53 protein-coding genes, 1 tRNA gene and 3 pseudogenes (1 of these 57 running past the window's edge) are annotated in these 57,671 nt (G+C 38.7%); 11 read left to right on the top strand and 46 right to left on the bottom strand.

Annotation, left to right across the window (positions count from 1 at the left end):
- From PT285_RS00285 to PT285_RS00275, 3 genes are all read right to left on the bottom strand, one after another.
- Positions 1–1,472, bottom strand: the 5' portion of a protein-coding gene (locus tag PT285_RS00285; protein WP_277146874.1) for a DUF3427 domain-containing protein. 1,366 nt of this gene lie to the left of the window's left edge; 1,472 of the gene's 2,838 nt are visible here — the first part of the coding sequence; it begins with the start codon at positions 1,470–1,472; its stop codon lies beyond the left edge, outside the window.
- A gap of 67 nt (positions 1,473–1,539) precedes the next feature.
- On the bottom strand, positions 1,540–2,367 hold the full coding sequence (locus PT285_RS00280; protein WP_277146872.1) for an exodeoxyribonuclease III: 828 nt from the start codon (positions 2,365–2,367) through the stop codon (positions 1,540–1,542).
- A gap of 42 nt (positions 2,368–2,409) precedes the next feature.
- Positions 2,410–3,249, bottom strand: coding sequence for a fructosamine kinase family protein (locus tag PT285_RS00275; RefSeq protein ID WP_277146870.1), 840 nt, complete (start codon positions 3,247–3,249; stop codon positions 2,410–2,412).
- A gap of 151 nt (positions 3,250–3,400) precedes the next feature.
- On the opposite strand from PT285_RS00275, the gene PT285_RS00270 reads away from it, so the two are divergent.
- Positions 3,401–4,411 (top strand): D-2-hydroxyacid dehydrogenase, encoded by a 1,011-nt coding sequence (locus tag PT285_RS00270; RefSeq protein WP_277146868.1) that lies wholly within the window; start codon positions 3,401–3,403, stop codon positions 4,409–4,411.
- An 81-nt stretch (positions 4,412–4,492) separates the two neighbouring features.
- On the opposite strand, the gene treC is transcribed toward PT285_RS00270, so the two are convergent.
- Positions 4,493–6,160 (bottom strand): alpha,alpha-phosphotrehalase, encoded by a 1,668-nt coding sequence (treC, locus tag PT285_RS00265; protein ID WP_277146866.1) that lies wholly within the window; start codon positions 6,158–6,160, stop codon positions 4,493–4,495.
- An 11-nt stretch (positions 6,161–6,171) separates the two neighbouring features.
- Positions 6,172–6,894, bottom strand: a complete 723-nt coding sequence (treR, locus tag PT285_RS00260) for a trehalose operon repressor (protein WP_277146864.1) — start codon at positions 6,892–6,894, stop codon at positions 6,172–6,174.
- 181 nt (positions 6,895–7,075) lie between these two features.
- Here treR and PT285_RS00255 point away from each other — a divergent pair, with 181 nt between their 5' ends.
- On the top strand, positions 7,076–9,013 hold the full coding sequence (locus PT285_RS00255) for a PTS glucose transporter subunit IIABC (protein ID WP_277146862.1): 1,938 nt from the start codon (positions 7,076–7,078) through the stop codon (positions 9,011–9,013).
- A 55-nt stretch (positions 9,014–9,068) separates the two neighbouring features.
- Here PT285_RS00255 and proC read toward each other — a convergent pair whose 3' ends face one another.
- The 14 genes from proC to PT285_RS00185 all read right to left on the bottom strand — a co-directional run bounded on the left by proC (position 9,069) and on the right by PT285_RS00185 (position 22,701).
- Complete coding sequence (gene proC / locus PT285_RS00250) at positions 9,069–9,833, bottom strand: pyrroline-5-carboxylate reductase (RefSeq protein WP_277146860.1); 765 nt, start codon at positions 9,831–9,833, stop codon at positions 9,069–9,071.
- A gap of 28 nt (positions 9,834–9,861) precedes the next feature.
- Positions 9,862–10,719, bottom strand: coding sequence for an aldo/keto reductase (locus tag PT285_RS00245; RefSeq protein WP_277146858.1), 858 nt, complete (start codon positions 10,717–10,719; stop codon positions 9,862–9,864).
- Positions 10,720–10,796: 77 nt separating this feature from the next.
- The gene (locus PT285_RS00240; protein ID WP_277146856.1) at positions 10,797–11,501 is read right to left on the bottom strand and encodes a YjjG family noncanonical pyrimidine nucleotidase; all 705 of its coding nucleotides are present in this window, start codon (positions 11,499–11,501) and stop codon (positions 10,797–10,799) included.
- 449 nt (positions 11,502–11,950) lie between these two features.
- On the bottom strand, positions 11,951–13,636 hold the full coding sequence (locus tag PT285_RS00235; RefSeq protein WP_277146854.1) for a cation:proton antiporter family protein: 1,686 nt from the start codon (positions 13,634–13,636) through the stop codon (positions 11,951–11,953).
- A gap of 93 nt (positions 13,637–13,729) precedes the next feature.
- The gene (locus tag PT285_RS00230) at positions 13,730–15,301 is read right to left on the bottom strand and encodes an ABC transporter ATP-binding protein (protein WP_277146851.1); all 1,572 of its coding nucleotides are present in this window, start codon (positions 15,299–15,301) and stop codon (positions 13,730–13,732) included.
- A gap of 92 nt (positions 15,302–15,393) precedes the next feature.
- The gene (locus tag PT285_RS00225) at positions 15,394–16,245 is read right to left on the bottom strand and encodes an aldo/keto reductase (RefSeq protein WP_277146850.1); all 852 of its coding nucleotides are present in this window, start codon (positions 16,243–16,245) and stop codon (positions 15,394–15,396) included.
- Between the two features lie 43 nt (positions 16,246–16,288).
- The gene (locus PT285_RS00220) at positions 16,289–16,615 is read right to left on the bottom strand and encodes an AzlD domain-containing protein (RefSeq protein ID WP_277146848.1); all 327 of its coding nucleotides are present in this window, start codon (positions 16,613–16,615) and stop codon (positions 16,289–16,291) included.
- Entirely contained in the window at positions 16,602–17,309 is a 708-nt protein-coding gene (locus PT285_RS00215) for an AzlC family ABC transporter permease (protein WP_277146846.1), read from the bottom strand. The genes PT285_RS00220 and PT285_RS00215 overlap by 14 nt, the downstream gene beginning before the upstream one ends.
- A gap of 159 nt (positions 17,310–17,468) precedes the next feature.
- Entirely contained in the window at positions 17,469–18,332 is an 864-nt protein-coding gene (locus PT285_RS00210; protein ID WP_277146844.1) for an NAD(P)-dependent oxidoreductase, read from the bottom strand.
- A 103-nt stretch (positions 18,333–18,435) separates the two neighbouring features.
- A complete protein-coding gene (locus tag PT285_RS00205) occupies positions 18,436–19,212 on the bottom strand; it encodes an alpha/beta fold hydrolase (protein ID WP_277146842.1) in 777 nt (258 codons plus the stop codon).
- 57 nt (positions 19,213–19,269) lie between these two features.
- On the bottom strand, positions 19,270–20,091 hold the full coding sequence (locus PT285_RS00200) for a CPBP family intramembrane glutamic endopeptidase (RefSeq protein ID WP_277146840.1): 822 nt from the start codon (positions 20,089–20,091) through the stop codon (positions 19,270–19,272).
- A 36-nt stretch (positions 20,092–20,127) separates the two neighbouring features.
- Positions 20,128–20,982 carry an EXLDI protein gene (locus PT285_RS00195; RefSeq protein WP_277146838.1) on the bottom strand — a complete coding sequence of 285 codons (855 nt, stop codon included), beginning with the start codon at positions 20,980–20,982 and terminating at the stop codon, positions 20,128–20,130.
- Between the two features lie 219 nt (positions 20,983–21,201).
- Entirely contained in the window at positions 21,202–21,948 is a 747-nt protein-coding gene (locus PT285_RS00190; RefSeq protein ID WP_277146836.1) for an SDR family oxidoreductase, read from the bottom strand.
- Positions 21,949–21,972: 24 nt separating this feature from the next.
- Positions 21,973–22,701, bottom strand: coding sequence for a carboxymuconolactone decarboxylase family protein (locus tag PT285_RS00185; RefSeq protein ID WP_277146834.1), 729 nt, complete (start codon positions 22,699–22,701; stop codon positions 21,973–21,975).
- Positions 22,702–22,780: 79 nt separating this feature from the next.
- Here PT285_RS00185 and PT285_RS00180 point away from each other — a divergent pair, with 79 nt between their 5' ends.
- Positions 22,781–23,203, top strand: a complete 423-nt coding sequence (locus PT285_RS00180) for a MerR family transcriptional regulator (RefSeq protein WP_277146832.1) — start codon at positions 22,781–22,783, stop codon at positions 23,201–23,203.
- A gap of 39 nt (positions 23,204–23,242) precedes the next feature.
- On the opposite strand, the gene PT285_RS00175 is transcribed toward PT285_RS00180, so the two are convergent.
- A complete protein-coding gene (locus tag PT285_RS00175) occupies positions 23,243–24,034 on the bottom strand; it encodes a TraX family protein (RefSeq protein ID WP_277146830.1) in 792 nt (263 codons plus the stop codon).
- Positions 24,035–24,164: 130 nt separating this feature from the next.
- The gene (locus PT285_RS00170) at positions 24,165–25,007 is read right to left on the bottom strand and encodes a helix-turn-helix domain-containing protein (protein WP_277146828.1); all 843 of its coding nucleotides are present in this window, start codon (positions 25,005–25,007) and stop codon (positions 24,165–24,167) included.
- Between the two features lie 115 nt (positions 25,008–25,122).
- Between PT285_RS00170 and PT285_RS00165 the strand changes: the two genes are divergently transcribed.
- Entirely contained in the window at positions 25,123–26,400 is a 1,278-nt protein-coding gene (locus PT285_RS00165) for an MFS transporter (RefSeq protein WP_277146826.1), read from the top strand.
- 223 nt (positions 26,401–26,623) lie between these two features.
- Here PT285_RS00165 and PT285_RS00160 read toward each other — a convergent pair whose 3' ends face one another.
- A complete protein-coding gene (locus PT285_RS00160) occupies positions 26,624–28,429 on the bottom strand; it encodes an FAD-binding protein (RefSeq protein WP_277146824.1) in 1,806 nt (601 codons plus the stop codon).
- Between the two features lie 63 nt (positions 28,430–28,492).
- Between PT285_RS00160 and PT285_RS00155 the strand changes: the two genes are divergently transcribed.
- Positions 28,493–28,939: a hypothetical protein gene (locus tag PT285_RS00155; RefSeq protein WP_277146822.1), complete on the top strand. Its 447-nt coding sequence runs from the start codon at positions 28,493–28,495 to the stop codon at positions 28,937–28,939.
- Here the strand turns inward: PT285_RS00155 and PT285_RS00150 are convergent.
- From PT285_RS00150 to PT285_RS00140, 3 genes and pseudogenes are all read right to left on the bottom strand, one after another.
- Positions 28,936–29,316: a transposase family protein gene (locus PT285_RS00150; RefSeq protein WP_277150542.1), complete on the bottom strand. Its 381-nt coding sequence runs from the start codon at positions 29,314–29,316 to the stop codon at positions 28,936–28,938. The two genes, PT285_RS00155 and PT285_RS00150, sit on opposite strands and share 4 nt — an antisense overlap.
- 2 nt (positions 29,317–29,318) lie before the next feature.
- On the bottom strand, positions 29,319–29,774 hold the full coding sequence (locus tag PT285_RS00145) for a transposase family protein (RefSeq protein ID WP_277146820.1): 456 nt from the start codon (positions 29,772–29,774) through the stop codon (positions 29,319–29,321).
- Between the two features lie 468 nt (positions 29,775–30,242).
- Positions 30,243–30,921 (bottom strand): annotated as a pseudogene (locus PT285_RS00140) (transposase); the annotation flags it as partial.
- 135 nt (positions 30,922–31,056) lie between these two features.
- Here PT285_RS00140 and PT285_RS00135 point away from each other — a divergent pair.
- Together PT285_RS00135 and PT285_RS11365 are read left to right on the top strand one after the other, a co-directional pair.
- Positions 31,057–31,653 (top strand): annotated as a pseudogene (locus PT285_RS00135) (transposase); the annotation flags it as partial.
- Positions 31,654–31,866: 213 nt separating this feature from the next.
- Positions 31,867–32,085: a MerR family transcriptional regulator gene (locus tag PT285_RS11365; RefSeq protein WP_308203007.1), complete on the top strand. Its 219-nt coding sequence runs from the start codon at positions 31,867–31,869 to the stop codon at positions 32,083–32,085.
- A 623-nt stretch (positions 32,086–32,708) separates the two neighbouring features.
- Here the strand turns inward: PT285_RS11365 and PT285_RS00125 are convergent.
- The 5 genes from PT285_RS00125 to PT285_RS00105 all read right to left on the bottom strand — a co-directional run bounded on the left by PT285_RS00125 (position 32,709) and on the right by PT285_RS00105 (position 36,646).
- Entirely contained in the window at positions 32,709–33,536 is an 828-nt protein-coding gene (locus PT285_RS00125; RefSeq protein WP_374211481.1) for a PTS system mannose/fructose/sorbose family transporter subunit IID, read from the bottom strand.
- Positions 33,530–34,354 (bottom strand): PTS sugar transporter subunit IIC, encoded by an 825-nt coding sequence (locus PT285_RS00120; RefSeq protein ID WP_277146817.1) that lies wholly within the window; start codon positions 34,352–34,354, stop codon positions 33,530–33,532. Before PT285_RS00120 ends, PT285_RS00125 begins: the two co-directional genes overlap by 7 nt.
- Positions 34,355–34,376: 22 nt before the next feature.
- The gene (locus tag PT285_RS00115; RefSeq protein ID WP_277146814.1) at positions 34,377–34,874 is read right to left on the bottom strand and encodes a PTS sugar transporter subunit IIB; all 498 of its coding nucleotides are present in this window, start codon (positions 34,872–34,874) and stop codon (positions 34,377–34,379) included.
- Between the two features lie 17 nt (positions 34,875–34,891).
- Positions 34,892–35,308: a PTS sugar transporter subunit IIA gene (locus PT285_RS00110; RefSeq protein ID WP_277146812.1), complete on the bottom strand. Its 417-nt coding sequence runs from the start codon at positions 35,306–35,308 to the stop codon at positions 34,892–34,894.
- Positions 35,309–35,449: 141 nt separating this feature from the next.
- Positions 35,450–36,646 carry a Gfo/Idh/MocA family protein gene (locus PT285_RS00105; RefSeq protein WP_277146809.1) on the bottom strand — a complete coding sequence of 399 codons (1,197 nt, stop codon included), beginning with the start codon at positions 36,644–36,646 and terminating at the stop codon, positions 35,450–35,452.
- A gap of 213 nt (positions 36,647–36,859) precedes the next feature.
- On the opposite strand from PT285_RS00105, the gene PT285_RS00100 reads away from it, so the two are divergent.
- Both PT285_RS00100 and PT285_RS00095 read left to right on the top strand, forming a co-directional pair.
- The gene (locus PT285_RS00100; RefSeq protein ID WP_277146807.1) at positions 36,860–37,672 is read left to right on the top strand and encodes an AraC family transcriptional regulator; all 813 of its coding nucleotides are present in this window, start codon (positions 36,860–36,862) and stop codon (positions 37,670–37,672) included.
- A 344-nt stretch (positions 37,673–38,016) separates the two neighbouring features.
- A pseudogene (locus PT285_RS00095) lies at positions 38,017–39,598 on the top strand (IS1182 family transposase); the annotation flags it as partial.
- 190 nt (positions 39,599–39,788) lie between these two features.
- Here PT285_RS00095 and PT285_RS00090 read toward each other — a convergent pair.
- The 3 genes from PT285_RS00090 to PT285_RS00080 form a co-directional block, all read right to left on the bottom strand.
- Positions 39,789–40,169: a transposase family protein gene (locus tag PT285_RS00090; protein ID WP_277150540.1), complete on the bottom strand. Its 381-nt coding sequence runs from the start codon at positions 40,167–40,169 to the stop codon at positions 39,789–39,791.
- 2 nt (positions 40,170–40,171) lie between these two features.
- Positions 40,172–40,627 carry a transposase family protein gene (locus PT285_RS00085; protein ID WP_277146803.1) on the bottom strand — a complete coding sequence of 152 codons (456 nt, stop codon included), beginning with the start codon at positions 40,625–40,627 and terminating at the stop codon, positions 40,172–40,174.
- Between the two features lie 314 nt (positions 40,628–40,941).
- A tRNA-Thr gene (locus PT285_RS00080) sits at positions 40,942–41,014 on the bottom strand.
- A gap of 151 nt (positions 41,015–41,165) precedes the next feature.
- Between PT285_RS00080 and PT285_RS00075 the strand changes: the two genes are divergently transcribed.
- Both PT285_RS00075 and PT285_RS00070 read left to right on the top strand, forming a co-directional pair.
- Positions 41,166–41,867: an MgtC/SapB family protein gene (locus PT285_RS00075; protein ID WP_277146801.1), complete on the top strand. Its 702-nt coding sequence runs from the start codon at positions 41,166–41,168 to the stop codon at positions 41,865–41,867.
- Positions 41,868–41,980: 113 nt separating this feature from the next.
- Positions 41,981–43,204, top strand: a complete 1,224-nt coding sequence (locus PT285_RS00070) for a DUF2974 domain-containing protein (protein WP_277146799.1) — start codon at positions 41,981–41,983, stop codon at positions 43,202–43,204.
- Positions 43,205–43,272: 68 nt separating this feature from the next.
- On the opposite strand, the gene PT285_RS00065 is transcribed toward PT285_RS00070, so the two are convergent.
- The 13 genes from PT285_RS00065 to dnaA form a co-directional block, all read right to left on the bottom strand.
- Positions 43,273–43,440, bottom strand: coding sequence for a CsbD family protein (locus PT285_RS00065; RefSeq protein ID WP_277146797.1), 168 nt, complete (start codon positions 43,438–43,440; stop codon positions 43,273–43,275).
- 164 nt (positions 43,441–43,604) lie between these two features.
- Positions 43,605–44,987, bottom strand: coding sequence for a replicative DNA helicase (dnaB, locus tag PT285_RS00060; protein ID WP_277146795.1), 1,383 nt, complete (start codon positions 44,985–44,987; stop codon positions 43,605–43,607).
- A 32-nt stretch (positions 44,988–45,019) separates the two neighbouring features.
- Positions 45,020–45,475, bottom strand: coding sequence for a 50S ribosomal protein L9 (gene rplI / locus PT285_RS00055; protein ID WP_277146794.1), 456 nt, complete (start codon positions 45,473–45,475; stop codon positions 45,020–45,022).
- A 12-nt stretch (positions 45,476–45,487) separates the two neighbouring features.
- Positions 45,488–47,509 (bottom strand): DHH family phosphoesterase, encoded by a 2,022-nt coding sequence (locus PT285_RS00050; protein WP_277146792.1) that lies wholly within the window; start codon positions 47,507–47,509, stop codon positions 45,488–45,490.
- A 151-nt stretch (positions 47,510–47,660) separates the two neighbouring features.
- Positions 47,661–47,900 (bottom strand): 30S ribosomal protein S18, encoded by a 240-nt coding sequence (gene rpsR, locus PT285_RS00045; protein ID WP_277146790.1) that lies wholly within the window; start codon positions 47,898–47,900, stop codon positions 47,661–47,663.
- Positions 47,901–47,924: 24 nt separating this feature from the next.
- Entirely contained in the window at positions 47,925–48,434 is a 510-nt protein-coding gene (gene ssb, locus PT285_RS00040; RefSeq protein WP_277146788.1) for a single-stranded DNA-binding protein, read from the bottom strand.
- A gap of 41 nt (positions 48,435–48,475) precedes the next feature.
- Positions 48,476–48,772 carry a 30S ribosomal protein S6 gene (rpsF, locus tag PT285_RS00035; protein WP_277146786.1) on the bottom strand — a complete coding sequence of 99 codons (297 nt, stop codon included), beginning with the start codon at positions 48,770–48,772 and terminating at the stop codon, positions 48,476–48,478.
- A 204-nt stretch (positions 48,773–48,976) separates the two neighbouring features.
- A complete protein-coding gene (gyrA, locus tag PT285_RS00030; RefSeq protein WP_277146784.1) occupies positions 48,977–51,454 on the bottom strand; it encodes a DNA gyrase subunit A in 2,478 nt (825 codons plus the stop codon).
- A gap of 10 nt (positions 51,455–51,464) precedes the next feature.
- Positions 51,465–53,429, bottom strand: coding sequence for a DNA topoisomerase (ATP-hydrolyzing) subunit B (gene gyrB / locus PT285_RS00025; protein ID WP_277146782.1), 1,965 nt, complete (start codon positions 53,427–53,429; stop codon positions 51,465–51,467).
- Positions 53,422–54,558 carry a DNA replication/repair protein RecF gene (gene recF, locus PT285_RS00020; RefSeq protein WP_277146780.1) on the bottom strand — a complete coding sequence of 379 codons (1,137 nt, stop codon included), beginning with the start codon at positions 54,556–54,558 and terminating at the stop codon, positions 53,422–53,424. Before recF ends, gyrB begins: the two co-directional genes overlap by 8 nt.
- A gap of 2 nt (positions 54,559–54,560) precedes the next feature.
- Entirely contained in the window at positions 54,561–54,776 is a 216-nt protein-coding gene (gene yaaA / locus PT285_RS00015) for a S4 domain-containing protein YaaA (protein WP_277146778.1), read from the bottom strand.
- 220 nt (positions 54,777–54,996) lie between these two features.
- Positions 54,997–56,127: a DNA polymerase III subunit beta gene (gene dnaN / locus PT285_RS00010; protein WP_277146776.1), complete on the bottom strand. Its 1,131-nt coding sequence runs from the start codon at positions 56,125–56,127 to the stop codon at positions 54,997–54,999.
- Positions 56,128–56,302: 175 nt separating this feature from the next.
- Positions 56,303–57,667 (bottom strand): chromosomal replication initiator protein DnaA, encoded by a 1,365-nt coding sequence (gene dnaA, locus PT285_RS00005; protein ID WP_277150538.1) that lies wholly within the window; start codon positions 57,665–57,667, stop codon positions 56,303–56,305.
- Between the last annotated feature and the right edge of the window lie 4 nt (positions 57,668–57,671).

Below are 57,671 nucleotides of genomic sequence, written 5' to 3'. Positions count from 1 at the left end.
ATAATGTATTCAAGCTGTCCTCGCTCAAGCTCGCCGATAACTTCATTTCTCCTTTTGGCACTATCCTGATTGGTTAAAGCGGCTGCCGGATGATTTTTACTTGTAAAAATTTGGGCTAATTCATATGCTTCTTCCTGCCGGCTGCAAAAAACTAGACCGCACGGCTGCGAGCCGCAATAACCGTAGTAGTCCAGTTCTTTTAAAACATAGTTAACCCTTTCGGCCGAAACCAGGTAGCGCAAATTAGTTGTTTCATCGATTATCTCACCATTATTTTCATAATCCTGAACCCCAACATAGTGAAACGGGGCCAGCATCTTTTCTTCTAAAGCATCACGCAGCCTAATTTCATAAGCTAAATTGTAATCAAAAATTTGGTAGACATCCTGATCATCCATTCGTTCCGGAGTTGCCGTCATCCCCAACCAGAATTTTGGCGCAAAGTGGTCTAATATCCGCTGATAACTCGGAGCAGCAGCACGATGTGCCTCATCAATTAAAATATAATCAAACTCGTGTCGCTTTAGTGTTTCTAACGTTTTAGGCTGACTGATTGTTTGGACCGTGGCAAACAAGTATTTTTTGCTTAAATCATGCCGATTACCCGCCAACAAGCCATAATCGGAACGATCACCGCCGATTACTTTGTAAAAACTTTTTAGGGCTTTTTTAGCAATTTGCTCCCGGTGAACAACATATAAAAATTTCTTAGGTTGAAATGCTTTTACCGCAAAAGCACCTAAATAAGTCTTGCCTGTCCCAGTTGCTGATACAACCAGGCCACGTTTTTGCCCCTCAGCCACCAAGCCATTCAATTCAGCTAGTGCCGACTGCTGCATCTTATTAGGAACAATTACCGCATCCCCTTTTTGCAGAACTGAAGTAGTGCTTACTGGCTTGACCCAATTCTTCTCATAATTAGCCAGCCAATCCTGCGTTAGATCCATGCTATTTTCTTTTAGCCGCAATATCTGACTGCCAATTTGTTTTGTCAGTCCGGCTTCGTTTGCAGAACTGATTTTCAATGCCCATTCATAATTACTCAGCAAAGCCGCACGCGTAAAATTCGCACTGCCAATGACGATAGTTTGATAACCTTCATGCTCAAACAGATAGCCCTTAGCATGAAAGCCGCTCTTGCCAGCAATTTTTACGGTTAAATTAGGAATTTTCTGTAACTCGCGGAAAACCTGGGGGTTATTGAAGCCGAGATAGTCTCCCGTAATCAAAGTACCCTGAACATTTTTGGCAGCCAAATCAGCCAGCACCACCTTAAGCGGCACCAGCATATCCTGAGTAACAAAGGCAACCGCCCAAGTAAAACCTGAACACGTTGTAAGCTCCTGACGCAACGTCAACCAAATCTTGTCATCATGCTTATTTTGCAAAAGTTTGGGGCTTAATAATTCATGTCCAGGATAACTTTGATCATACAATCCGTTGAGAATTGCATCTTGTAATGGCTTGTTCATCTATTTCTCCTCAAACTTTATTTTAAAAAAATAAAAAAGACATCTAACAAAGATGTCCCAAAATTACCTATAAAGCAATTTCTAATAAAATCGGACAGTGATCAGCACGGGCACCAGTATCCAGCATCTCCGAGCGTTTCACCTTATCGGCAATCCGGTTGCTGGTGAGCCAATAATCAATTCTCCAGCCAGAATTATTTGCTTTTGCCGTGCGCACACGCTGGGCCCACCAAGAATACACGCCCTCAACGTTACCGTTAATTTCCCTAAAAGTATCTGTAAAACCGGCATTTAACAAGTTAGTAAACCCGGCCCGTTCTTCATCAGTAAAGCCGGCAGAATGATGGTTATTATCGGGATGCTTAAGATCGATCGGTGTATGGGCACAGTTATAGTCTCCACTGGCTAAAACCGGTTTTTGTTGATCCAGCTGTTTTAGGTATTCCAAATATTTTTGGTCCCATACCTGACGTTCAGAAAGACGCTTCAACCCGTTACCAGAATTTGGCGTATAAACTTGAGTAACAAAACATTTAGGAAACTCTAGAGTAATAATTCTGCCCTCTTCATCCATTGTGCCTGGTGCGCCAATTTGGGGGTATGTCACCTGCGGTGCCAATTCTTTTTTATACAGGTACATTGTCCCGGCGTACCCCTTGCGTGCCGGCTCTTCCGATGAGCGCCAAACATAATGATACTCAGGAAATTCTTCCGCCAAGACTTCTTGGTGCTTTTTAGTTGGTCCTGTGGCACGCAGTTTAGTTTCTTGAATTGCAATAATGTCTGGACGCTCAGTGTGTATTTTTTCTAATACTTTTCGCGTTTCCTCTGCTCGCGCAGAAGTGCCCGTTAATGCCGCGTTTAACGAATCAATATTCCATGAAATTAAGATCATCTTTTCTCCCTTTTTACTTATATCCATACATTATAAAGCTTTTTAATACTGCCGCAAAATATCATCTACTGCATTACCATATATTTCGCCAAACAAATTCAGGTGCATGCACAAATAATAAAAACGATACCAGTTTAATCGCTCTTCCACACCTGGTACAAGTGGGTAAACCTCGTTATAAGCCGCATAAAAATCATCATTGAAGCCGCCAAAAACGGTGGTCATTGCCAGATCGAATTCCCGATCACCATAAACTGCATCGGGATCAATTAAGTAAGGCTTACCGGCTGCAAACATTACATTGCCAAACCAAAGATCACCATGACACAGACTTGGTACGATCACTTTATCTGCATAATAAGTTGTAAAAGCCGTCACCATCTGTTCAAAATGATGTTCACGCCAATCATTCCAACGACCAACTTTCTTAGCATAATTAACCTCCGGAAGAAGCCGTTGTTCAACATAAAAATTAATCCAACTTGTTCGCCAGCGATTATCTTTAAGCAAGATTCTAGTTCGATAATAATCGCCAAACCCGAAACTATTATTGTGTCTTTGATGAAGTTTAGCAACCATTCTGCCTAAATCAGCTTGACTGCCCACACTTTTTTCCAGCCAATTCAGTAGCAAATAAGCCATATTATCAATCTGTCCGCTTGCAAGTGGCTTTAGTGTATTCGCACCGGCCCGGGAAATTTCTACCAAACCTTTTTTCTCATGATCAAAGTAACCAGCATCTGCATATGGTTGAACCTTCAAAAAATATTTTTGCTTAGCAGCGATAATTTTATAAGTTTTATTCGTGTCACCTCCGTGAATTATTTTACAATCAGTAACATTTTTTATCGGTAATCTTTGAATGAAATTTTTCATTTGCATTTATTTTCACCTATATGGAAACCTAATTTAACCCAATTTTAAAGCGTTTTAAAAAAGAAAACGTTTTAAATTATTTTTATATTTATGTCTCACTTACACAAGTGTATAATAGCACAAGAAGGCATATTTTAAACTTATGGAGGCAAACAATATGACTAAAATTTTTGCATATGCGATTCGAAAAGATGAAGAACCATACGTACACGAATGGGAAAATGCTCATAAAGACATTGATGTAGAATTTACTGATAAGCTTCTAACTCCCGAAACAGCTGCTTTAGCTAAAGGCGCTGACGGCGTTGTAACCTATCAGCAATTAGACTATAAAGCCGATACAATTCAAGCCTTAGCCGATCTTGGCATTAAGAATTGGTCTTTACGTAACGTTGGTATTGACAATATTGACTTAAAGAAAGCTAAGTCTTTAGGCTTCAAGTTAACCAATGTTCCAGTTTATTCACCTGATGCTATTGCTGAACATGCAGCTGTTCAAGCAGCACGTGTTTTGCGTCAGGATAAGCGAATGGATGAAAAAATTGCACGACATGACTTTCGTTGGGCACCAACAATCGGTCGTGAAGTACGTGATCAAGTAGTCGGTGTTATCGGCACCGGTCATATCGGTCAAGTATTCATGAGGATAATGGAAGGCTTTGGCGCTAAAGTCATTGCTTATGATATTTACAAAAACCCAGAACTCGAAAAGAAAGGCTATTACGTTGACAGTCTTGATGACATTTACAAGCAAGCTGATGTAATTTCATTGCATGTTCCAGATACGCCAGAAAATGTTCATATGATTAATGACGAGTCAATCAAGAAAATGAAAGACGGTGTTGTGATCATTAATGTTTCTCGTGGTCCGTTAGTTGACACTGATGCTGTCATTCGTGGCCTTGATTCTGGTAAAATATTCGGCTTTGTTATGGATACTTATGAAAATGAAGTTGGTATCTTTAACAGCGATTATAGTAATAAAGAGTTGCCAGACAAACGTTTAGCTGATTTAATCGCACGGCCAAATGTTCTCGTAACTCCGCATACAGCATTTTACACAACTCACGCAGTTCGCAACATGGTTGTTAAAGCATTTGACAATAACTTAAAGTTAATCAAAGGTGAAAAACCTGATACACCAGTTGACTTAGACAAAGAATTTTAGATGAATCTAATATAAAAAAGAAGTTGAGTTTTCCTCAACTTCTTTTTTATTTCCCGGGAAATATTCAATTAAAATCCTATATTATGGCTTTAGCTTTATAGCAAGAGCTTCATATGGCTTAAAAATTAATGAAGGTTGCAAATTACCTGCTACTCTTTGGTAATTGCTAATCAAGATGGAATACGGCTGATCCACATAAGCAGTTGGTATTTGGATCTTATGTTCTTGACCATAAAAATTAGTAAAAACTAATATTTTACTAGTACTATCAAGATTAAATCGCTCATAAGCCAAAATTTGTGGATCATTTTTTAAAAACATTTTGATATGCCCATCAGAAATCAAATCCTCATGTTTTCGGATCCTAATCAATTTTTGATAGTAATTAAAAATTTCTCCTTGGGTTAGCTCTTTACAGACATTGATTTGCATCTGCTTTCTCGGCATCAGCCACGGCTTTACTTTGCTAAAACCCGCATATTGGTCAGAGTCCCAATGCATTGGCGTTCGCGAATTATCACGCGACTTGGCTTTAACAATTGCCAAAGCCCCTTCATCCGACATTCCTTGTTTTTTCAGTTTATTAAAAGCATTTAAGCTTTCTACATCAACATAATTATTAATTGAAGAATAATCAGGATCAATCATTCCAATTTCTTCACCCATATAAATATATGGTGTACCACGCATTAAATGAATTGCAGTAGCAAGCATTTCAGCAGATTTTATACGGTACTTACCAGGATCACCAAAGCGGTTGAGAGCCATAGGCTGATCATGATTATTCCAAAAGAGTGCATTCCAGCCGCCACCTTGATCCATTTTTTCTTGCCAATCAGCAAACAAATTTTTTAATTTCATAAAATCAAACGGCATCTTAGACCATTTTTCACCATTTTTATAATCAACTTTTAAATGATGAAAATTAAAAACCATTGATAATTCATGTTCACTAGGTTTGGAGTATTTAATTGAATTTTTAATCGTGGTAGATGACATCTCGCCAACAGTTATACTATCAAAATCCTTTCCAAAACTTGCCGCATTTAATTCTTTTAAATACTGATGAACGATTGGCGTATCAGTATACAAACTCTTTTCTTGCACTGGATCGGTTGAATCAACTAACTTGTCAGCTTTGCCAATAACGTTAATCACGTCAAACCTAAAGCCCCGAACTCCTTTAGCTCGCCAAAAATTAACTACTTTATAAACTTCTTGTCTGACTTCTGGATTATGCCAATTAAGATCTGCTTGACTGGGATCGTAAAGATGCAGGTAATAATAATCAGTATCACCAAATTTTGCCCAAGCTGGGCCCCCAAACTTACTTTGCCAATTAGTCGGCAAGCTGCCATCAGGCTTTGCTTTACGTAAATAAAAAAATTTACGGTATTTTTCATCGCCAGCTAAAGCCCTTTGAAACCATTCATTGCTAGTTGAACAATGATTGAAAACCATATCAAGCATCACACCAACATTAATTTCCTTCAATTTGGAAACTAGCTCATCAAAATCTGCCATTGTACCAAAAAGCGGATCAATTTGATAATAATTAGCAATATCGTAGCCATTATCATTCTGTGGTGAAACAAAAAAAGGATTAAACCAAATCATATCAACATTGAGTTTTTTTATATAATCAATTTTTTGAATAATTCCCTGAATATCTCCAATACCGTCATTGTTAGAATCATAAAAAGATTTAGGATAAATTTGATAAATTACTTTTTTGCCTAAATTAACCATTAGCTGCTCCCTTAGGGTTTGATTCTCTGTCTACGAGCAAAATCCACAAATTTAAATTTTTGCGGATCATGATAGGACAAAGTAAGCTGAAACAAAGTTGCATCGCTCAAAAAATTATGGCTAGCTACCAAAACTGCTGAATTACCTTCTATGCCGAGTTTATTTTGCAATTGCTTGCCAATCTTCTCAACCGTAATTGCTTTTGTAGCATATGAAACTTCTAAGCCCTTTTTATTTTCGAGATAACTATAAATTGAAGTCTGCGCGGCTTCAAGCGGTAATTCAGTAATCGGTGGTGTAAATAAGAAATCACAATCAAGAATTTCTGCTTTCCCATTAATTATTCGTAAACGTTCAATATAAATTCCCTTTTGCTCTTTTTCTTCAGGAAATTTCTCTTGAAAAAGTGCTGGTAAGGACTTCATTTTTTTCAAAGTTAAAACAATAGTTTCGGTTCTCATTCCCATTGCTTGACTTAGCTCAGCAAAGCTTGAAATTCCTGAAACGGGAAAAGAATATTTTTCCAGATTTAACACCATTGAACCTTTGCCGCGAATTTTTTGAATTACGCCTAAAGAATTGAGCTGGTCTAATGCTTTTCTAACCGTTTCACGTGAAGTCCCATACAAAATAGTCAGCTCACTTTCGCTTGGCAAAAATGAATTAATCTTAAACTGTTGATGTCTAATTTTAGCAGTAATATCTTGTGCAATCAGATCAGATTTAGATTCCATTGAAATTCCTTTCATCAATTTTCTTTATTATACCTACTTCGGTACATACAAGTAAACTACTTTTATTTAAATTGCTAAAAATATCAGTAAACAAATTATTGACAGCTTGTATAGACAAGTATGATAATATTATTGTATTACTTAGTAAAAATGCAAATGCATTGTAGAAAAGGAGGACAATATGGCAAACAATAATAAGGCTTCTCTTTTGGCTCCTGCTAACGGTCAAGTTGTTGCCCTAAGCAGCATTAATGATCCCGTTTTCAGCAAAGGAACAATGGGCCAGGGGTTCGGTTTAATACCTTCAAGTGGTGAAATTGTAGCACCAGTTACCGGTAAAATCGTGACTATTGCTGCAACAAAGCATGCAATTGGACTTAAAACTAACGAAGGGCTTGAGGTATTAGTTCATATGGGAATTGATACCGTTGAACTTAAAGGTAAGCCATTTGCAATTAACATAAAAAATGGTGATACCGTCACAGCAGGTCAACGAATTGCAGTGATGGATCTTGATATGGTTAAGCAATCCAAGCTGGATCCAACGATTATTACCGTTATTACCAATTCAAATGACAAAATTGCCGGAGTAGATGTGACTGAAGGTGAGACTAAGGCGGGAAACTCTGTCGCCACTGCTTATCTTAAGGCTGCTAATTCGGAAAAGACTTCAGCTAAAAAATTATCTAATCCTGATTTAGCTGCTTTTATCATCAAAAATGTGGGCGGCAAAGAAAATATTAAAAATGTGATTCACTGTATAACGCGGCTGCGTTTTTACTTAAAAGACGAAGCTAAAGCTGATGATGACGTATTGAAAAATCAGCGTGGTATCCTTGACGTAATGCATGCTTCCGGTCAATATCAAGTTGTTATTGGCGATGGGGTAGCTAATTTATATGACGAACTGATTAAGCAACTTCCTGAATTAGATGAGACGGCCGCAAGCCAAGAAGGCAATCAAAATACTGGTAAAAATCCTTTTACAAGAGCACTAAATAACCTGATCGGTTTTATAACCGGTTCAATGAGTCCAGTCATCGGTGTCATTGCGGCATCGGGAATTATCAAGGGCATCCTTGCTTTGCTCACTCTGCCGCAGCTTGGTTCCTTGCTTAATGTTAACAGTGTTCCATATATTACAGTTAGTGCGATGGCAGATTCAGCATTTTACTTCCTGCCTATCTGGGTTGGCTTCAGTGCCGCTAAACGTCTCGGCAGTGACCCAATTATTGCCGCTGTCATCGGCGGTGTCATTACTATGCCCCAGCTAATTGCCTGGGGTAAAGCTGGCAAGGTAATGTTCAACTTGGCTGGACTAAATTTTCAGTTTTTGAACTATACCTATTCAATCTTTCCAATGATTTTGGCAGCTTGGTTGGCCTTTAAGTTGGAAAAATGGTTAAAGAAAGTTTTACCAACCTATCTACAAATGATTTTTGTTCCGTTAATCACCGTCTTGGTAGTTTCAACGATCACATTAGTCATCACAGGACCAATTATTCAAGGAATTGCCAACGGAATTGCTGTCTTCATTAACTGGCTGGTTTCTGTCTCAGGTTGGCTTGGCGGTTTCATCATCGGCGGCCTTTACCAAGTTTTGGTTATCTTTGGCTTTCACTGGGGTGTGGTTCCGTTGGTTGCCCAGCAAATTGCAAGTACGGGGCAAAGTGCAATTAACGCAATTATCTGTTCAACAATGATTTCTCAAGGTGCGGCCGTTTTGGCTGTTGCAATCAAATCAAAAAAGGCAGATATTAAAGAATTAGGTTTTGCCGCAATGATCAGTGCCTTCTGTGGGGTAACCGAGCCCGCTATTTATGGTGTTAATCTAAGATATAAGAAGGTCTTCATATCTGGTTCAATCGGTGCTGCTTTTGGCGGCCTAATTACTGGATTAATGCACGGAACCATGTTTGGCTTCACAGGTGGTTTGATCGGCTTTTCAAGTTTCTTCAATCCTAAGAATCCTAGTGATCTTAGTAGCTTCTATGCATTCCTACTTGCTAGTGCAGTTGCAATTGTTGTTGCCTTTGTTATTACCTGGTTCTGGGGTTATGATGATAAAATGACGATGGGCAATAAAGTAGAAAAAGCAAAGCGCCCAGGAACGATTTAATAGTGGTTCAAAGCAAAAAAAGAATGTTTCATATGAAACATTCTTTTTTTGTCTCTTAATTAGCTGATGCATTAACAGCTTGAATCAAAGCATTTCTAAAACCCGCTTCTTCAAGCTTAGTAACACCCCTGATTGTTGATCCACCAGGAGTAGTCACCTCATCTTTTAATTCTTCAGGCAACTTTTTATTAGTTAATGCCAATTCAGCTGTTCCTAATAGCATCTGTTCAATTATCTGGTACGATTCCGCACGCTTAACACCATTCTGAACCGCTGCATCGCTGAGTGCTTCAATCATTAAATCAACATAAGCTGGTGTACAGCCAGCTATCGTTCCATAGATTCCGAGCATTTCCTCAGGAACAACGTAAACATCACCCATTTTAGAAAAAATCGTCTTAACTTGTTTAATTACTTCCGGTTTTTCATTTGGAATAAAACTAATCGCGGTAATTCCTTCACCCACTTGCACCGGTGTATTCGGAACAATTTGTGCAAAATGCACACTCGCAGATGTCTTTTGATTAATTTCCGTAAGGTCACCGCCGCCAGTTGACAGCATGATTCCCTGATACTTTTGTCCTAACGCTAGCAAGATTTTAGTTGTAGCGGGACCACCAACAGCAACAATTACAACGGCACAACCATTAAAATCAGCATAATTGTTTACAAACGTTAAATTATATTTTTGTGCAGTCATTTTTGCAGATTCATGGCCACTATTCAATACATAAATATCTTTACTGGCAATTTGAGCCTGTAAAAGACCTTTAATTATGGACGTCCCAATTTTGCCCGTCCCAATAAAACCAATTTTCATTTTTGCTCTCCTCATTATAGTATAAAAATTAGAAATTAGCCTCATCAGGATCCTTGGCTAGTTTGCCTACACCATGCAAGCCATCAAGCAGTTTCATATCTGCAGGCGAAATTTCAAAGTCAAAAACTTCAGCATTAGCCTTGATATAATCCGGATGAACTGACTTAGGTAATGGCAGAAAACCATGTTGCAAAGACCAGCGAATTAAAAGCTGCGCCGAGCTTTTACCGTATGCTTGTGCTATTTTTTCTACAGTATGATCCTGCAGCAAACCGCCAGTTCCCAATGGACTGTACGCCTCATTAAGAATGCTCAGCTTATCATTGTAGGAAGTTAAAGCGGTTTGCATATCACTTGGATTCAAGTAGTTTTGATTGACTGCCGGTTTAATTTCAGCCGTTTTTAATAATTCATCAAGATGTTTTTTTCTAAAATTGGAAACACCAATTGCCCGAATTTTACCAGCTTTAACAGCTTCTTCCATTGCCTGCCAGCTCTCAGCGTTTAGTTCTGCCCAATGAGCACGTGTCGCAGTCGGACTAGGCCAATGGATTAAGTACAAGTCAAGATAATCAAGACCAAGGTTACTAAGGCTTGTATCAATTGCCTTTTTGGTGTTTTGATATCCGTGATCTGTATTCCATAACTTAGTCGTTACAAATAAATCATGCCGGTTAATACCGCTTTTCTTAATCCCCTCCCCTACACTTTGTTCATTACCGTAAGCAGCAGCAGTGTCAATCAAACGGTAACCTGCTTTAATCGCCGTTAAAACCGAATCGCGCGCAACTTCACCATCAGGTGTCTGCCATGTTCCAAAACCAATAACCGGGATATCAACTCCATTGTTAAGCCGGTAAGTATCATTTAAAGAATTCAGTGTCATTATATTTCCTCCTTATATAATTATCTTTTATTATAAATAATTGGCCCTACTTCATTCTACTGCTATGCGTTTATAAATTAAAATTTATTAAAATTATTTTTCATAATTGCAACAAGCTGCGAGTAATTATCAACCTCAAATAACGGATGTAAGTGCAAATCATTTACACGGTGACGGTGATTATACCAAATACTATCGAAGCCATAGCGTGTTGCCCCCAAAATATCTGACTTTAAACCATCGCCAAAAAAGATCGTTTGAAACGGACCAATATCGGTTTGACTAAAAAAATAATCAAAAATCTGTGAATCTGGTTTTGAATGCCCAGCTTCCTCGGAAGTAATAATTAGCGAAAAATAATCCTTAATTCCAGCCAATTCAAGACGTTGCCTTTGCATATGCTTTTCACCATTGCTCAAAACGGCTAATTGGTAATTATTTTTCTTGGCAAACTGCAGGGTGTCTTTTACACCCGGGAGCAATTTATGTGCCTGACCAAAATATGAGCGATACTCATCCATCATTTTTAAGCCATCAACCTCTAGCCCCAAATTATCTTTAATAAAATTATGAAATGTCATCTCACTCAACTGTTCATAATTAATTTCACCCTGTTCGAGTCTTCGCCATAATCCCTGGTTATAAGAATGATATTTGCGCTGTAAAGCAGTAGTCAGCTTCCATTGGTGTGCTGCAAATAAGCCGCGCAAAGCAAAGCTTTCCGTAGCATAAAAATCAATCAAAGTATCATCAACATCAAAAATTATTTGGCGATAACGCATTAAATGACCCCTCCATTATTTCCTAGGAAATATTTTTCTTTCGTACATTGACATGGAAATAAATTATAGCAGTTATGCTTGGCAAAATTAACCAATTTTATTTAGTTTTTCAAAAATCGCCCTACTTTTACCTGCCTTGTCCTTAATTAAGTTATAATATTTACTATCATGGAGGTGAACTATTTATGTTGACGCTTTTTCTCACGTTCTTATTAGTATTCTTCTTATTATGGCTTTTTATCAAACTAGGCTTTGGACTTATCAAGATTTTTGTTTATCTATTCCTAGTTGTTATTGGCTTCGTCTTTTTTATTCACCTACTATTACCGCTTCTTGTTTTGGCAATCATTATTTGTCTGTTAATTGCATTCATTGGTGGCTAGATTAATTCAGAAAAAAAGGAGCAGCTTTTCATAGTTGCCCCTTCTATTCTTATTAAAAATCAAAAACTAGTTATCTAATAATAATCGTAAACGAGAAACAACTTCTCGGGAACCAGCCATAATTAAATGATCATTAGTTGCCAAACGCGTATCATCATGCGGATCAACAAACTTGCCGTCGCGCACAATTTTACTAATTACTACTTGATCTATCTCAGGCAAATCAGACAGCAGGCTGCCGTTAAAGCGGTCATTGGTCATCGTCACCTCAAACAAACTTGACTTAGAAGAAGTGATAAATCGTAAAACCTGTGGTGCCTCAATTGCGGTCCGAAAAACGCCAATACTTGTATCAAAGGTATTGAAGTATTCAATTCCTAAATTTTTCAGCTCCTCTTCCATTACCCCGACCTCATCAGGGTCTGGGTTATCCATTCTGACCAAAACACGTTCAACACCATATTTTTTCGCAGCAATTGCTAAACTGTAGTTTATCTTCGAACGTAAATCAGTAATTACTAAAATATCTGTGTCAAAAATACCCCATTCAATTAGTTTTAGCGGTTCCATTGTCTCCAAAAAGGTTACAGGAGCAGAATTTTTGTAAGTACGATAATTTTGTTCATGCCGGGTGTAGAGCTTCGTATCATACCAATCTCGTGGCAATTGATGATAAGTTTCAACCGATGCCACCGTTGTCCCGATAATGTGAACAATCGTTTTCGGGACCTGCTCATCCTGCGGTTGGTATAACTGCTTAAACAGCATCGGCCCAAATAAACAGGTCAAAACCGCTGCCAAAGTCAGAGCCCCGCCCTGCTGGCTGCTCAAGGCATGGATATTTTGGGCAACCGCAACACCAGAAATAACTAGCGTCATGGTCGTTTCAACCAGAAAAGTCCCGGCCAAAGAATTCCGCTTTGAAAATAATTTTTTAAAGCTAAAATATGCCGGTAATTTTGCTAATAAAAAAGCAAGTAATAAAAGCGGGATCAGCATTAACGTTGCCCGCGAACCAAGCAATGCACCTAAATCAAGCTTAACCCCCGTTAAAATGAAGAAAAAGGGAATTAAAAAGCCATAGCCAATCGCGTTCAGCTTTTCCTGAGTCACTTCTTCAGGTTCCAATAATTTGATCACAATTCCGGCAAGAAAGGCACCGAGAATATTTTCAGCCCCCACCGACATTGCTAACACAACCAAAATTACGATTACCAAAAATGCAAACCGCATGTCCAGCTGAGTTGTTGACTTGGTTAACTTACCAAATACATTAAAAAAGTTACGGAAACGGGCCAGCAAAAATGCTGCAGCCAAAAAGACGAGCGAAACCGTTGCAAACAAAATTACTGATAAGAAAATATCTGAAAACAAACTGCAGATCTTAAAAAGAATACCCAGAACAACAGAAGTAGCAATTGTTAATGAATAAGCAATAATTGCAATTTTCAGCGGCGATTGTTTTGTCATTTTTTCCGCCTTTTTAGCAGCTAAAGCCGTCGTCGGCTTATTCTTCTTAAATAGTGAAAAATCGATTTCCATTCCACTCAAAAACAATAACATAATTGTTCCTAACGTACTTAAAGTGTTCAAAACTGAGTTAATATGAATAATATTAAAACAACTTTTTCCCAAAATTACGCCCACAATAATTTCTGCAACGGTTGATGGGATTAGCGACACTTTCAACCGAGCCAGCAATGTTGGCGTCAAAAAGGCAGCGACGGCAACAATAACAAGTGATAAATCCATTTAATTACTTCCTTAGTTTTAGAATTTATTTAACTTGTCTATTTTACCAAAAATATGCACTGACAAAACATTTTTTATATACAAAACTTGCTTTTATAGCGAAACGACATTTTGATAATGAGCCAATTCTTCCGTTCTGTGAACAATGCTGATAATCGTTGTTTGCGGTAAATATTTCTTCAGCATGATGTAAACACGAGAAATCGACTTTTCATCTAAAGCACTGGTTACCTCATCTAAAAGCAATATTTGCGGTTCAGTTACAATTGCTCGTAGAAAAAGAATTTTTTGCTTTTCACCGCCAGAAATTTTACTTTTAAAATCTCCCGGTGTTCTCTCAGTCAAATCACTAACTGAATGAATTAACGAATCCAAGCCAATTTCTTTTACTAAAGAAAAAACTTGCGCAGCGGCAACTTCTTGATCGGGATAACAAATATTAGCCATAACCGAGCGATTAAATAACGGCACACTTTGCGGTGTATACATGATACTGGGGCGACTTTCAAAAGGAAAAATAATACTGCCGCCAGCCGGTGCATAAAAGCCGCTGATTAATTTCAGCAAAGTACTTTTACCAGAACCGTTAGGACCAACTAGCGCGGTCATTTGCTTTTTGGGGAAACTAAGGTTAAGGTTGGCAAAAATCTGCTGGCCTGAGCGATAAGAATATGCCAGGTTTTCAATGACAATTCCTCTAGCAGCAAGCACAAATTGATAATGAGTTGTTGCTTGCGCATTCGCCTGATCGTATTCCAATTCCGTTAAACCCGAACGAATTCGGTTCAGCATCTCCTCAATTGCCAAATATTGTGTTCCAAAACCTGACAAATTTAATACGGAATATAGCAAGATCAATAAAGTTGCCAAGGTTTTACCTGAATTGCTACCAAAAAATTGCTGGCCTAAGAGTGCAATCAAACTTGCGACAATTACAATTAAAAATTGCTGCAATAGCGCCGTTTTATCTGTAATATGCTGAACCTGCTGGTATGTTTCTTGTTCACTGGTCAAAATTTGATCCATCTGCTTGTTCTCATATTTTTCAGAATGAAACGACATGACGGTTTCAATGTTCTGGTAGTAGTCAATCATGTATTCACTAACCGAAGCTGTGCTTTTTAACGACTTGGCGACATTATTGCGGTTGCGTCTTGCCATTTTAACCGAAATCAACATGTAACCAACAAACAAAAATAGGTAGAGCAGCCCCAGCAGCAAGTTATTCATGCTCAAAAAGATTGTGTACAGCAGCAGCATAGCACTCATTTGAACAATAACCTGTAAACTATTTTGTTCCAACTGCCGGCAAGCAAAAGAAACATCCTTAATATAGCTCTGTACTTTTCCAACCGGATGCTCGGTAAAATAGTAAAAAGGTTTGTTAGTAACGTTTTGCCACAATTCTTCCTTAGAATATTTGCGGACAGCTTGAACAAAGTTGTTATTAAGCAAAGTAATCAGCGGTAGAATCATCAGCGAAACCGCCAGCCCCAGCAACAACCAAAGTTTTATTCCTTGTGCATTATTTGCTGCAAATAATTGGGTAATTAAATATGGCTGCGTGAAATAGACTAAGTACCCGACGAATAAAAGCAGGACAAAGAGCAGGATCTTAAGTGAGCCAATTTTTTTGATAATGTTCGATAAATACGTTTTAGTCATAATTTCACCCCATTGTTTTTTTCTTGAAAAGCTTATTTACATTATTTACACCATCTTGATATTAAAAAACAGGCAGCAGCCTGTTTTTTAGTTTAATCCAAATCTAGCGGAATTTTATGCGTTGGCCGCGGATATTCCCTGTCAATAAGTGCCAAATCTTCAGTCGTCAATTCCAAATTGCCAGCTGCAATATTGTCCCGCATGTGTTCAGCATTAGAAGTCTGCGGAATTGCAATCGTAATACCATCACGAATCGTCCAGGCTAACAAAACTTGATAAACTGACACAGCATATTTTGCAGCAAGCTGCTTAATTACCGGATTTTCCAACATGTCAGCATGTAAATTGTTGTGCAGGCCACCAACCGGGCTGTAAGCCAGCAGCGGCACATCATGCTCTTTCTGCCACGGAATTAAATCAAAGTCTAAGCCACGCGCATTCAAGTTATACAGATCCTCATTGGCTGCCACATTATGACCTGCCGGGAATGCTTCAACTTCTTCTAAATCGGCCACATCAAAATTGGAGACACCCCAGGATTTAATTTTTCCGCCTTCACGCAACCGGTCCAGCTCGGCAATTGTCTCTTCTAGCGGAACCGCTCCGCGCCAGTGGTAAAGATACATATCCAGATAATCTGTCTGCAGCCGCTCAAGACTTGCATCCAGATGTTTTTCCATCTCTTTTTTAGTGGCATTAGCCGCCGCAACTTTTGATACCAAAAATAAATCTTCACGCTTGTAAGGTTTAATGGCATTACCGACTAAAATTTCTGAAGCGCCATTACCGTAAATCTCAGCGGTATCAATTAATTTAGCTCCGGCCTCAATCCCGGCTTGAATTGCTGCAGTTTCTGGCTGCTTTTTTGCCGCATCACTGCCCATATGCCATGTACCAATCCCAATTGCTGGCACCTCGCGGCCATTAATTCTTACTTGTTTCATCTGATCCTCCATCTTCATTCTAAATAATACATATCAATACACATTATAATACTAAATTGAAAATTGCGGCAGACACTACACCAACTACAACAATTACCAGCAAGTTTTTGGAAAGAACAGCAGCCAAAACTGTCGGCAACGACGACAGCAGATTAAGGTAATTAATCCCCGGTAAGTGCCCCAGATGGGGAACAAAAATCTGCTCAAACCACAAAACAGACATAATTGCGATGGGAACGAAACTTAAAAATTCGATCACTACATGCGGTAAAGACATTTTCTTCAACAAAATAAACGGTGAAACTCTAGAAAGCCAGGTAACGAGGCCGGTAACGAGTGTCGTTAATAAAATAAAATTACTTGTCGGCATGTTGTAAAAGCACCCCCAAACCACACGCTAAAACTGTTACTACCAATACCAAAAGGTTAGCCGGTATAAATATCAAACCAAAATATGTACAAACTAAGGCAAACACCACGATTAACAACTGCAGTTTCAGCCTGATACTTTTATCAGAAATTATCTGCAGGTAAAGCAGGCCGATAAACATTGCCGTAATCGCAAAATTAATGCCAAACTTAGCAGGATCGGCAATCAGCGAACCTAAGCCAGCTCCCAGTGCACTGCTGCCAATCCAAGTTAGATAGGAAACCAGATTAACCGTATTAAACCAAGTGAAATTCAAAGTCCTATTTGTATAATTTAACTTATTCATTGCCAAAGCATAACTTTCATCCGTTAAAAGCGTGCCCAGCCAAATATTCTTAGGTAAGGATTCTTTTTTTAAATATGGTGTCAGCGAGGTACTCATCAAGATCATTCGCGCATTCACCAAAAAAACTGAAAACACAATTGCTAGAAGTGAACTATGTGCTAACAACATGGTAACCATAACAAACTGGGCGGAACCAGCATAAACCAGCATTGAGATTAGTAAAATCTGCCAAATTGATAAACCAGCGGAATGACCCACAATGCCGAAAGCTGCACCAATCCCGATATAACCAAAAACTGTCGGCAAGGCTTCAACAAAAGCCGCTTTTCTCGTTAGTTCATTTCCCATGAATGTGTTCCTTTCCTAAAGCAAACATTAATCATAAATAATAATTAAAATTATCAATAAATATTTAATAATATTATTAACAATAATAAGTTTGTAGTGCTTTTTTGTCAAACAAAAATCGGCACCCTTTAACGGATACCGATGAAATTGACAATTAATTTAGTTCCACCACAGTTTAATCAAGCCCTGTGTACCCAAATCGCCCAGTTTCTTCTCATCAACCAAAATTTCATACAGCTTCTTCGCTTCCGTGGTTGCCGGCAGTTCAACCTTCATCTCTTTAGCCGTATCAAGAGCAATTCGCAAATCCTTCAAAAAGTGCTTACTAAAAAAGCCTGGGGTATAGTCACCCTTTAAAATCCGCGGGCCGTAATTGCTTAAGCTCCAGTTAGCCGCACTGCCGCCGCCAACTGTTTTTAAAACTGCCTCTAGATTCAAATCCGCTTTTTGCGCATAAACAAGCATCTCGGTCATCCCTGTCATGGTACCAGCAATCATAATTTGGTTGGCCATCTTGGTATTCTGCCCGCTGCCAGCAGGACCAAAATACTGGGCTAACTTGCCAAAATCCGCAAAGACTGGTTTTAACTCATTAAAAGTAGCTTCATCCCCACCAACCATAATTGTCAGTGTGCCGTTTTTGGCACCCAAATCACCACCAGAAACAGGCGCATCCAAAACTTTCGCACCTAACTTTTGACCTTCATCATAAATCTTTTGTGCCAAAGTCGGTTTAGACGTCGTCAGATCCACCAGATATTTGCCTTTGACACCAGTCGTTAAAATACCATTCTCTTTAAAATAAACCTGCTCGACATCGCTGGGAAAACCCACCATGGTAAAAATCAAGTCAGCATGTCCAACCACTTCCTTGGGATTGGCACACCAAACGGCACCTTTAGCAACCAAGTTATCGGTTTTGGCCTTAGTGCGGTTATAAACCCACAATTGGTGATCAGCCTTTAACAAATTTAAACATACGGCATTGCCCATAACGCCGGTACCAATGAAACCAATCTTCATAATAGCTCCTCCGTCTCAAATTAATTAAATATATATTATTCACAACCAATATTAGCATATTTATAAGCGCTTTTTGCGTTCTCACATCAAAATAAACAACTAATTATTTAGACAAATCAATAATCGCATTAGCAACTTCCTTAGGGTATTCCCAATGCAGATAATGAAAGGAACCCAGCGGAATAATTTTAGATTGAGGATTGTCATTAAAATATTCCGAGCGCCTATATTCGTCCTTCCGATAGGTTTCCGTAAAAATAATCACAGGAAGATCAGCATTAGATTTGTCATTTCCCTGCCAAAATTCATCATTTTCCATGGCTGCCATTGCATTTTGGCTAGCAGCTTCATCAAACTTAGCACTGTTTTCATCGGTCGTTTGCCAAAATTCCGTGGCTTCTGTCTCAGGAAATAATGTATTTATTTTATTATGAATAAACTCTTCACTGACAGCAGCATTTTTCTTTTCAAGATATGACTTTTCTTGTGGCGGATTCAAAATAATTTCCCTTGTCGTGGGCTCAATTTCTACCAAAGCCGATAAATTTTTAACTTTATTCCGCATTTGGAATGCATAAACACCGCCAAGGCTATGTGCCACAATAATGACTCTCTCAGCATTAAAACTGTTTATTATTTTAGCAATTTCGATTGCTTCATCCGTCAAAGTATACGGCTTAAGCGACTTACCGCTAAAACCAGTATTCAGATAATCTGGTGCAAAAACACCATAATCAGCTGGTAATTTCCTAATTACCGTGCTAAAACTCTGAGCAGTATCAAAACTGCCAAAACTATTAAGAAAGACCACCAAGGGAGTCCCTTTCCGCATAGTATATTCAATCTTACCAATCGTAGTTTCTTGATATTTCTGTTCCATTTAACTTTCCTCAAAATAAATTTTTAGTTTCGGCTTCACGCAAATAATTATAACGCATCAAGCACCAGCAGAATTCAGCCATTCCTGCGGCTTAATTCTCCTAATTAAATATACCGCAGCACAAATACATAAGAGAACGTATAAAATTAGCGGCAAAATTTTTAGCTCCGCACTGTGAGTTGTTCCGAGCAAAAAATACTCTATCGGATACAAGATGAATTGCAGCAGCACCGGCAAAACAAGATTTTTGGACCGCAAATAAATTGCACCCAAGATCAAGCCGCTGGCTGCAGTTTCAATTGCATGAAATATTGCTACCACAATTGATTTACTTGGTATAAGCATGGGAACAAGAATAGGGTCAAACAAATGGGCAAAGCCAAAAACCAGCACATTAATAAGAAGCGCTACGAGAAGGCAATGCTTATGCTGTTGCAAAACTTTAACCAAACTAGGTAATAGAATGCCGTGCACAGTTATTTCCTCAAATAACACAATGCTGAGAAGCATTACTAACACTAATACTATTTTCCCCTTATCAATTCCGGAGCCAAACCTTCCCCCTAAACCCAAGGCAATTCCTAATAATATTCCCGGCATAAGCAAGGTCTTCAAAATATCTAACAGCCAAATCAACCAAACACTAAACGGAAAATGCCAATTTGCAACAAACAAAGTCAATTTTACAACCTTTTTATTGAATACTAACATGACAACAAGCAAAACAAGATACAACACCGTTTCCGTAATAAAAACATTGCTATTGCTAAAAAAAGAAAGCAGTTTACTGGTCATTAGGGCAGCCAAATAAATTATGATCGTAACAACTACTACCCAAATATTATTTGCGCTTCCCGATTTGGTTTTAATATTTTTCATAATTCGTCCTTTAAGCCGATTTTTATTTAATCACTATTATACTTCATCTTTACTCTTTTCAGCTTTCAAGTTTTCTGTGTTGTTTTTACCTATGTATGGAATTAATTCTTCAATCGAAGATAAGCTTTTAAAATTCTTTCTAACCAAGTTAGAATCACTACCTGGAACATGGGCATTATCAGGGCTTTCATCCCACAAGTTATAATTTTCAATCTGCTTCTCATAATATAACCACTCGCCCTTATCTGTGAGAAAAACCTTGCGATATCTAATTAAGGTATGATCGGCACTTAGCTGCGTATCAGAGAATAGCTTTTTGCCAGCAAAAGATTTATATTGATGCTCTGTACCCATTCCAACATCAAGCCGATAATTTTCGTAATCATTGTTAGCCAGCCTAATCACCCTCCGCAAAGTTGAACGATGAACAAATGGCGCCAGCCTTGAATAAGCCGCTACATGTCCACCATCATCTAAGTATTCATTGACCAAATGGTCAAATGCATCCCCACTCATAAACGGGCCCAACTGATACAGCTGCTCCGAACTTAACTCATGCTTAGTACGCGAATTAGCAGCTAAGCGAACAACATCTTCCGTTTCTAAAAACGGTGCCAGATTGATAATCTCATCAAAATCCAGCTTTGCTTCAAGAGCAATGTTTTGCCGCTTAACATCCTCATTGTCACTGTCGATTAACAAGTCATTAACATTTAATTTTAAAATCTTACACAATTGCGGTAGCTTTTCAAGATCCGGCAGCGATAATCCGCGTTCCCAGTTGCTGACGGCTTGGCAACTGACAAACAATTTATCAGCAACCTCTGTTTGTGTCATATTTAGGGCTTTTCTTGCGGCGATTAACTTCTCACCAAATTCATGCAGTTTCATACTTATTTCCTCAATAACTATTATCACTATTAATATACGATATTTTGCAAAGAAAGAATATCAAGTTTTACTTGAATTGCTAAAAATAACATCAAGTTCAGCTTGAATCAGTCTAAACAAAAAAATGCCTTAACTTATCTGCGGTGATAAATTAAGGCCGTACTTTCAATTTAAAAAGTCATGTTCCACATGAAACATAAGCAAAATTAATTCACTTTTCTACCAAGGCTGTTTCGTTGGCCCAATTGTAAGTTCACTAATGTCGGTATCTTCTGGCTGGTCAATCGCAAAAGCCACAGCATTAGCAATTCTTTCAGGACTAATCTGGTAATTATTATAGGTTTTATGCAGGGCTTTAGCTGCCTGTTTATCAGAAACCGTGTCCAACAATTCCGTTTGAATGGCAGCAGGATAAATTGTCGTTGTTCGAATGTTATTGCCATCAGTTGCCGCTTCCATGCGCAGCACTTCCATTAAGTCGCGAATTGCATGCTTTGTCGCTCCGTAAACGCCGGAATTTAAGTATGGCTTTAATCCGGCCACAGATGATGTAACAACAATTTGTCCAGAATTTTGTTTTAAAAAAATGGGCAAAATTGCAGCAATTCCGTTTAAGACACCCTTGAAATTAACATCAACCATCTTATCCCATTCATCAGTTTTCAAGGTCGACAACCGTGAGCTGGGCATTAAACCTGCGTTTAGAAAAATGGTATCAACACGTCCATATTTTTTCAATGCAGATTGAACCAACACTTCATTAGCTGTCTTACTTGTAACATCTGTTACCTGATAGCTTGCTTGTCCACCCTTGCTGGTGATTTCTTTTGTCAGCACCTGCAACTTATCTTCGCGCCTGGCCGCCAAAACCACTTTAGCTCCTTTTTGTGCTAATAATTTTGCAGTTGCCGCACCAATACCAGATGATGCACCCGTAATAATAATTACCTTATCTTTTATTGCCATCTTGTATCTCTCCTTCCAGCTCGCTTATGGCAGCTGCTCATATTCCTCTGGATTCACCGGCTCCAGCCACTCTGTTTTGCCTGTTGTAATAGCCAGGTGACTGAACCAGCTGTCTTTAGCGGCACCATGCCAGTGTTTAATCCCATCGTGAACTACAACCACTGAGCCTGGGGTCAACTCTTGCGGGTCTTTTCCCCACTCCTGATACCAGCCCCGACCGCCAATTGCCAGCAAAACTTGGCTGCCACCATGATGAATGTGCCAATGGTTATAGCATCCCGGTTCAAAGGTCACATTATTAACCGGAACACTGCTGCCGTTTTTCTCTGGTTTAACCAACGAATTATTGTAGCTTTGACCGACAAAATATTGATCATACGCTGTGTTTTTAGCTCCAGTAGCAAAAATTCCCGGCTGCTCCACTTCTTCATCTTTATCTTGCCAAATTTCTTTAGCACGGTTAAAGGTTGACCACGCTTTAGGCCAGCCAACATAAAATGCTAGGTGAGTAATTTCTGCAACTATTTCTTCTTTGGTGATACCATTAGTTTTACCAATGTTTAAGTGCGCGTCAATCTGTTCGGTATTACCCATTGCCATCAAGGCAGCAATGGTGATTAGAGACCGGTCATGTGCTGACAATTCATTTTCTTTTGCCCAGACCTGCCCAAATAAGACATCATCGTTTAATGCAGCAAATTGTGGAGCAAAATTGCCCAAGTTTTTTCTACCTGCTGTTTGTTTTTTTACCATTTTAGATTCCTTCTTTCTCAATTTAATGGTAGTCTATTCCTTAAAGTTAACTTTAAGTCAAGACAAAAAGGATAAAATCATGAAAGAAAAATACAGTATTCAGCAATTCAGCGAGAAATTTAATTTAGCGCCATCAACTCTGCGCTATTATGAAGAGGAGGGCTTAATCAAACCTCATCGTTTGGCTAACCGGCAGCGCTATTATGATGAAGATGATGCCAACTGGATGAGATTTTTACTGCATCTAAAAAATACGGGAATGAGTATTGCTGATCTGAAAAAATATGTTGCTTGGCGTGCCCAAGGCGATACAACCATTCCGCAACGCTTGCAACTGCTCAAAAAGACACAGCAAAAGTTTTTAAAGCAAATTTCTGACCAGCAATATCATTTACAAATCTTAAACGATAAAATTGCTTGGTATGAAGGCAAAGAAAATGGAAAAATTGCTGATTCCGAGAGTTTCAGCAATTATCTAAAACGGATCAAGCATCAAAAATAGCGGACATAAAGTCCGCTATTTTAGTCTATTTTATTAATTCTAATGCATCGTCTTATACAGAAAGTCAGCTAAGCAATATAAAAGGGCAATATGCGCCGGGTAAAAAATATAAAAGAAATATTTCATGCCTGGACCCTTTTCACCGTTATAAAACCAAATGGGAATAATCGCAAAAATCATCATCCACTGAGTTGAGCCCTTTAGGCCATAAAGCATTGCCACTAGCGCAATCAGTAAACATTGAATTTTTTTATTATCTCTAAACACGTACAATAGCGGTATCAGTAATACCATCAAACTATTTTCGGCTAATAAAATCGCGGGCAGGATGCCAACCGTAATTTGTTTAATAATTTGTGGCAGTGGCAGCACAGTAACAAAAATCATGGAAATAGCTGAAAAAATAAACGGTAATGCAAACCATAAAATTCCCCAAGAAATATGCTTGGCCTTATCACCATTTTTGGCAGCAGCAAACTGATCAACTCCTGCCATAAACATTGTTCCGACAAACAAATCGCGGAAGATATTATTGATTAAAACCACTTGCTCAAAATGGACCGTTTTTTCCAGAATCCAAGTCAAAAGTGACATCAGCACCATGGAAATGTATAAACGTTCCATATATTTCTTTTTATCATGCGTGTGGCTAAAGCCCACTACACTTGTGAAAAAGAAAATCGTGGCAACAGGTCGGCCAAACCAATCCAGCCAAGATGGTGCACCCATTGGCTGAAACATTTGGTGAACATGGTCAACTACCATTAGCACAATTCCAATAATTTTTAAGTCAAAAGTTGAAAAACCACGTAGTTTTTTAGTAAGCTGCATTAAGTTCTCCTTTTTTATTAATTTTGATGTAGCAAAACGTAAAATTGCTTTTTAAAGTATAGCAGGTAAGCTATGCAGAACATAAAAATAAGTTTCTAAAATTAAGAAATAATAAAGCTGCCTTACTTGCTTATTTATTTGCGTTCATCAATTCTTCTATATCTTTAGCATAACTTGGCATTCCTGCTATTTGCACACCTTTAACTATTGTTTCTACTTCATCAAGATGTTTTTGATTATGGTCATAATGATACTTAATTATATCTGCGAAAGCTGGAGCAATCATTTTGCGAAAAAACAAGTCTGGATTGGTCCTGATCTGCTGTTCACTATTAATAAAAAAGTCTGCTTCTTCGAACTTGTTGTTCTGAATACATAAAATCATCATATTGGTAATTATCGTTAAAAGTAATTCTTGAACTTCTTTACTACTAGAACCGAGAAACTGCTTAATTACTCGCTTAGAAATTACTAAATTACTGTCTAAATCGTAAAACTCCATAAAATCACAATATAGGGTTAGAGTATCAACATTAAAGTCAGGGACACTAAAAATTCTATCCTTTACTTTTTTAACTGTTTCAGTATCTAATTTATTCCCACTTACCAGCGCTATATATATATCAACAAATAACAATTTATCGTCTTTATCTGGAAAATCACTTTTCTTAATTACATTACGAATTTGTTGCAAATCTTTTAGAGAATTTTGGTAGTAGGCTTCATTAGCCAACCTAATTATTTCTTGTTCTTGATTATGAATTGATTGCTCCTGCTGATTTAATTTGCCAAAAAATGCTATTAATGGAATTTTATTAGCATATAACAGATTGACTAGATCATCCGCAGAAATTCTACTCAAATTTTTTTCAACCTTGGCATAAAATGATGAACTTATCACATCACCAGCCCATTCTTTCTGCGTTTTCTTTTGCCCGATACGATAATTCTTTAGCAATTCACCAATCGTCATTATTATTCTCCTCAAATTGTCAAATATGGCAGTTAATTGTCAAATATGCCATTTTCTCTAAATTTTATTATAACCAAAATATACTAAAAACATCAGCAAATAAAGGAGAAAAATCATGAACATCTTTTTAAAGAATAAAAATTATCGCAAGTTTACAATTGCTAGCTGGCTATCCAGTGCAGGAAACATTTTATTTTATCTAGCATTAATGACCTATGCCAGCAAACTGAAAAATTATGCCTTGGCACTTTCACTAATTTCAATTACCGAGGCAATTCCTGATCTGTTACAAAGCGTGAGTGGTTACTTTGCCGACCGTACTAAAAACAAATTCAAAACCATCGTTTTATTAGCAATCATCAGGTTTGTAATGTACATGCTCGTTGGCGTGCTTTTTGTAACCAACATCGCAGGGTGGAACCTTGTATTGCTGGTAATCTGTATTAATTTTATTTCGGATGTTGCTGGCATGTATTCTGGCGGCTTACAGTCACCGTTAATTGTCGGTTTAGTAGGTGAAAATGATGTTGGTGAAGCCGAAGGTTTTACCAATGGGATTTCACAATTAATTACAATGGGTGCCCAATTCGTTGGTTCAGCCTTATTATTATTCATGTCATATTCATCTTTAGCCATTGTTAATGCGTTAACCTTCCTTATAGCAGGTTTAATCTTTGCCAATATTGCTAAAAATATTAAAAAAGCGGCGATTAATAAAGAATTACAAACCGTTAATGACCAAGGCTTTTTTGCCACCTTTAAATCTTCATTTAAACAGGCCAGACAAGCTCATGGCTTGCTAACAGTTACGCTAGTGGTTGCATTACTGAACGGTATTTTATATGCACTAGAGCCACTAATTTCCATATCTTTTGCGGCCAATAAGAATATGTTAATCGGCACTTATAGTTTTACCATCGCTATCTTTGGCGCTGTCGTTTCCATCGGCACAGCTCTTGGAAGTGCAGTCGGCACCAAACTACTAAAAAGCACTTCCTTATTTGTCATTGTCTTGCTTGACACGCTTGCCAGTGTACTTATGCTGGGAGCAATGCTGGGTAAAAACACTATTGCTTGTTTAATCTTCGGCGCAATTCTCGGCTTCTTTGCTGGTACTGCTGGACCCAAACTATTTCAGTGGGGAGTACAATCAGTTGATCGGAAAATTTTAGCTTCTACCATGGGAGCACTAAGTACTATTCTTGCCATTGCTGGCCCGTTAACAAATGCAATCTTTTCAAGTATTGCTGGTACCGCTGGACTTAACTATGCTTTATACGGCCTGATTATCCTCAGTATCATTGTTTTTGCTATTACTCTGTACGTCATGATAAAAACCAAACAAGCTACTGTCAAAACTGCACAAGATAAACAAGTTCAACCTGCAGAATAATTTATTTCCCGGGAAATAATTATTAATGATTTTAAGCAAAACCGCTATGTCTTAAAAAAACAAGGCGGTTTTTATCTGCTTCAAATTTATTTTAAATCCTAAACCTAATAGCTGTTACACCATATATTTAGTCATAATAAAAATGCTCCTAATTGTTAGCTGTACAGCTAACAACTATGAAGCACTCTATTTACTGTAGTTCTTATTTTAAGATTAACAACAATTAAGCTTGATATTTACCATGAGCTTTGTCTAATGAATCTTTAACAGCATCCTTGATGGCCTTGCTCGTCTGTGACGCACCGGAAACAGCATCAACATCATAAGTATTCTGCTTAACCATCTTCTGCGGTAATTCCTGCACGGCCTTCAGTCCATAATCATCACTTTCAGTCTGCTTCAAAATTTCTACGTTCTGAATCTTACCTGCAGTATTCAAGGTCGTGCGGACAACTACACCGTCACCCATGCCGGAATTACTATAACCTAAATACTGGTTAGCGTCTGTGGCATATTGACTTCTATCCTCATCACTAGCAGAGTTAAAGTTAGGGTTAACACCAGCATGACTAAAATCTGTACCTGCAGCTGGAGCGTCATTTTTAACTACAGCCGCACTTTCACCAGCAAGTTTACCAGAAATCAAACAGTCAGCTACATTGCCACCAGTCGTATACTTGTTGACAAACGGGCTGCCCAATTCACCTGCTTCGTACAGATGCGGAATTGGTTGACCATCTGGATCCAGCACTTGACAATGCTCATCACGTCGGCCGCCGCCCTGCGTGTTCAGCATATTTTGCCGCAAAGCAACTGCATAGTTTGGGCCATCTGCACTGAATTTCCGCAAGGTTGCTGGATCACGATGAAAAGCATAGTCCTTACCTTGCTGAGCCATAAAGTTAAATTCAGCAATCGTATTGGTCAATACTGCTGAATCTTTAGCGATTTTATCAGCTAATTCGGTAATTGAATCGGCCTTAATTGCTTGCTCCAGATAACCTGGTACCTTCAAACCATCGTCTGGCTCATTCTTCAATTCATCATACTTAGCTTGGTCAAAAATCATGTACGGATGATTTTGATTTAGTGGTACAGCCCAATCACCATGATTGTAAATGTGACCGTGACGATTCATTTCGTCTTCATTAAAGTATCGAGTGCCATCTTCACCAACAACAATGACACTGCCGCGAGAGCTCTCTTTCCAAAAGACGTTCAAAGCATTGGTTGACCGCTTGCCTTCACTTTGACGTGGCGACAAGCCGTGGAATTGGCCCAATGATTCGTATGACCGCATATTCCATAACTGCGCGTTTACTTCCTCTAACATTTTAATGCCGTCACCCTTGTTGTACAGAGTACCAATTGGTGATAAGTACGAAGCCTGCAAGAAGCATTGGATCATTTCCTTATTGTTTTCAAAACCACCAACGGCTAAAACTACCCCATTATTTGCCTTAATATTACGTAACTTGTGATCTCTTTCAATCTGAGCACCAATCACGATTTTAGATTGACCATCCTGCAATAAATGTTTAGCTGGAGCGTTATACCAAACGTCGATTTTATCCGCGCGGTCTAATACCTTTTGCCGTAAAATTTTCCATAGAGCCGCATCACTGGTATCAGAATGAACCAAGTAATCATCATAAGAATCAGCATCCGGCAATTCGGGATATTCGGTCACATAGGCAGTTGAAGGTGTGCCCTTCAGCAATTCCTTCATGCTGACGGGTTCAACATCCAAATATTGTTTGAAGTAATCACCCATGTTTGCCATGCCCTTAATTAAGGCTTCAAACTGACCTTTGTCAGGCTTAAGCGGAGCAGCCAGGTGCTCATGATAATTCTTCAAGGCAGCATAATCTGTTCCAGTACCAACCATTTGCCCCGAATAACGGGTGTTGCCGCCTTCATGACCTTCAGGTGCACTATCAACCAACAATACTTTGGCTCCCTTATCAGCGGCAAATCTGGCAGCAGTTGCGCCAGCGTTAATATTCACAGCTAAATTTAGTTCACTCATTTTATGGGTGGGCTTTTTTCTTCTTTTCCGTTATAATAGTTGCTGTTTTGAGGAGGAGTTGCGATGCGCTCTACAAATTATCAAGCTAAATTATTCGCCGACTTTCAGGCTGACGAACTTAGAATTGACCGACTGCTACAGGAAAAAGCCGAACTTGTGCGGCAGAATAAAGCATCTACTACTAAAATTCAACGCTTAACTAAAGAAGTTGCACATCTTAAAGCTCAATTGGCTAGTTTAGTTAAAGATAATGATCATTATCAAACTTTAGCTAAAACTGATGGCAACAACAGTGGCCTGCCAACTAGTCAGACCAAGATTAATCAGAAAAAGCGGATCCCTAACTCTCGGGTCAAGTCTAATAAAACTAAAGGTGGCCAAAAGGGACATACCAAATCCAGTTTAGCCCCTTTTACTGCCGCTGAAGTAACTGAACATGTTACCCATGAATTGACAACTTGTCCTAATTGTCATGGTAAACACATTAGACTTCTTCGAAAATTGTTTTAGAATTGTGGTAATTCATAATTACAAAGCCCACAAATTAAGCTTGCTCTTAATTTAAACCTTCTTCGCCGATTGCGATATTTTTCTGCCATTATTTTAAACGTCTTGAACTTAGCATTAATTTGTTCTACTTTAATCCTGACTTTTGATAATTCATGGTTGAACTCTTTATCTGTCTTGGATAATGGCCGTTTCTTTGATTTCTTAATCGGGGTTGTGCTGTTAAAGTGTAATTTCTTAATTCCTTGATATCCACTGTCGGCAATTATACAGTGGTTGCCTGTTACTCTCTTACCTAATGAAGTTTGATATAACTTGAAATCATGAACTGCTCCTTTGGCAAAAGCAATAGCAATAATTTGCATTGTCTTGGCAGCAATTACTATTTGCGTTTTGAGTGCATGCTTTTTATGTTTACCGGTGTAGTATTCTTTTTGCTTTTTTTAGGCCTTTGAATTGGGGAGTTGGTCCCATCAACGATTAGATAATCAATCTCCATATCGCTGCCAACCAGTTGTTTACGACCAGGTAAGTTGAATTTACCGCTTTTAATTAAAACTTCTTCAGTATGAGTAATAATGTCATGAACAGTTGATTCTGCTAAGTGAAAGTTGACAGCTAAAGACTTCATTGTGATATATTCACGATAGTATTTAAGCATGATTAGGACTTTATCTTCAATTGAGACCTTGCTTTTACGGCCATAATGCGCATGACTGCGGTCATAATCTGCCTTAACCAGGTCACACATAACGGAAAAAGTAGCAGGTTTGACACCAACTAACTGTTTAAAATCCTTAGCGGATAAATTTTTAAAGTCTTCTTGATAGGACAACATTAGGCTTCACACTCCATGAAAGTATTTTATCACAAAATAAGATAGATTAGCTAGAATAAATTTACTAATTATCGAAGAAGTCTATTAGAAAAACAACTAAGGTTAAGACTAAGGATGAATTAGACTTTCAGATAGTAATTATTAAACGCCGGCATGAATTTCCTACTTATATCTGTGATGATTGTGGTAAGAAGAGTCATGAAGCAATTCCTAATAATTTGAAAGAAGCTAACCAATACGGCCCTATTCTGAAAGCTTATGCTTTGTCCTTAATGAACGAAGCCAATGTCAGTTTAGATAAAACGCAGCGCATGATTATGGGCTTGACTTATGATAACTTACGCCCCAGCCAAGGCTACCTAGCAAAACTGCAAAAGCAGGCTGCTAAGGACCTAAAGCCATTTAATCGAGAAATAAGCATATTTAGTCAAAAGAAAGCCCCCAACTGTCTAAAGATGGAGGGCTTTTTAGGCTTGGCTGTGAATAGTAACTATCAAACAGCACATAGTCCGCTGGAATGCCTTCGTTTAAAGCTTGTTTGATTAATTCAACTGTAACATCATTCATCTGTCTTTGAGCTTGATTTCTTCTTCTGCCTGCAATGGAACGTTTATCAGTAGTAATGGCTTTACTGCCAATCATGTTTTGTCTGTTCTTAGTTGACATTAAAGCAAAATTTGCTGGCAAAAAAGTATTGCCATCGCTCCAGCCAACAGTTAGGCCACGGTAACCATTAACATATTCATGCTCATTATGATCATAAACTCTAGCAAGCAATTCCGTTTTCTTAGAATAGGAACGTGACATCAAAGTATCATCAACGATCAAGGCTAATCTTCTACGCTTATCAATTGCGGGTTTGAGCGCAGTAATCAAATTGACAGCAGCTAAGCAAAGCAGTTTTTGCCAGTTGATGTGACCTTCTGCCAGTTTTAGAAGTAAATTCTGCAGGTTGATCGAAACGATACAGAGACTTTCTGGCAAAGCGTGATTGGATCATCCAATTAATCACCATGAGCAGGCTAACTAAGGAATGACGTTTAAAGTTAACTTTCTTGCTCAGATCAGCTAGACCAATTAGTTTAGCAAAAGCAGAAATTAAAGAACAAGTATCCTTTTCTTGATTGATTTGCGATATACTTTTCATAGCGTGAGATCTCCTTTAACTTTGATTTTGACACTTAAAGTATAACGCAGGGAGGTCTTGCTTTTTTATTTTTGTACTAAAAAAGCTAGAAATCACGCCCTTTTTGCGTAATTTCTAGCTTTCAAGTTTCAGTTAAGCAAAAAAGTATATTATCGATATCGTGGCCGGCTCTATGATGTAAAAAGTCTGTACGAAAGATTGACAGCATCAAAGATAAAGTTGAAAGACGATTACCTTTATAGCTGCGTGGTAGAAGCCGAATATCAAGGACATAGCTTTCCGCTCAGATTAGTATACGTTACTAAGCGCGGTAACAAGAGAAAATACTTGGTTTTGGCTACTACAAGATACCAGTTGTAGCCAAAAGAGATTATTCAGCTTTATGGCCGTAGATGGCAGATAGAAACTTTCTTTAAAGCAACCAAGCAGTATCTGGCTTTAGATAAATCACAGATCCAAAACTATGACGGACAAAGTGGCTATTTTACCATCACTGCTTTAACTTATGAGCTGCTAGCTTGGCAGGAAAGGCAAGCAGTTGATGAGCGAACAATTGGAGATTTGTTCTACTTAATGAATGACGCGTTGCCAGATTTAGCTTTCGAAAAAGCATTGGTCTACCTGTTATCGGCATTGGAAGAAGTCAAGGAGCAAATTACAGAAGAGGTAGACCAAATAATAAGCAAATTTATTAAACTATTACCTGGCTTCATTCAAAAATATTTGGCGTGAACCAAATAAAACACAAGTGGGCATTAAAAAAGTCAGAGCCCACAAGGAATCTGACTAGTTTTATTGCTTTCAAGTTTCAGTTACTAATAATGATTTTCTATTTATCATTTAATCACTACCTTTCTTTCTAAATTTAATTAAGATTGTATTCCTTAAAGTTAACTTTAAGTCAAGCACATGTTAGAATAAATTAAACAGAAAGGTAATAAAGCAGTGTCAGCTAAAAAATATAGTATTAAAGAATTCAGCAATAAATTTTCTTTGACTCCTTCAACCCTGCGTTATTACGAGGAACAAGGTTTGATCAAGCCACACCGCTCAATTAACAAGCAACGTTATTACGATGAGGACGATGCAAATTGGTTACAATTTCTACTTCATTTTAAAAATATCGGTATGAGTATCGCTGATCTTAAAAAATATGTTGCTTAGCGTGCACAAGGCGATGCAACCATTCCGCAACGTTTACAATTGCTCAAAGTCACACAGCAAAAGTTTTTAAAGAGGATCGCCGAAGATCAACATCATGTCCAAATCTTGACAGATAAAATTGCTTGGTATGAAGGAAAGACAACCGGTAAAATTGCAAATTCTGAGAGTTTCAGTAATTATTTAAAACGACTAAACCACAAAAAATAGTCTTAAAAAAATAGTCTTAATATAAAAGAAAAGACGCATTTTACAATTAGTATTAGCCAGCAAACTCCAACTTATCAAGAACATTCAAGTCAAAAAAGCTGTACTAACTGCTTAAAAATGGCTAATTAATATTGTAATTCGCAACAAAAAAACGCATCTGGGAAAAAACTTAAATCAAAAAGAAATGTTAGAATAAAAAGCTAACATTTCTTTTCTTATACAATCTTTTGTATGAATTACACTACAAAAAGTTACAAAATTTAAAGATACTAACAATAATATTCGACTTTAATAATTGCTCTTAAATAATATTTTCAAAAGCATAGTTTTTCCCCAGACACGTTTTTTAATATTTTTATGGGCTGTACAATAAATCTTGTTGACGGGCACCATATGGTATTTTATTAACAGGATTTTTAAACAAATCCTAAAAAAGCTAGCAATATACTTAAAATAATAATTAATACTATCAATAAAGTAAAATTGACCTTTTTCTTAGACAAGAGATAAAAACAGCCTAATGTTAATACTAAAGGCAAAATACCTTTAAATATCTGGTCTAAAATTTCTTGTAATTTTAGAACTTGACCACCACCTAAATTAAAAACTAGTTTAGTATTAATTTTTACTAAGTTACTTGTCATACCACCCAACATGATTAGACCCAAGGTACTGGCCGCTTTTGTTAAGACACCCATCATTCCTGATTCAAACATTTCCATTACATATTTAGATCCAACTGAGAAACCTAATTTAGTTAATTCCCATCTACACCAAATTGAAGGGATGTTGTAAACAATTAAAAAAATGATAGGAGCCAAGAAATTTCCTTGTGCACCGAGAGCCATTGCAATACCAGCAGAAACAACTCTTAAAATCCCCCAGAATAGAGTATCTCCCACCCCAGAGAACGGTCCCATTAAGCTAGCTTTGGTTGCATTAATTGATTCAACGTCAAAATCTGAATTCCTACTGGCCTGTTTTTCCATTGAGGCAACTAAGCTCATAATAAAGGTTCCCACATTTTGCGTAGCATTATAAAAGACAATATTTCTTTTTAGTGCTTCTTTTTTCTTTTCGGGCTGATCTTTATAGTAATGATTGATAAAAGGTAGTAGAGAATAACAGAACCCACAACCACCATGGATTGCATAATTAAAGTTAGCAAAAACTGTAAAGGAGCGCCAAAACAAGGATTTTAATAATTTATAATCTGTTTTTGAAATATCTTTTTCAGTCATGATAAAAAGTCCTCCTCTTCATCTACATCAGAATGATCGATTGATATATCTTTATGTATGACTTCTTTTGATTGCTTTACTTTTAAAATATCAATATCAACATAAGCAATAGCCAATGTAATGACCAGACCTATCACTGCCAATGCAATCAATGGCAACTTCATATATTCTGCCATTACAAAGCCAAAGAGGAAAAATATAGATAGTTTATTCGACCAAACCATTTTTAATAGCATAGCAAATCCAACAGCAGGTAAAAGTCCACCAGTTAAACTTAGCCCTTTTTCAACAAATATGGGTAAACTTTTAACAAAAATAGAAACTGGCTTAATGCCTACAACTATTGTTACAAATACAACTACTGAAAAAATAAGATATTTAAGAAACCATGCTATATAATGAACTCGAACGATTTTTTTATCATTTCCCTCAGCTGCAGCTTTATTCCAAATTGGAACAAAAAATGAAAATAATGCATTTACTCCGACTTCAAATACTCCGCCCAACAAACCTAGTGGCACAGCTATTGCTATTGCAACAGATTCAGAATTAGAGCCACTAACAATTGCAAATGTCACTGCAAGTGTTGTAGCTATTGATGGATTCAACGCTACAGCACCACCAACATTTGCTGCGCCAAGGAACACTGCCTCTAGCGAAGTACCCAAAATTATGCCTGTGTGCAAATCCCCTAAAAGAAGCCCTACTAACGGTCCAATTACAATAGGCTGATCTAACATACTTTGCCCAGTTACCCAGTTACCGCCAAAACATATAAATTCAGCTACTGCCGCTATCAATGCAATTTTAACGATAGACATAAATTTTCACTCCTTTCGATAATTAAATATTTTTAAAAATTTTTTTAAAATCTCGTACTTTGTCATCTGGAATTATCTGATGGACTGTATTAATTCCAGAATCAATAATATCTTTAACCGCATCTAATTCTTTCTCCGTTACGAGTATACTAGGCATAAGTTTTGTTTTTTTAGAATTATCCACCCCATCAAATCTACCTACATTAGCTATATTTACTCTTGAAATTAAGTTTTTTAGATTTCTAACTAAGGTATCTGCATCTTTAACTGAAGAAGTAATAACCATTATGTCAACTTGTTGTGCTTTTTCTTTCTTAAAGAATTCAATAGCGCTATCCACCGATCGTACTAATACTTTTATTCCTGGAGGAACGGCCATTTTTAAAGTCATTTGTCGTGATTTGTCATGACTAACCTGATCGTTTACAACAACTATATGCGTAACGTTTAATGCTTTTGGCCAAGTCAGTGCAGTTTGACCATGAATAAGGCGATCATCTACGCGAACTTCTTTAATCAAATTAACCCTCTCCTTTTTTAATTAAAAAAATCGTTTTCATTTTCTTCGTCTACTTCCTGCAATTCTACAAGAGAAATATCTTTTCTTGACTCTTCTATTATTTTTAGAATATCTTCTCTTGAAATTCTTCCAGTAAAAAGCAGACACTGTAACAAAATAGGTAAATTTACACCTGTGATCAATAAAAAATTATACTTGTGCTTATACTGTGTTACCCTTTGGTTTACACTACCTCCATATATATCAGTAAAAACAATATAACTTTTGGAGGAATCATATTCAGAAAAGAAAATGTCAAGTTGCTTTGTCCAGTCTTTTTCATCCTCATATGCATTTATAAAAGATACATTTTTTAAGTTTCCAACCAATAAATTGCAACTATTATATAGGCCTTCAGCCATTGTACTATGAGTCGCAATTAATATTTTATTCATTAGTCCTCCTTATAAAATAAATATTTATGATTCAAAAGTGTAGCTGAACTGTGAAGTAGAGCAAACTTTGTTATAATCAAATTTTTAATGTTCCATTTTCCCTCATAAGAAGTCTTTAAACTAATTACTACTTCAGTACACTTAGCAATTCTTCGCATAGTCACGGAAATCAGGTAGAGCGATTTCTCGACCACCCTCCATCGCTGATTTGTGTCCACAAATTCCAACTCCAGTTAAATATGCACCCTTAACATCATTTATAATAGGCTCTCTATCTTCAATAATCGAACGAACAAATTCATGAATCATATGTGGATGTGAGCCACCATGTCCTCCGCCCTGTGTAAAAGATAAGTGCGTATTTTTGTTATTATAAACAGTTTTTTGAGTATATTTTTCAATAGACTTTGGAAGCCGATCTGCATAATCAGGGATCTCAATTCTTTTTTCTATTATTTCACTGTTACGTTTTTTCTTGTTACTTTTGTCGCCAAAATCATAGGTTTGTGAAGCTTTAAGCTTACCTGTTTTAGTATACAAAACCGGATTCTCATCCCTCAATTGCTGCCACTCAAAGCTTCTTTTTTCACCATAAACTCTAAAGCATTCATCGTAACTACGTGCGACACCATACAAAAACCTTTCCAATTCAATTGAGATATCAGAGTCTTCTAAAGAGACGAGAGCAGTCTCAAATGAAAAAGGACTGTTATATTTTTTTGCAAGATTTGAACGAATCCTGCCAGAGCCTTTCGCATATACTTTTGAAGGTAATTTACCTGTAAGCATTATACAAGGAGCAATCGCATGTGTTGGATGCATTAATGGTGGAAAGCCTTCCCAATATTCAGGCCAACCTTCCATATCTTGATAATGTGCACAGCTCATATATTGAATTCTGCCAAAGTCACCTCGATCAATTAATTCCTTAACATAAAAATATTCTCTGGAGAAAACACTAGTTTCCAAAAACATATATTTTTTGCCAGATTTCTTTTTTGCGGCAATAACACCTTTTAATTCATCGATGCTCATACCCATCGGAATGGTACAACCACAATTTTTACCACTTTCCAGTACTTTTATAGAAAGTGGAGCATGTGTCGCAGGAGGAGTGAAGATATTAACGGTATCAATTTTATCGTTTTCTAGAATATCATCTATGTTTGTATAACACTGCTCATCTGTAAAATTATATCGTTGTTTTGCCACATCTAACAATTTCTCATTCGTATCACAAATTACAACTGATTCAACATCAGGGTGATCCAAGTAAATAGGAACAAATTCAAGTCCAAAACTTAATCCAACTACTGCAACGTTTATTTTTTTTGACATATTTGCAATCATCTCCTAAAATCTTCCAACTACTGTAACGTCCATTTTTTTGACATATTTGCAATCATCTCCTAAAATCATCTCCTAAAATTTTATAGTTTCAGTATAAAATAAGGCTAATTTAATTCAATGAAAAAAAGTTTTAAATATGCAAAAAAAGGAATATAATTTTCTTGGAATTATTTAAAAGTGAGCTATGCAAGGTAAAAGAAAATGGATAAATGGGAATACTGGTACAATTTATGTGAGCACATAAATATTATCGAAATGGGGCATATTGTGACTACTAATTATCACCCCAAAAGAAATATAAACTTTTTTATATTTGGAATGGTCATTTCTGGAAGCAGAACTATTCAAGTCGGCAACATTAAGCTTTTTTTAAAAACCGGAGACTACTTCTTACTACCGCCTAGCGTCCCACATTCTGGGATCAAATTAGATAGACATGATATTTACTTTATACATTTCAGATGTAAATACACATTGCTTAAAAAGAAAGCAAAAATTATGGCAAAAGAAATTATCTTACCAATTACAGGAAAAGTTCCTAAAAAAATGCATCTTGATGAGTTCTTTCAATACTTAAATAAAGATTATGCATCTAAAAAAATTAGTAAGTCTTTAATTGAATTACATTTTCAATCTATTCTTAGTTATATTAGTGAGTATATGCAATCATTACTAAATCAATCTAATCAAGACTTGTCTTTAGCAGAATCACTTAATAATTTTATTCTCGAAAATAAATGTAATAATATTACTGCTGAAGATTTTGAGCATCACTTTAATTTATCATATAAAAAATTAAATAACACTTTTAAAAAAATTTATGGAAAAACAATAAAGCAAGATTTTATTACACAAAAAATAACTTATGCTTCACAATTACTACTAGAAGGTAACAAACTTATCGATACAAGCGAAAAAGTTGGATATGAAGATTATTTTTATTTTCTAAAAGTCTTTAAACACATTAAAGGAATGACCCCAACCCAGTTTTTAAAATACCATTACAGCAAATAAACTTTTTATAAGTACTTAACAATCATCCCTTCATCACTGCTAAATAACCGTTTATCCGAAAAATATAGCAATTTGTGCGCAAAGAATCTATATTTAAGATAAGCACGAAGAGAGGGCAAAATGCAGATCAGGTTTAGTTCGAATGAACAATTCAAGATTCCGTTTATTTCGATTAATGCAGTGCAAAAAAATTAATAGGCAAACAAAGTGTCTGGGAAAAAGCTAGACGCTAAAAAGCAAAAAATTCGTTAGAACCTTCAAGTTCTAGCGAATTTTTTATATACATTCTAGCCAAGCCTTGTTACTATTAAATCATCACAAAAAATAAAAAAGGTGGGCTTTTCATGTATCAAAATTATATCACAGGTCAAACTTCTTTGACACTCAACTTAGACTTTTCTATTCCTAAAAATCATCTTGCTTATTTTATCAGTAACTTTGTGAATTCTATTCCTGATGACGTTATGCTAGAAGATAAACCTGACAAAACTAATACTGGTAGACCGGCTTATCATCCAGCAATGATGCTTAAAATTCTACTCTTTACCTATTCTAGACGTGTTTTCTCCGGTAGAAAGATTGAAAGAATGCTGGAAGAAAATCTGCCGATGATGGTTATTGCTGGTGGTAGACATATTTCATATCATACGATTAATAACTTTAGATCTGGCGAACATGCTAATCAGCTGATCAAGCAGTCTTTTGTCCATTTTACTAACCTCTTGCAAGAAGAAAGGCTGATTAGAGAAGATGCCATCTTTATTGATAGAACCAAAATTGAAGCTGATGCCAACAAGTATACCTTCGTTTGGAAAAGAGCAGTTGAAAAGTTTCATGCTAAACTAAAGGTTAATGCAGCTGAGCTTTATGATGAACTGATCCAAAAGAAAGTAATCCAAGCGATTACTGAAGAAGAGGCGCAAACCAGTCAAGGCCTGACGATGATCGCTGAACAAACAGAAGCTGAAATCAAGCAGTTAGAGCAGGAAATCGCGACCGAACCTAAAGTAATACCTAGAGGTTCAACTAAGAAACGTAAAAGGCGTGGTCTTAAAAAAATACTGCATAAATTGCGTAAGGACTTTATTCCCAGAGCAGAAAAGTATGAACAGGCAGAAGAAATATTTGGTGAGCGTAACAGTTATTCCAAAACTGACCATGATGCGACTTTTATGCATATGAAAGAAGATCATATGAGGAATGGCCAACTCAAGCCTGGATATAATCTTCAAGTCGCAACCACAGATCAGTACGTAGTACATTTTGCACTTTATCCTAACCCAACAGACTTTAAGACTTTAGAACCCTTCTTGGATCAGATGACTGTTTTAGACAAATTCAAAAATATTGTCGCCGATGCTGGTTATGGCAGCGAGTACAATTATTCTATGCTTGAAAATAAGTATGAGAACAAGCAGTATTATATCCCTTACGGTCTTTACGACAAGGAACAAACTAGAAAGTATCGCAAAGATCCCACTAAGCTGCCTAATTGGACCTATAATGAAAAAGATGATTATTACATTGACTGGCAAGGTGTACGATTTAACTTTAAGAGATATGGCAAACGTAAGAATAAGAGTATGGGGTTAGTATCTGATCTTAAAATATATGAAGCAGATGAGTTTCAATTAACAGATGAACTAATCAAACTAGCTAAGACTAAGAGTGGGCGTCAAAGACAGGTTCAATACAATCCCAGCTGGCAGTATTTTAAGGCAAAAGCAAGAGCTACTCTTCAAAGTGAAGCAGGCAGACGCATCTATGGTTGTAGAAAGACAGATGTAGAGCCAGTCTTTGGGCATATGAAGAGTGTATTTGGCATGCGCAGAACACATCTACGCGGAAAGAAAAAAGTAGAAACCGATATTGGCTTGATGTTATTGATGATGAATCTAAGCAAATATTGGAATAGAAGAGGTGTGAAAGGACTCTTTTTAAAGCAAAAACAGCAAAAAAACAGATCAAGTTTTTCCCAAAAGAAATTCTTAATCTATATTTTTTTGTCCAAGAAGCTAGTTTTTTCCCAGACACTTTTTATTGCTCTTAATTTAATAAAAAGCTACGAATAGCTGTGTATTCTGCAATGAATCATTAAACTTCTTCGGAAATTGTTTTAAAGTTTTGGTAATTCATAATTACAAAGCCCACAAATTAAGCTTGCTCTTAATTTAAACCTTCTTCGCCGATTGCGATATTTTTCTGCCATTATTTTAAACGTCTTGAACTTAGCATTAATTTGTTCTACTTTAATCCTGACTTTTGATAATTCATGGTTGAACTCTTTATCTGTCTTGGATAATGGCCGTTTCTTTGATTTCTTAATCGGGGTTGTGCTGTTAAAGTGTAATTTCTTAATTCCTTGATATCCACTGTCAGCAATTATACAGTGGTTGCCTGTTACTCTCTTACCTAATGAAGTTTGATATAACTTAAAATCATGAACTGCTCCTTTGGCAAAAGCAATAGCAATAATTTGCATTGTCTTGGCAGCAATTACTATTTGCGTTTTGAGTGCATGCTTTTTATGTTTACCGGTGTAGTATTCTTTTTGCTTTTTTTAGGCCTTTGAATTGGGGAGTCGGTCCCATCAACGATTAGATAATCAATCTCCATATCGCTGCCAACCAGTTGTTTACGACCAGGTAAGTTGAACTTGCCGCTTTTAATTAAAACTTCTTCAGTATGAGTAATAATGTCATGAACAGTTGATTCTGCTAAGTGAAAGTTGACAGCTAAAGACTTCATTGTGATATATTCACGATAGTATTTAAGCATGATTAAGACTTTATCTTCAATTGAAACCTTGCTTTTACGGCCATAATGCGCATGACTGCGGTCATAATCTGCCTTAACCAGGTCACACATAACGGAAAAAGTAGCAGGTTTGACACCAACTAACTGTTTAAAATCCTTAGCGGATAAATTTTTAAAGTCTTCTTGATAGGATAACATTAGGCTTCACACTCCATGAAAGTATTTTATCGCAAAATAAGATAGATTAGCTAGGATAAATTTACTAATTATCGAAGAAGTCTATTATATTATTTGAGCTTAAAACTTGTCCTATTAAGAATGGAATTATCCTGACACATAAAAAAGCAGGCATAAAACCCGCCATATCAACTTTCATTCTACTCCAAAATATTTTTCTGACACATAGTTCAAAATTATGTACCATTTTTTGTGTCAAAATAACTTTTACTAACAAAAAACAACCTCAACTATTCAATTAGTTAAGATTGCTTTATTTGAGTCTACTAACTCTATGCTGACTAGAGGATTCGAACCTCCGACCTCATCATTACTAATGACGTGCTCTGCCAACTGAGCTAAGTCAGCATTGTCATACTCGACAACGATATTAATTAAACCATATTATAGCCCACCATGCAAGTGCTTTTTTAATTTTTTATTTTTATTATGCTGAAAGTTAATCGCAAATATACTAAAATAGACTACGTTAATAAAAATTTTTGAATGGGGTGATCTAATGACTAATTTAACGCCAATCCCAATGCAGTTGGATTGGCTGTTAAGAATTATCGTAGCCGCTTTTTGCGGGGCAACGATCGGCTACGAACGGGCAATTCAGCGAAAAAGCGCGGGTGTCAGAACACATATTGTTGTGGCGATTGCCTCTGCACTTTTCATGATTGTTTCCAAATACGGCTTTACTGATTTATTAAACATGCACGGCATTGCTTTGGATCCATCGCGGATCGCTGCCCAAATTGTAACGGGTATTTCTTTTATCGGTGCGGGGACAATTTTGGTCCGCCAAGAACAAATATCCGGCTTAACCACAGCCGCTGGTGTCTGGGCAACCGCGGCGATCGGCATGGCAATCGGTGCAGGGATGTATATTATCGGTATTTTGTCAACGGTATTCTTGTTTGTGGTTCAAACACTCTTTCATGATGACTTTTTAATCAATAAAATCATCATGCATGTTCGCTTTAATATTGAGATAGAGGCGGTAAACGAGCATAACATTTTGAACACAATTGAACGCGAACTAGAAGCAAGCCATGTTGAAAATGTTTCGACCAAGATTTTATATGTCAGCGATGATAAAATCATCTTTTTCGTTGACGGTGTCATCAACAACAACATTGATGAAAACGACATTATCATGGCGCTGAGAAAATATCCAGATATTAAACGCATCCGCTATTCACGTGGCGGCAAATAGTAAAAAACAATAGAGTTCGACTTAATTCTATTGTTTTTTTATGCCTTTCGTTTGCTATCGTCAGAATAAGTTTACTACAATAATATCAATACGTTTTGGAAAGGAAGATAAAAATGTCTACTACACTTGATTATTTACGTTGGCGTGGTGACCTGAGTTTTGAAGTAAATCCGTTTAACAGCGTTGATGCTTCGCTTCTTTCTTCACTGGTTTATCTCCCCGCCGACAAATCCGCAATCAACCATACATTGGGATCCGTCGCCGAAAAACTACACGATTTGCCTTCTTTTCAGCCGCAAATGCATGACGAGACTGGTGCCGAAATTTTACTTTTACCCAAAAGTCCCAGGTTAGCAAACATCAAAATCCTTGATTGGATTGACCGCAGCGAAAAAGAACCGCATCCTCTGCAATTTACAGCCGCCGCTTTCAGAATCAATGCAGACACGATTGTTATTGCCTACCGCGGTACTGACAGCACCATGATCGGCTGGAATGAGGACATGCGAATGAATTACATGCCCGAAATTTATGGACAAACGGTAGCAACGGAATACCTTAATCAGATAGTTAAACAATTCCCTAATGACCATTTTTACTTGGTTGGGCATTCTAAGGGCGGCAACTTTGCTCAGTACGCCTTGGGGACAGCGGAAGCCGAAGTTCAAGACCGTGTTATTCAGGCGCTTAGTTTCGATGGGCTAGGATTCTATCATCAGGTTTACACCAATCCTAATTTCATGCGTGTGCTGCCAAAGATGAAAACTTATATTCCCGAAAGTTCGATTTTTGGAGCAATGCTTGACCACCCAGAGCGTACCTTGGTCGTCAAAAGTGATGTTGCAATGCGCAATCAGCATGATCCCCGCCGTTGGTCCGTTGGCCGGGATAGCTTCACATTGGCTCCGGGTTTGTCATCAAGTGCCAGGATCATCCGGCACGCTCTGATTCACTTCAACAATTCGATTCCTAAGGATAAGCGTGAAGAAACATTCTCGGCCCTCTTTGAAGCCTTTGAAAACTTCAACATTGATGACATCAACCAAATTATTGCCAACAAGCTGCTGGGAACTTATCGGCTCGGTCGTATTTTTCTTTCGCTTGATTCCGAACAGCGTAAACTACTCGCCAATATTTTTAGTGATGTCTGGAAATCTTTTAAAAACAATACCAACTTATTTTTCAGGGATAATGATTATGATCTCTATCCCAAGAGTAACGATTCAAGTAAGGCGCCGATCTTTTTCGAATTTTATGATTCTGACACCCCTAATTTGAAACTGCCACAAGAAGTTTGGGACAACTTGTATAAAAATAAGAATAAAAGCAGCGATTAATGTTTCATGTGTAACAAAAAGCATTTTACAGGTTTTATCCCGTAAAATGCTTTTTCAGTCAAAAGAACTTATTTCTTTAAATTATCTTTAACTTTGTTAAATTTATCTTTAACATCACCGGCTGCCTTTTGGGCCTTACCTTCAACTTCACGCATCTTATCGCCGGTTACTTTGCCTTCAGCATCTTTAACCTTGCCGACTACCTTGTCTTTTAGATTTTTCATCTTTTCTGACATTTGCATTCTTCCCTTCTTCTAATATAATTAATTTCTTATTATTTTATATAAAAATTTTGAATAAGTCACTAAAAAAGAATCAGGAGCAAACAAAAAAATAGTGAAAAATAAAATAACGATAAAAAAGATCTTTTCATCGTTATTTATATCAAAGTTGAATTTTTTTATTCACCTGGATCATGATGGTAGTCAAGATTTGAAAAGCGATTATAAGGTTTAGAAAACATCAGCTTGACCGTGCCCCGGCTTCCCGACCTGTTCTTTTCAATGATGACCTCAACTTCGCCGTTATCATCTTCTGACGCCACCTCACTGCTGCCCTCTTCTTCGTCACCTTCATCACGGTAATAATCATCCCGGTACAAAAAGGAAACGATATCAGCATCCTGCTCAATTGAACCGGATTCACGGATATCTGACAAAATCGGCCTTTTATCTTGGCGCTGCTCAACCGAACGTGACAACTGCGACAGGGCAATAACGGGTACATGCAATTCTTTAGCCAGCTTTTTTAACTGCCGGGAAATTGCGGAAACTTCTTGCTGGCGGGATTCACTACGCGGTCCCTCAATTAACTGCAGATAGTCAATGATAATCAGTCCCAGGTTCCCCTGCTCCTTTGCCAGTCGCCGGGCCTTAGCCCTAATCTCGCTCATCTTGATACCTGGCGTATCATCAATATAGATATTTGCCTTGGCCAGCGCATCGGAGGCCACAATCAGTTTCTGCCATTCTTCCTCGTCCAGACTGCCAGTCCGGAGGTGCTGGGAATCAATCAAGCCTTCGGAAGCCAGCATTCTTTGCACCAGCTGCTCACCGCTCATTTCCAAAGAAAAAAGCGCCACGGTTTTTTTATCCTTATCCAGGCCAACATGTTGGGCGATATTTAATGCAAAAGAGGTTTTACCCACACCGGGCCGAGCAGCCACAATAATCAGCTCATCGTTATGAAAACCGGTCGTCATCTTGTCAAGTTCATAAAAACCGGTGGGCAAGCCGGTAACCATGTTGCCGCCCTCAGGAATATTATTGATTTCTTCCAGCGCCGAATTAATAATTTCCTTAATTGTCCTAAAACTGCCGGTATTATTTTCAGACGAAACATTCATGATCTCGCTTTCGGCATCATCAAGAATGTCCGTCACATCATCAGAATCCTGAACGGCGTTAGTAATGATTTTTTGACTAGCAGAAATCAGCCGCCGTAGCAAAGCTTTACGGTGCACGATTTTAGCATAATACGTAACATGCGCAGCGGTCGGCGTTGCCATTGCCAGCTCCGACACGTAAGCAATCCCGCCAATATCTTCCAGCTGGTCCTTTTTAGTCAGCTCATCCTGCAGGGTTAACGGATCAATTGCGTCTTCGCGATCAGCTAAATTGAGCATGGCCTGAAACACAAGCTGGTTGGCACGTTTATAAAAATCTTCGGGCTGAACTATACCGCTAGCGTCAGCAATCGCTTCAGGATCAATAAAAATAGCCCCTAAGACGGCCTTTTCGGCCTCATCATCATGCGGTATCTGCTGCGAAACAATATTATCCATCAATTACAACCACTTTTACCAAAAAACTGTTACTAATCTTGTTCCGTAATGTGAACGCGAATCGTAGCCTCTACACCCTTAAATAATTTAACCGGGACATTGACATAGCCCAAAGATTTTATCGGCTCTGGCAGGTTTAATTTGCGCTTGTCGACTTTAATTCCATACTGCTGTTCTAGGCCATCAACAACTTTTTTACTAGAAATTGAACCAAACAGGCGCGCATCGGTTCCTGCCTTTGACTTAAAATTAACAACGGTCCCGTCTTTTTCCAGTTCGGCCTTAACCTTTTCGGCCTCAGCCTTTTCAGTCTCATAAGCAGCCTGTTCGTTGGCAGCAACACGCTCCAAGGTGTGCATATTAGCCTTAGTTGCCGCCTTAGCTAGTCCCCGCTTAATCAGATAATTTTGGGCGTAACCATCAGGGACATTTTTAACTTCACCACGCTTGCCGCGGCCTCTAACATCTGCAGTAAAAATAACTTTCATGTATAACTCTCCTTACTCTTCTTCTTTTTCATAATCATCAATTGCCTGCAAAAGGCGCTCTCTCGCCTCTTCAACAGTCACACCAGCAATTTGGGTAGCAGCGTTCGATAAGTGACCGCCGCCGCCCAGCTTTTCCATAATCAGCTGGACATTGATTTCACCCATGGACCGAGCAGAAATACCAATTTTATCCTTGCTGCGCCGCGTAATAGCAAAACTGGCTTCAACATTTTCCAAATCCAAAGCCGTATCCGCGGCTTGAGCCGTAATAATCGGATTGATAATCTTATTTTCGGGTCCACATAAAACAGCCATCTGGGGGCGAACCATTTTCAGCGTTGCCACCAAATGCGTGCGTTCCAGGAAGCTGCCGATATCCTCTTTCAGCAGTTCACTGACCCCTAGTGAACTGGCACCAATTGACCGTAAATAACTAGCCGCATCAAAGGTTCTAGTTCCTGTTCTAAGCGAAAATTCTTTGGAATCAACCGTGATTCCGGCAAGCATTGCCGTCGCCTCAAGATCGGTCAAAACCCGCTTGCCGGTTCCCTGCTGCTGATATTCAACCATCTCGGTTACCAGTTCACAGGCCGAAGACGCGTACGGTTCAACATATGTCAGCATCGGATTTTCCGGAAATTCTTCACCGCGGCGGTGGTGGTCAATCACAATAATTCGGTTTTTCAGCCGATCGTATAAAGCCTTTGAATAGGTAATCGAATACTTTGAGTGATCCACCATGACCAGCATTGAGTTATCAGTAACTTCGTCAAGGGCTGCTGTCGGAGTAACAAAAATATTCTCATCTTCATGTTCCTGCTGCATTTTGGCTATTAACCGACCAACATCATAATTAGTCTTCGTCACATCCAAAACAAAGTTGGCTTTCACGCCGTGCAGACGGGCAATCTTCACAACCCCAATGCCGCTGCCGACTGAATCCATATCAGGACTGGCATGGCCAACAACAAAAACCCGGTCGGCATCCTTAAACAGCTCACTGATCGCTTGGGAAACCATCCGTGCACGCACCCTAGTGCGTTTTTCCATTGGATTAGATTTACCGCCATAAAAACGAGCATCTTGCCCCGGCTGCCGCAATACTACCTGGTCGCCGCCACGGCCCAAAGCCAAATCGAGGTTAGACTGGGCCTGATCGGCAATTTCCGTAATCGAATCGCTGCCAAAGGCAATCCCAATTGACAGGGTCAGAGGCATATTATTGCGGCTGGTTTCCTGCCGGATCCGATCCAAAATAGAAAATTTATCTTTTTCCATCTGCTTAAGGTCCTGCATGTGCACCAGTAACAAGAAATGGTCCTCATCAATTCTTTTAAGGTAAGCATTAAACTTCTGAGCATAATTGCTTAACTTATTCTGTATGTAAGAACTCATGCTGGTCAGTTGCTGATCTTGCATTGCCTCACTCAGCTCGTCATAATTGTCAATGAAAATCTGTCCGATTGCCAGCAGCTCATTCCGATACTTATCTTCAATTTTGGCATAACGGGTAATGTCTAGTAAATAAATAACCCCTAAATTATCCTGGACCACCATTTCGAACTGGTGGTTATCCCAACTGACGATATGATTTTCCGACGTTTTGGCTTTAATCGTTTCATCAATCAGCTTGTTCAAATCTGGATCAACCGACTCAATTGTCCGTCCAATTAAATCGCCGTCTTTCAAATAAAGCTGCAAATAAGGATTTACCCACTGGATCTGCCTGTCAGCATCATAAAGCAAAATGCCCAAGGGCATTTTGATCATCGCTTCCTGCTCACTGCGCTTGATGCGGTAAGACAGGTTAACGGCAAAATTATTCGCATTGCCAGCCAAAACATAGGCACCATAAACGGTAAAGGCAAGGGTTAAAATAAAAATCAACACCATTGCCAAGCCAAACAGCGGATTCATAATCATTCCAACGATACTGCCCAATAAGGACAGGGCCAAAATGATTATTACGGAAGCAGTTAGGCGCGGATCCTTAATAAACGCGGGTAATTCAAGCTTACGTAAAAAATCTTTCATGAAAGATCCTTTCTACCACAAGGTCAAATATATTAATACCATTATACCTTGTAAGGCAAGTAAGAAACTAAATAAAATCTGACATTTTGATTACAAATTATCATATAAAAAAATACAGGATATTCTCCTGTATTTTTTATTCTTAGACTAATTAGTCTTCAGTAACAAATGGCAATAAGCCCATAATCCGTGCGCGTTCAATTGCCTTAGCTACCTTACGCTGATTTTTAGCACTGGTGCCAGTGACACGACGCGGTAAAATTTTACCTCTTTCGGAGATAAAACGTTTCAACAGATCAACGTCCTTGTAGTCAACGTAATCAATATGGTTGGCAGCAATGTAGTCAACCTTACGACGACGATGGCCGCTATTTCTTCTTTGTTGAGCCATATCTCTAGGTCCTTTCTTTAAAGTTTAAAATGGTAGATCATCATCCGAAATATCTATCGTGTCCCCAGAACCCGCAAACGGATCCTTGGGTTCATTCTGAGCGCTGCCAGCTGATGATGCTCCCATATCCTGAGGATTATTAGTGCTTGGCGCACCAAAATTCCCATTATTATTCGGTGTGTAACCACCATTTTGGCCGCGAGCCTCACGCTCCCTGCGTGATTCAAGCAACGCAAAGTTATCAACGATAACTTCTGTTACATAAACTCGCTGCCCATCTTTATTATCGTAAGTTCTGGTTTGAATTCGGCCATCAATACCAACTAATGAACCTTTGGAAGTAAAGTTGCAGAAATTTTCTGCTGCTTTGCGCCAAATCACACAGCTAATAAAATCAGCACCGCGCTCACCTTGAGCGTTAGCATACTGCCGGTCAACAGCAAGAGTAAACGTAGCAACCGAGATTCCACTCCCAGTAGTACGCAATTCAGGATCACGTGTTAAACGGCCAACAAGTACAACTCGATTTATCATACTCAGGTCCCCTTTCCTAAATCACGAAAACGATAATGTAATTACTTGTCTATCTTAACGGTCATTGAACGTAAAATAGCATTGTCAATTTTAGATAAACGACCAAATTCGTCAACTGCGTCAGCGTTTTCTGCAGTGAAAGTCATAATATGATAAACACCTTCACGATATTTATTGATTTCATATGCAAAATGACGCTTGCCCCAGTCTTTGGATTCAACCATCGTACCGCCGTTATCTGCGATCACTTTATCGTAGTTTTCAACGACTGCCTTCTTTGATTCCTCATCAACATCAGGTCTAATAATATAAGTTATTTCGTACTTAGTAGTTGCCATGACTATTGCACCTCCTTCTGGACTAAATGGTTCTTGCTAAAACTCAAGAACAAGGAGTAATAGGATATTACTCACAATGCTTAATTCTAGCACACAAACAAAAAATTACCAACCAACATTCACGTGATCCTGAGAGAATTTGTATTCTTCTCTAGTTATAATTACGTAAAAAGCTTGATAATTTTTTAAATAAAACGATTTTAATTATTCTTCTGCTTCTTCATCGGTAACTGCTTCTTGTTCGTCTTCAGTTGGGACAACTGTTAGACTGGCAACCTTATTATCACCGCTGACTTTAATCAGCCGGACACCCATTGTGCTCCGACCGGTTTGTGAAACATCAGCGATCTTAAAGCGAATCATAATTCCGTCAGTGGTGATTACCATGATGTCTTTAGTTCCGTCAATCACTGTCACACCGGCAAGTGGGCCATTCTTTTCACTAATATTGGCTGTTTTGATTCCTTTACCGCCGCGGCCCTTAATCGGATATTCTTTAGCAGGCGTACGCTTACCATAGCCCTTTTCGGAGATTACTAAAACTTCATCATCCGGCTTGATAATTTCCGAGCCAACTACATAATCATGGTCGCGAAGCTTGATTCCGCGAACACCGGCAGCAGTTCGGCCCATTGCTCGAACATCATTTTCATTAAACGTTACCGCGTAACCCAAGTGGGTTCCAATCAAAATGTTTTGTTTGCCATCGGTTGTTAAAACATTGCTCAGTTCATCCCCATCACGCAGGGTTAAAGCAATTAAGCCGCTGTTTCTGATATTGGCAAATTCACTGACATGGGTCCGTTTTACTGTTCCCAGCTTGGTAATAAAGAAGAGATAATTATCATCCGCATCTTCTGGGATATTGATAATGGTTTGAATCTTTTCTCCCTTATCAAACTGCAAGAGGTTCACTACCGGCAACCCTTGTGCAGTCCGCCCATATTCAGGAATTTCGTAGGCTTTTTTGGAATAAACTTTACCCTTATTGGTAAAGAACAGCAATAGATCATGGGTGCTTGAATACATCAGGTTTTCGATAAAGTCACCGTCTTTGACACCCATACCCTTAATGCCTTTACCACCACGATTTTGCGTCTTAAATTCACCGATTGGCATTCGCTTAATGTAACCAGAATGCGTTAACGTTAACAAAATATCCTGTTTTTCAATTAAGTCTTCATCCTCAATTGAAACCACTTCGCTGGCACCGATTTCTGTTCGGCGCTTATCACCAAAACGCTTCTGAATATCCAATAATTCATCATAGATAATCTGGTTAATACGTTCCGGTTTGGCGAGAATATCTTTATAATCAGCAATCTTCGCTTGCAATTCTTGGTATTCTGCCTCGACTTTATCGCGCTCCAAGCCAGTCAAGCGGACTAAGCGCATGTCCAGGATGGCTTGCGACTGCTTGTCATCAAGGTCAAAGCGGCTGATTAATGCTGCTTTAGCAATATCGCTCGACTCACTTTGCCGAATGATTTTAACTATTTCGTCAATATGATCTAAGGCAACTTTTAAGCCTTCAAGAATATGGGCTCTTGCTTCAGCCTTGGCAAGCTCAAATTTGGTCCTGCGGGTAACAACATCTTCTTGGTGTTCCAAGTAATATTGCAGCATCTGTTTTAAGGTCAAAAAGTGCGGTGCATCGTCAACGATTGCCACCATGTTCATGCCAAAATTAGCCTGCATCTGCGTCAGTTTAAAAAGATTATTTAAAACAACGCTGGCACTGGCATCCCGGCGAATATCAATGGTCATCCGCATTCCCGTTTGGTCGGACTCATCGCGAACTCCGGTAATGCCGTCAACAGTTTTGGCACGAGCAAGATCGGCAATTTTCTTAACCAATTCCGCCTTATTAACTAGGTATGGCAGCTCGGTTATAACAATCCGTTCACGCCCGCTTTTTTCGGTTTCAATACTGGTTTTAGCCCGGACAACAATGTTACCGCGGCCTGTTTCATAAGCCCGATATATTCCGCCGCGGCCCATAATAATGCCACCAGTTGGAAAATCAGGTCCCGGAATAACCTTCATCAAGTCCTTAGTAGTTGCATCAGGGTTGTCCATCAAGAGATGCAGGCCGCTGATTACCTCATTAAGATTATGCGGCGGAATATTGGTCGTCATCCCAACCGCAATCCCGCTGGAACCGTTGACTAACAGATTCGGAATGCGGGCAGGCAAAACAACCGGCTCATTTTCCTCATCGTCATAGTTACGCTGCCAGTCAATCGTATTTTTATTGATGTCACGCAGCATCTCAACGGCAATTTTACTCATTCGCGCCTCGGTATACCGCATTGCGGCCGGCTCGTCACCATCAACCGAACCAAAGTTACCGTGACCGTCGACCAGCATGTAGCGGTAACTAAAATCTTGCGCCATGTGGGCCATCGCCAGATAAATTGAGGAATCACCATGGGGGTGGAATTTACCCATAACTTCACCGACAATTCTAGCTGACTTTTTATACGGTTTGTCCGGGGTAACCCCTAATTCGCTCATTCCGTACAAAATACGCCGCTGAACGGGTTTTAAACCGTCACGAACATCTGGCAGAGCACGGGCAACAATAACCGACATCGCATAGTCCAAAAATGAACTATTCATCACACTGGTCAGATCAACATTTTTTATTCTGTGATCCTGACCCTGATTGTCATTATCCATTTAAAACCTCCTAAGCATCCAAATTTTCAACGTATTTTGCATTCTTTTCAATAAAGTCGCGCCGCGGGGCAACCTCATTGCCCATCAGCAGTTCAAACACCGCATCAGCATTCTTGGCATATTCTGGACTAACCCGGTCGAGCCGGCGTTTTTCCGGATCCATAGTTGTTTCCCACAACTGCTCAGGATCCATTTCACCTAATCCCTTATACCGCTGAACCAGTGGTTTTGGACTCGGCTGCAATTCGCCGAGGTAGTCATGCAGTTCCTCATCGGTATCCAGATAGCGAATCACTTTGCCTTGCCGTACCTGGTATAGCGGCGGCTTAGCAATATAGACATAGCCTTTATCAATCATTGGCCGCATGTAGTTATAAAATAGGGTCAACAGTAGGGTCCTAATGTGGGCACCATCGACATCGGCATCCGTCATAATGATCAATTTATGGTAGCGCGCTTTGGAAACATCAAAATCGGCACCAAAACCCGTGCCTAAGGCCGTAAACAATGAGCGAATTTCCTCATTGGCTAAAATTCGATCCATTGAGGCTTTTTCAACGTTAAGAATTTTTCCCCTGATCGGCAAAATCGCCTGCGTTAGCCGTGACCGTCCCTGCTTGGCGGAACCGCCAGCAGAATTACCCTCAACGATAAATAACTCGGAAATACTCGGATCATTGCTGGTGTTATCGGCCAATTTACCTGGCAAGTTGGCAATTTCTAGTCCAGACTTTTTCCGCGTAACTTCACGCGCCCGCTTAGCAGCGGTTCGTGCCCGTTCCGCCAATTGTGCTTTTTCAACAATTTTACGGCCAACTGCCGGATTTTCCATCAAAAAGCGGGTAAAAGTCTCAGAAAAGGCCTTATCAACGGCAGTTCGAGCATCGGAGTTGCCCAACTTGGTTTTCGTCTGACCTTCAAATTGCGGATTTGGGTGTTTAACCGAAACAACCGCAGTCATTCCCTCACGAATATCTTCACCAGAAAGGTTATCATCGTTATCTTTAAGGATCTTAGCCTTGTGCGCATAATCATTAACAACCCGAGTTAACGATGTCTTAAAGCCAGCCTCATGCATTCCGCCTTCATAGGTGTGAATATTGTTGGCAAAGGTCATCAAAGTTGTTTTGTAGCCATTTGTATACTGGAGGGAAACCTCAACGTCAATTTCGTTATATTTGCCTTCAACATAAATCGGCTCGTCAAACAAGACAGCAACATCTCTATTTAGGAAAGAAACATATTCCTTAATGCCACCCTCATAGTGATAGACGTCAGTTTCAGCTGATTCTTTCCGCTTATCGGTAAAGGTTAATTTCAAGCCCTTATTTAAAAAGGCAAGTTCACGGATACGGTTCTTCAATACCTTATCGTCAAAAGAAGTTGTCTCGGTAAAAATATCTGGATCCGGATAAAAATGCACGATTGTTCCGTGTTCAGATAAAGGCACACTGCCGATTTCTTTCATCTCATCCTTTACCCGGCCGCGTGTAAAATCGATAAAGTACTTTTTGCCATCACGCATCGTAGTAACGTCAAGCTTGGTCGATAGGGCATTAACTACGGACGCGCCAACACCGTGCAGACCGCCGGAAACCTTGTAGCCGCCACCGCCAAATTTGCCGCCGGCATGTAAAACTGTAAAAACCGTTTCTAGAGCCGGTCTGCCGGTTTTCTTTTGGATATCAACCGGAATGCCCCGGCCATCATCTTGAACCGTGACGCTGCCATCTTCATTAACGGTAATTTCAATCTTGGTTGCAAAACCAGCAAGACTTTCATCAATGCTGTTGTCAATAATTTCCCAGACCAGATGATGCAATCCCTGGGAACTAGTTGTCCCAATATACATTCCCGGTCTTTTACGAACGGCTTCCAAACCACCCAAAACTTGAATTTGACTGGCATTATACTTATCTGCTTCTTTTTCATATTTCTTGATTCTTGCAAGATCTTTTTCGTTATTATCAGCCATTCGCTTCTCCTTTTTCTAAACTAATATTTCCAGATTGAATACGGTATACTCGTGGCGCTTTAATTATTTCCCAGGAAATACCGGCAAGATCGGTTGTCGTGATAAATGTCTGCGTCTTACCGTGAATGTAATTAAGCAAGGCACTCTGCCGGCTATGATCCAGTTCGCTCATTACATCATCAAGCAAAAGCAGTGGATATTCATCCGTTAATTGATGGACCAATTGAATTTCTGCCAGCTTTACACTCAAAGCAATCGTCCGCTGCTGTCCCTGTGAACCATATAAATGGGCATTTTTGCCATCAAGCATGAAGGCAAGATCATCGCGGTGCGGTCCCGATAACGTGGTGCCTTTCTTTATTTCAACTGGTCGATTTTGTTTAAAATTGGCTAGCACCTTTTGGTAAATTTGTTCAGTGTTGTCGGTCAACTGAATATCAGCTATCGATGGCTGATATTCAAGTGTTAATTTTTCACTTTCCGAACTAATTTGCGCATAGGCCTTACCAGCATATCTGCTCAAATAATTAAGGTACTTAAAGCGGCGTACAATTATTTCCGCGGCAATTCCTGCCAGTTGGTCAGATAACACATCCAAAAAGACAAGATCATGTGCCTCCCCCCGAACAATTTGACGCAGATAATTATTTTTTTGTGCCAAGACCTGATGGTACTTGCTGGCAAAATACAAGTATTCCGCGTTTATCTGACCGAACTCCTGATCCATAAACTTGCGCCGGAGTGCCGGTGCTCCCTTGATCAAATCAAGATCTTCAGGTGAAAATAAAATCGCATTCAGTTGCCCAACATACTTTGATAGCTTCGCCTGCTCAATGCGGTTTAACCAGACTTTTTTCCCTTTTTTGGTAAGCAAAATCCGCAAGTCCAATTCAACTTGGCTCTTTTGTACCTGGCCCGTTAAATTAGCAAAATCCTTGCCAAAAGCAATTAATTCCTTATCACTGCTTGTGCGGTGGGATCGCGTCAAGGCTAAAAAATAAATTGCCTCCAGCAAATTGGTCTTACCTTGGGCATTTTTACCAATAAAAATATTGACATTGGGAGCAAAATCAATCTTAAGTTCCTGTAAATTACGGTAATTTTGAACTGTAAATTGTTTTAAATACATTGCTAATGAAATTCATAGGTTTCAGCAGCAACCTCTACTTTGTCACCCGAATGAAGTTTTTTTCCGCGCCGCACTTCCGGTTCACCGTTTAATAAAACTTGATGTTCCTGCAGATACCACTTTGCCTGTCCACCGGAAGAAATAATATTTTCTTCTTTTAAAAATTGACTCAAGGTAATATATTCACCCTTGATGATAAATTCTGCGATAATACTCACCTTCACGTCTCTTATTTACTATATGTATTATATTCGTTTAAGGGCAAAAAGACAAACTAAAGCGCTAATATTAAGCCGTATAAGCGACTTTTAGTTAGGATAACCAATTCATCGTAAATACCTAAAAAAGCAAAATTAGGCCTTTTATTCTTGCTTAAACCAAAAAGGACAAACAAAAAAGCCATCAACTTGATGACTTTTGCCTAAATTTAATTAAGCATTAAAAAGTTCTGACTGGCGTGATCAGCTGAACAAAATCAATCTCTTTTTTAGTCGGATTCACCGTAAATGGCCGCAGCGGTTGTGTAAACTGCATGATTACCGAATCCGTGACCGAAGCGCGGAGTGCATCCCGTAAATAATCAGGATTGAACGAAATTTTTAAATTTTTACCTTCAAGCTTCTTAAAGCCAACATCTTCTTCAACATTCCCAATTTCTGCAGACTCACCCGATAACTTAACCGTCTGTTTTTCTGTATCCATGGTTAAGTCAACCACGTTATTGCGACCGGCATGAGTAAGAAGACTGGCCCGGTCTAGTGCACTGGACAATTCTGCCAAATCAAATTCCACGCTTGTCGTGCTTTCGGTTGGAATCAGGCGTTCAGTGTCGGGATAACTGCCCTCAAGCAACCGGGAATAAAACAAGATATTGCCGATTTCAAACAAAACTTGACTGTCCCCGGGACTAACTTTAATTTCCGGATCGCCTTCACCAATTATGTAGGAAAGCTCCTGCAAATTCTTGCCGGGAATAATCAAATCGGTTTTAGTCTGCGGTCCTTTGTCTAGGCTGATTGCACGCCCTGACAGACGGTGAGAGTCGGTGGCAACAGCATGAATCTTTTCTGGACTAAAAGTGAAATGAACCCCGGTCAAAACCAAACGGCTTTCCTGAGTGGCAACAGCAAACTGCGTTTCATTAATGATTTCCCGAAAAGTTTTGCCGGAAATTGTAAAGGAAGTTTCGTCCGGTATTTCCGGTAAGCGCGGATAATTGTTCGCGTCAAGACCGTTAATCGTAAATTCACTGTTTTCCGAAATAATTTGTGTTTGAAAACTGTCTTTGACTTCAAGAGAAAAACTTTTTCCCGGCAATTTTTTGATAATTTCACTGAAAAAACGTGCGGGCAGGACAATTGTACCGGTTGATTCAACAGTTAAGTCTTCAGTTACGGGTATGCGTAATTCAATTGAAATATCTGTGTCACTACCTGTCAGCAGTAATTCTGTTTCGGTTAGCGTGAGTTTGATCCCACCTAAAATGGGAATAGTTGCCCTAGAAGAAATGGCGCGCATGACATTATTCAGATTTTCGATAAATAGGTTGCGGTTAATTGTAAATTTCATTTGTAAACCTCCTGAATTCGGGTACGTTTTATTTATATTAATTATATCTTTTATTAGTAGTATTAGTAGGTCCTGTGTTTTGTGTTGAAAAGTGACTGGATGCTTAAGATAGCGGAATTGTTGCGGTTGAAAAAAAGTGGATAAGAACGCAGGTTTTCCACAGTGGATAATTTTCTTAGTGATCGAGCATCTGTTTCAAATCAAAGACGGCAGTTTTGATATCAGAATCGGTTTTGAGCTGCTGACTGATTTTATCGTATGCGTGCATGACTGTCGTGTGGTCCTTGCCGCCAAATTCTTGGCCGATTTTTGGCAGACTCGAATCAGTTAACTCACGTGAGAGATACATGGCAATTTGCCGCGGCACAACGATTTGGCGCACACGCTTTTTGCCCTTTAATTCTGAAGTTGAGGTTTGAAAATAGTTGGCGACCACTTCCTGAATTTTGGAAATCTGCAGACCACGATTTTTTTGAACTAGCTTTAAATCTGCTAGAGCTTCCTTGGCTAGATTGACGCTGATGTCTTCACGCTCGATCGTAGCGTGGGCCTGAACTTTGACCAGCGCCCCTTCAAGTTCTCGGATATTGGTATCTACTTGCGAGGCAATATAGTCTAACGTGTTGTCATCAATCGTTAAATTTTCGGCCTCGGCTTTTTTACGTAAAATGGCAATCCGTGTTTCTAGATCCGGCGGGGTGATCTCAACTTGCAGTCCCCAGGTAAACCGTGAAACCAGGCGTTCGGACAGATCCGGGATTTCGGTTGGCAGCCGGTCACTGGTCATAACAATCTGTTTTTGGTCGTTATAAAGGGTTTCAAAGGTATGGAAGAATTCTTCTTGGATGCCCTCTTTTTTAGCAAAAAATTGAATATCATCAACTAGTAATAAGTCGCAGGTCCGGTACTTTTCCCGAAATTGGTCTTGTGTTTTATTTTTAATTGAATTAATAAAATCGTTGACAAACGTTTCGCTTTGGATGTAAACAATTTTGGCATTCGGACGTTCGGCCAACATTTGGTGGCCGATTGCTTGCATCAGGTGCGTTTTTCCGAGACCGACGCCACCAAAGATAAACAGGGGGTTATAAAAACTGCCAGGACTGTCTGCGACAGCAAGGGCTGCACCCGCTGCGAGCTTGTTTCCCTCACCTTGAACAAAATTATCAAAGGTGTATTTATCGTTCAGTTTTAAATTTCGCATAAAATCTTCATGGCTGGGAGAAACTTTGTTGGGAGTAATTGTATTTTGTGCTTTTGGCGTGACGATGCGTTCTGTACTTTGTTCACCCATGACTTGAAAAGTCGGCATGATTTCGATATTGGCATAACCGTATGCGGATTGAATTAATTGTGAGGCCAAATTTTTTTCCCAGTAACCTTTAGCCACGGGATTTTGTACCGCAATTTTTAATTCGTGCGTTTTTTCGTCGTAAGAAAGTGGTTTGGTGTTTTTGAACCAGGCATTATAGGCAACTTCATTAAAATGTTCACGCATTTCGTTATTGAAGTGTTGCCAAAATTTATCCAAAGCAAACAAATTT

This window comes from Lactobacillus sp. ESL0791 (genome assembly GCF_029433255.1).
In the GTDB taxonomy this organism is placed as follows: domain Bacteria; phylum Bacillota; class Bacilli; order Lactobacillales; family Lactobacillaceae; genus Lactobacillus.
This window is presented reverse-complemented; position numbering and strand designations above follow the sequence as displayed.

Excerpts from the sequence above, each read along its gene's own strand:
- PT285_RS00065 (WP_277146797.1), bottom strand. The coding sequence starts at position 43,440 with ATGTCAGAAAAGATGAAAAATCTAAAAGACAAGGTAGTCGGCAAGGTT.
- PT285_RS00255 (WP_277146862.1), top strand. The coding sequence starts at position 7,076 with ATGGCAAACAATAATAAGGCTTCTCTTTTGGCTCCTGCTAACGGTCAA.
- PT285_RS00145 (WP_277146820.1), bottom strand. The coding sequence starts at position 29,774 with ATGTTGTCCTATCAAGAAGACTTTAAAAATTTATCCGCTAAGGATTTT.
- PT285_RS00245 (WP_277146858.1), bottom strand. The coding sequence starts at position 10,719 with ATGACACTGAATTCTTTAAATGATACTTACCGGCTTAACAATGGAGTT.
- PT285_RS00105 (WP_277146809.1), bottom strand. The coding sequence starts at position 36,646 with ATGTCAAAAAAAATAAACGTTGCAGTAGTTGGATTAAGTTTTGGACTT.
- dnaN (WP_277146776.1), bottom strand. The coding sequence starts at position 56,127 with ATGAAATTTACAATTAACCGCAACCTATTTATCGAAAATCTGAATAAT.
- PT285_RS00220 (WP_277146848.1), bottom strand. The coding sequence starts at position 16,615 with ATGCCGACAAGTAATTTTATTTTATTAACGACACTCGTTACCGGCCTC.
- rpsF (WP_277146786.1), bottom strand. The coding sequence starts at position 48,772 with ATGGCAACTACTAAGTACGAAATAACTTATATTATTAGACCTGATGTT.
- PT285_RS00075 (WP_277146801.1), top strand. The coding sequence starts at position 41,166 with ATGACTAATTTAACGCCAATCCCAATGCAGTTGGATTGGCTGTTAAGA.
- PT285_RS00180 (WP_277146832.1), top strand. The coding sequence starts at position 22,781 with ATGAAAGAAAAATACAGTATTCAGCAATTCAGCGAGAAATTTAATTTA.
- PT285_RS00165 (WP_277146826.1), top strand. The coding sequence starts at position 25,123 with ATGAACATCTTTTTAAAGAATAAAAATTATCGCAAGTTTACAATTGCT.
- treC (WP_277146866.1), bottom strand. The coding sequence starts at position 6,160 with ATGGTTAATTTAGGCAAAAAAGTAATTTATCAAATTTATCCTAAATCT.
- PT285_RS00170 (WP_277146828.1), bottom strand. The coding sequence starts at position 25,007 with ATGACGATTGGTGAATTGCTAAAGAATTATCGTATCGGGCAAAAGAAA.
- proC (WP_277146860.1), bottom strand. The coding sequence starts at position 9,833 with ATGAAAATTGGTTTTATTGGGACGGGCAAAATTGGGACGTCCATAATT.
- rpsR (WP_277146790.1), bottom strand. The coding sequence starts at position 47,900 with ATGGCTCAACAAAGAAGAAATAGCGGCCATCGTCGTCGTAAGGTTGAC.
- dnaB (WP_277146795.1), bottom strand. The coding sequence starts at position 44,987 with ATGGATAATATTGTTTCGCAGCAGATACCGCATGATGATGAGGCCGAA.
- PT285_RS00100 (WP_277146807.1), top strand. The coding sequence starts at position 36,860 with ATGGATAAATGGGAATACTGGTACAATTTATGTGAGCACATAAATATT.
- treR (WP_277146864.1), bottom strand. The coding sequence starts at position 6,894 with ATGGAATCTAAATCTGATCTGATTGCACAAGATATTACTGCTAAAATT.
- PT285_RS00280 (WP_277146872.1), bottom strand. The coding sequence starts at position 2,367 with ATGATCTTAATTTCATGGAATATTGATTCGTTAAACGCGGCATTAACG.
- PT285_RS00050 (WP_277146792.1), bottom strand. The coding sequence starts at position 47,509 with ATGAAAGATTTTTTACGTAAGCTTGAATTACCCGCGTTTATTAAGGAT.
- PT285_RS00235 (WP_277146854.1), bottom strand. The coding sequence starts at position 13,636 with ATGGATTTATCACTTGTTATTGTTGCCGTCGCTGCCTTTTTGACGCCA.
- PT285_RS00110 (WP_277146812.1), bottom strand. The coding sequence starts at position 35,308 with ATGAATAAAATATTAATTGCGACTCATAGTACAATGGCTGAAGGCCTA.
- PT285_RS00070 (WP_277146799.1), top strand. The coding sequence starts at position 41,981 with ATGTCTACTACACTTGATTATTTACGTTGGCGTGGTGACCTGAGTTTT.
- gyrA (WP_277146784.1), bottom strand. The coding sequence starts at position 51,454 with ATGGATAATGACAATCAGGGTCAGGATCACAGAATAAAAAATGTTGAT.
- PT285_RS00155 (WP_277146822.1), top strand. The coding sequence starts at position 28,493 with ATGCGCTCTACAAATTATCAAGCTAAATTATTCGCCGACTTTCAGGCT.
- PT285_RS00270 (WP_277146868.1), top strand. The coding sequence starts at position 3,401 with ATGACTAAAATTTTTGCATATGCGATTCGAAAAGATGAAGAACCATAC.
- PT285_RS00215 (WP_277146846.1), bottom strand. The coding sequence starts at position 17,309 with ATGGGAAATGAACTAACGAGAAAAGCGGCTTTTGTTGAAGCCTTGCCG.
- PT285_RS00190 (WP_277146836.1), bottom strand. The coding sequence starts at position 21,948 with ATGGCAATAAAAGATAAGGTAATTATTATTACGGGTGCATCATCTGGT.
- recF (WP_277146780.1), bottom strand. The coding sequence starts at position 54,558 with ATGTATTTAAAACAATTTACAGTTCAAAATTACCGTAATTTACAGGAA.
- PT285_RS00120 (WP_277146817.1), bottom strand. The coding sequence starts at position 34,354 with ATGTCTATCGTTAAAATTGCATTGATAGCGGCAGTAGCTGAATTTATA.
- PT285_RS00210 (WP_277146844.1), bottom strand. The coding sequence starts at position 18,332 with ATGAAGATTGGTTTCATTGGTACCGGCGTTATGGGCAATGCCGTATGT.
- PT285_RS00205 (WP_277146842.1), bottom strand. The coding sequence starts at position 19,212 with ATGGAACAGAAATATCAAGAAACTACGATTGGTAAGATTGAATATACT.
- PT285_RS00175 (WP_277146830.1), bottom strand. The coding sequence starts at position 24,034 with ATGCAGCTTACTAAAAAACTACGTGGTTTTTCAACTTTTGACTTAAAA.
- ssb (WP_277146788.1), bottom strand. The coding sequence starts at position 48,434 with ATGATAAATCGAGTTGTACTTGTTGGCCGTTTAACACGTGATCCTGAA.
- rplI (WP_277146794.1), bottom strand. The coding sequence starts at position 45,475 with ATGAAAGTTATTTTTACTGCAGATGTTAGAGGCCGCGGCAAGCGTGGT.
- PT285_RS00185 (WP_277146834.1), bottom strand. The coding sequence starts at position 22,701 with ATGGTAAAAAAACAAACAGCAGGTAGAAAAAACTTGGGCAATTTTGCT.
- PT285_RS00230 (WP_277146851.1), bottom strand. The coding sequence starts at position 15,301 with ATGACTAAAACGTATTTATCGAACATTATCAAAAAAATTGGCTCACTT.
- PT285_RS00085 (WP_277146803.1), bottom strand. The coding sequence starts at position 40,627 with ATGTTATCCTATCAAGAAGACTTTAAAAATTTATCCGCTAAGGATTTT.
- PT285_RS00225 (WP_277146850.1), bottom strand. The coding sequence starts at position 16,245 with ATGAAACAAGTAAGAATTAATGGCCGCGAGGTGCCAGCAATTGGGATT.
- gyrB (WP_277146782.1), bottom strand. The coding sequence starts at position 53,429 with ATGGCTGATAATAACGAAAAAGATCTTGCAAGAATCAAGAAATATGAA.
- PT285_RS00195 (WP_277146838.1), bottom strand. The coding sequence starts at position 20,982 with ATGAAACTGCATGAATTTGGTGAGAAGTTAATCGCCGCAAGAAAAGCC.
- PT285_RS00240 (WP_277146856.1), bottom strand. The coding sequence starts at position 11,501 with ATGCGTTATCGCCAAATAATTTTTGATGTTGATGATACTTTGATTGAT.
- PT285_RS00275 (WP_277146870.1), bottom strand. The coding sequence starts at position 3,249 with ATGCAAATGAAAAATTTCATTCAAAGATTACCGATAAAAAATGTTACT.
- PT285_RS00200 (WP_277146840.1), bottom strand. The coding sequence starts at position 20,091 with ATGAAAAATATTAAAACCAAATCGGGAAGCGCAAATAATATTTGGGTA.
- PT285_RS00160 (WP_277146824.1), bottom strand. The coding sequence starts at position 28,429 with ATGAGTGAACTAAATTTAGCTGTGAATATTAACGCTGGCGCAACTGCT.